This is a genomic window from Albibacterium profundi, assembly GCF_042159835.1.
In the GTDB taxonomy this organism is placed as follows: Bacteria; Bacteroidota; Bacteroidia; order Sphingobacteriales; family Sphingobacteriaceae; genus Albibacterium; species Albibacterium profundi.
In genome coordinates, this window is record NZ_JBBVGT010000002.1 from 173,015 (window position 1) to 230,685 (window position 57,671).

A 57,671-nucleotide genomic window follows, 5' to 3' on the forward strand; every position below is an offset into this window, starting at 1 on the left:
TTTATATTCAATTAAAATTACATTGTTATGACATATAGAAAGACACTCACTATCCTTATTCTTGTTGCATTCGGTTTCACATTGAGCGCTTTTATGCCAACAGAAAAACAAGCAGAGCAAGAATACAGAGCTGAAAACTTAAAGGTTCTACCTAAAGACATTACCAAAGATGAGCTAGATGAAGTCATGGACGGATTCAAAGTGGCATTGGGCGTAAAATGTGGTCATTGCCATGCACCAAGGACCGACGATCCTTCGAAACTTGACTTTGCCAGCGATGCAAAGATTGAGAAAGAGATTGCACGAAAAATGATGAAGATGACAGCAAAGATCAATAAAAAGTATTTCCATCGAGTTGACGAGAAAGGCATTATGGCTAATATTTCTTGCATGACCTGTCATAATGGAAATACCAAACCCGAAATACTAGCTATTCAAAAGTAATCCTCTTGTGAGCTTTTTCTTTCGCAGGAAGTGATCCTTAGAGCAGAGGTAAATTTAGTTTATCTCTGCTGCTATCTGCTCTGCAGATGTCACACCAGCTGGTAATTTAATCACCTTCAGATTCCGGAAATGGATTTCAGCGCCTTCTGATTCGAGGCAGAGATAACCTTTTTTAATGGTCGACTGGCTAATACCGTTAACAAACTTACCATTAACGGAAAGCTTGATCGTTCCATCGACACATATCACTTCGTAGGTGTTCCATTCGCCTTTTCCTTTCGCACGATTTTCAATCGATTTGCTACGTTCACCGCGTGGGTTATCTGGGATAGTTTGCACCCCTCCCACTCCAAAAAGTTCACCATGCACATAAGCAATTGGGGGCTTTACTCCATCACGTATGTTTTGATTTACCCAATCTAATTCCAACATCTGAACTTCAACACCACCTGGCAAGCGATTTTCGCCGGGTTTCGCATCGCTCCATACGAACATACCAGAATTTCCTCCGGCTTCCATATGTCGCCATTCGACATGAATAATGAAATTTTCATACTGCTCAGCCGAACGCATGACGCCAATAGGTAGTCCTTCACAGATAAGCAGGTCATCTTCAATCCGCCAAGTTTCCGGCGTTGTATTCACATCAATCCATTGAATTGTTTTGCCTTCATTCACATCCCCGGCCAAAAGATCATAATAATCAATTTCAGTTCCAAATTGAATGCTAGAACTTTGCGCGAAAGCGCTATGTACTGTACCTAGTAAAAACAGAAGTACAGCAGTACACAATCGTGTTTTCATAATTTGAATCGGTTAACTTTAGCTTATTTTCGTCACGCCGGGAACGGCAATTGGAGGCATATCAATCTTCAGATCCCAGGTATAGCTGGCAACATCAGGACCTAAGGTTTTTGGAGAGTTCAACGCATCTTCATAAGTAATTAACTGCCCGGTATAGCCGACCATCCGGCCCCATATAGCTAACAGCGTACTATTAGACATAAAATCACCATCGTTAATCGGCTTTCCATTTCTTATGGATGCGAAAAGCTCATCATGCTGGGTTTGATACATATTGTTTCTAGGACCAGTATATTTCCAGGGACTCTGCCCGGTAATTTCATATTGGCTGCCGATATTTACAAGAGCACTTCCCGTCGTACCCATCACGTCAACGCTATTTCGGTTCGTTGTACCAGCCTGCTGACGCGTAAAATGGTAACCCTTAGCACCATTAGCGTATTCAAATTCTACAGCGAAGTGATCATAGATATTTCCATATTTTGGATCGACACGTACCTGACGTCCTCCAGTACCAATGGCTTTGATTGGCATGACATCACCCATAGCCCAAGACATCATATCCAAACTATGCACGGCTTGTTCTACAATAAAATCGCCTGACAACCAATTGTAATAATACCAGTTTCTCATCTGATAAGTCATATCCGTCCAATCAGACTCACGAGGAAAATACCAAGCCTCGCCACCGTTACGAAACGTTGTAACTGCCTTTATATCGCCGACACTTCCATCTAATACTTTTGTAAAGACTGCTCTATTGGAATTGTCATAACGAAAACAGAACCCCGACACGAGTGACAGGTTTTTCTCTTTAGCTTTTTTAGATAATTCTATCACCTTTCTTACGCCTGGAGCATCTACGGCTACAGGCTTTTCGCAGAAAATGTGCTTATTTGCGTTGACCGCCGCTTCTAAGTGGAGTGGGCGAAATCCGGGCGGCGCCGTCAATAACACAACGTCGACACCGGAATCAATTACTTTTTGGTAAGCGTCAAAACCGATAAACCTCTTCGCTTTATCAACTTTAAGTTGTTTTGGATTTATTTTTTCTAAAGATGCATACGACTCATCCAACCTATCGGGAAACACATCACCCATAGCGGTAAGTTCGACATTTGGGTCAGCCTTCATGGCTTGTGCTGCCGCGCCGGTACCACGCCCCCCGCATCCAATCAAACCAACTTTAATTACTGATCTCTGCGATGCGAACGTTGATGCAGAAGCGGCAAGCGGACTCGCTAAAGAACTACCTAACAATACCAGTCCGGAGTTTTTAAGAAAGGTTCTTCTATTTGATTGGTGAAAGCTGTTTGTCTTTTTATGCATATTTATATTTTAAAACTGATTTTTAAATCTTTTTCCTAAGCCCTCGGCGCATTCACGGCGGTTGCATCGAGCATAAAGTTATGCAAATCAATGTTTTTTACAAATTGTGGAAGTTGATCGGCACCTGGACCGTACATCATTAGCTCGACAAAATCAGACGAATGTCCTGTTGAGCCAAAGGCTACTCCAGTATATTTCGATGCGATTCGTGCAAAAACATCAACCGGTACGCTTTTGGCGTTCGCTCCCTGATAGTAACGCAATATCTCTTGGGCTTCTTCTTGATTTATCGCAAAACCCTGTGCAGCATGAATGTGATCAATCAACTTAGAAGGTGTATAATCTGGTTTAATACGGTTGATCACCCAGTTATTACTTTGTTTAACTGTCTGCAATAGGTCAAACTTTTTATCACTCGAAAACAAACCAGGGTTTCCATTACCATGGTCTGTTGTGATTATAACAAGTGTTTCACCGTCTTTCTCAGCAAAGTCGATCACATCAGCTATTGCTTCATCGAAAGCGATTTGTTCGTAAATCAATGCCGGAGCATCGTTAGCATGAGCGGCCCAATCAACCGCGCCGCCTTCAATTTGCATGACAAAGCCATCTTTATTTTGGCTTAAACGCCTTATTGCGGCTCTAGTCATTTCAGCCAAACTCGGAATACGGTTTGTTAAATCTTTGCTTGATTGTACATCCACCACATAAGGGAGACCTCCCTTATGAAAAACTCCTAAGAGCGGCGACCCCGACGTAGATGAAAGCCCTTGAAGCTCTCTCCTGCTTTTTACGATGGTATATCCTTTCTGTGCGAATTTCTGGAATAGATCTACCGCATCTTTTCTATCCTCTTTACTGAAAAATTCAGTTCCAGCACCCATCATCACGTCAAATTCAAGTTTCAAGTATTCTTCGGCTATAATAGGTTGATCATTTCGGCTAGCGACATTTACACAGAATCCTGCCGGAGTAGCATGCGTTATCGGCACACTGGTTACGCAACCGACCGATTTACCAGCCTCCTTAAACTTTTGTAAAATAGGTTTATTGAATGAACCATCGGGATTTACATTCAAAGCGCCGTTATTTACACGAACTCCACCACCCCAGGAAGAACTCCCAGCTGCAGAATCTGTTACTAATGCGTTAGCCGAAGCTGTGTCCATCAATGCTCGGTTAACAGTTCCCTTATTATAAAGCGACATCCAATTAGATGATCTTCCTTCTTTACGCCGGAGCATCAAATCAGCTAACGTGAGGGTTCCCATACTCATCCCATCGCTGACCATAAATATGATATTTTTGGCTCGCTTCCCTTGCTTGGGCAAATTGCTATGTCGACTATTATCTCCGGCCAACAGATCAAACGGTGAAAGTAAACCAGCACCAGCTGCAATCAGCGATCCTTTTTTAAAAAACGTTCTTCTTTTCATGTTAAAAATATTTTTATTACAATTTAGCACATAGTGAGGTTGCACATAGCTCCCTATGCGCAAAGATTGTTTATTAGAATGAAGAGCTTGTTAACTGAATGTTAATGTAAGATGAAATAAGCTATATTAACTTATTCTTCCGTTAATATCGCCGCTACGCGTCCAATTTGACCATCCTCTAAGCGAACCTTAATACCCCGAGAATGTACTGGAGCGGATGTTAAAATGTCTTTTACTCTACCTTGTGTTTGCTTACCACTGTGTTGATCTTCTTTCCGAATAATAGCAACAGCTAATCCGGGATGAATATTTTTTCTATTTTGTCCGTTCATAATCTATTTCCTTGGTTGTTCCTAGATATTAAAAATTCAGAATATCAAAAATATAAAAATTATCCGGATGTTTCCACGCTTTGTATATGTTTGAGTACACATACAGTAAATTTATTCAAAAATTATGTTGCTGTAAATCAACACAATACGAGACGGATGCAAATTTTGGCGTGACACTTGCAGAGAGCTTGGTGTTTTAAACAACAAAATTTAGAAACTATGAAAAAATTATTCTTATCTGCAATTGCAGTTCTTTTTGGATTTGGAGCTTTTGCTCAAGAATTAGGATATGGATTTAAAGCGGGTGTAAACTTACCGAATTATAATTTCAGTAACAGTGATTTAGAAACTGAAAGCACAACCAACTTTCATGTAACAGGTTACTTAGATGCACCTATTAACCAAATGTTCTCGATCCAACCAGGGGTATCTTTACAAGGTAAAGGTGCTAAATTAGAAAATGAGATGGGTAGCTGGAAACAAAACACCATGTGGATTGAAGTACCTGTTAACGCCGTTGCGAAATTCCCAACAATGGGCGGAGGTAACTTCTTCTTAGGTGCCGGTCCTTATGCAGCCTTCGGTATTTCAGGTGAAAATAAAATCGAAAGCGGTGATTTTGAACTAAGCGATGAATTTGAATTTGGCAAAGACGGAACTCAAAAGGGAACCGACTTTGGTGTAAACTTCCTTGCAGGATATCGTTTAGGAAATGGTTTAACACTGGGTGCAGGATATGGTTTAGGTTTAGCTGATATCGCTCCTGATAATAGTTCGGACATTAAACAAACTAACCGTGTATTATCGTTCTCAGTAGGTTACGAACTATAAAATTACGTTAAATAACACCTACAAAAGGTCGTTTCGAAAGAAACGGCCTTTTTTTGTAATTTTGCTTAAGGAATTACGTTATATTGCACTGTAAAGAAAATAACCATACATGTATAAGTCCAGTTATAAACTCCTACTCTTGGTATTGGCGATTGTTTTTATTCCCTTGTTAAGTCAGGCACAAAAAAACGAAATCAATCACTTCATTGTAAAAGAGACTCTCGTGAAAAACGGAAAACTGGCAATTATTGCGACCGACTCGCTGGAAAACCCGTTAGACTATATAAACGGGACATTCCAATTCACGGTCAATGGTTTTACATCCGGGTTGGAATTTTCGGACGGGGTAGCAACAACAAAAAACGAAGTAGAACATTCCACCTTTGCTTTTATTAAACACGTGAACACTTCCGGTTCGCACGGTCAACTATATTATCTCAATAAAACCGAGAGTGGAATAGACGTGTTTCAGATCAGTTGGATATGGCTTATTCTTGTGCCAGTCGTGCTCATCTTACTTGTGATGATGTTTCGGAAACTTTTGACGGTAGCGATTATCGTCTTCCTGATATTTTTATATTTTAACTACAGGCAAGGGCTCGACCTCAGTACTTTTTTTGAAACCATTGTACACGGTATCCAAAATCTATTCTGATCTTTATACAATCGCCAGCGTTTAGAAAGGCATTCCAATTCCAAAATTATATTGGATAAAATTGTACTTATCAGGGAAATTAGTTTCGTAATATCGATCTCTGAAGTCTTTATTATCAAATAATTTATTAATTACCCAGCGATCAGAACCCACAAACTGAGGGTCTCTTATCTTTGCAGCAACATCAAGGCGGAAGACAAAATAGTCAAGATCAAAACGAAAACCAAAGCCACCACCAATGGCAATTTGATCAACAAAGCTATTCCACTTGAATTGCCCTTCAGGATTGACCCCGTTATCGCGCAAACGCCAGATATTTCCTGCATCTATGAAGGTAGCTCCTTTCAGCTTAGCTCCCCAAAAGTTATTCAAAATCTTAAATCGGTATTCAATATTCGCTTCAAGCTTGATCTCACCTAACTGATCTAAATTTCTAAGGTTTAAGCGTAAGGAATCTGGCAAAACCGAACGGTTATATCCACCCGGCCCCAGTGTTCTGGCTTGCCATGCACGGATACCATTCATTCCACCACCATAGAAGTTCTTCTCAAAGATTAGAAAATCTTGGTTATTACCATAGGGTACCGCAATCCCCGGGTTGAGGCGAAAAACCAGCTGCTTTTCACCGCCGAAATGTTTATAATAGCGAAAATCGGTCTCTACTTTTGTATACTGAAGGAATGGGACGCCAAACAAGGTTTTCTCTCCACTTTCGTTCTTATCAAAGTTCACCAAAGAACCGAGTAAGCTCAAACTGTTTCCGCTTAGATCGAGCGTTCCTCGAAAATAAATAAAATCCTCGAGCGTATTTAGTCTCACGCTATTGTAGGTATAAGCATATTGACTACCTAAGCCGAAATAAGCGCGGTCGTTCGTTTCAATATAAAGACGATAGCCTTCCCTATCCAATTGTTCTTTAAAATCAGGAGCGAGCCGGCCCACCCGATACTCTAATAAAATTGGTGTTACCTGATGTAGTTTATATTTTGTTTCATTCCAGGCATAGGAAATTGAATTAATGAAATAACGATTAGAATACGTGTCCTTCTGATCAAAAATTTGCCAGTTACTTGAAAAAATAGTCCTCGGCATACCATTTCGTCCAATCACAGGAATGGAAAAAGGCACTAACAAACGGGGAACGGTTAGTGTGGCCCCCAATTGCAGGTCACGATTAAATACACGATCTAGCAAGTGACCATCGAGCTCAGAATCGAAAAGAACACCAAACTGTGCTTTCAGTTCCAATTGCTCCGCACCACCGAACAGATTTCGGTTAGTATAGGTATTACCGATATTAAATCCGCTTCTGCCGGAGTTAAATGTATATTCGCCTTCGATCCGATTTGCCATTCGCTTTAATGGCACCAATTCATAGAAAGCATTTAACCTTGTTGAATCTGACTTTTCGAAATTGACCTTAATACTCTTAAAGGCGTTTAGTTCGTAAAGACGATCATAGGTTAAATTTTCTGAATCGATATTGTAGATATTCCCTTTTTTAAGAAAGATATAACGACCAATCGGCTGAGGTCGAAATTTCTTGCTGTGGTCCGTATAGTGCATACCTCGTCTAAGGGTATCTACAGCCGGATCCGCTATTGTTGAATCAGCACTCGTCGTAATTTCAACGAAACTACTATCAATTCTGTAAACAGTATGCTCAGTCTTATTCTCCGGGTTGTCAATAATTAGTTTTAAATCTACAAAATTGCCGGCTTTATTAGAATCAACTTCAAAGCGAATATACTGTCGCACAAAATCATAATAACCGATGCGCCGTCCGAGGTTATATAAATGTTCCCGAACGATTACCAATGAATCAGAATCATAACGCATGCCCGGACTCAATAATTTTACCGTATCTCGAAAACGATGATAAAACGAATCGAGACGTTGATCTTCTATTTGTGTTGTTAGATTTTCAATATAAAAAGGATCGCCTTGGTCAACTTGAAATACGACATGCGCTTTTTGCTTTTTTATGGCGATAGAATCATCTACAGTAGCGTTGAAATAGCCCTTGGTAAACAAGAAACGTTCAATCTGGCTTCTCGATATTTCTACAAGCGAGCTATCGAGAATACTGGGTGCTTCTCCCACATTGCGAATATCGCTTGTCCGGTAATGTCCATCCTGCCCGTTTGCAAAATTGTAGATAAATAAATTGATAGGTGAGTTAGGACGTATTTCTTTTTGGATATATTCAGATGCAGCCTCCTCAAAACGTGGTTCAATACCGTCCAACTTGACCTTTGTGACCAGCACCTGATCATCCTCCAGCAACTTAACGGAGCGACAAGATGTAACAAATAGCACGAAAAGCGCTATTATTGTAAAAAAATATAACTTAGAAGTTGATAATGCTCTCAAAATCTCAAATAAGTCTAATCAAATCACTTCAATTAAAAAAATACCGTCGGGCTCATAAACTTTTTATCGTCGAAGGCTTTAAATCCATAACGGAGTTTTTTAACGAAGATTATACTCTACACAGTTTATACTATCTTCCTGAACTCTCGTCAAAAATGCTCAAATTTCCGGATAAAATAAAAGGAATAGAAGTTTCTTCCCAGGATTTAAAAAAAATCAGCACATTAACTACACCCCAAGGCGCGTTAGCTCTATTTCAAATACCAGACCACAAACTCCATTTACCTACATTGAAAGGTCAATTTACCATGGTGCTCGATTTTGTGCAAGATCCAGGAAACTTGGGTACGATTATTAGAACTGCTGATTGGTTTGGGATGAATACGATAATTTGCTCTGACGACACAACTGATGCCTACAGCCCAAAGACTGTTCAGGCTACCATGGGCTCCTTAGCACGGGTAAAACCGGTTTACTGCGACTTGGTTAAGTTATTAAGCGAGACGAATTTAAATAGCTATGCGGCGATGTTAGACGGAAACTCGCTGTATCAAACCGACTTTCAAGATGAAGGTTTGATTGTTTTCGGCAACGAAGGCCACGGTATCCGAAGGGAAATAGCACCATTTATAAAACACAAAATAACGATCCCGCGGATCGGACAAGCCGAATCTCTGAATGTTGCCACCTCGTCTGCTATTATTTGTTCAGAAATCTACAGAAAAACAAAAAAAACTTAGGCATACAAGATTAATTTACTATTTTTGCATTCCTTTACAGGTAAGGGTCGGATGGCCGAGTGGCTAGGCAGAGGTCTGCAAAACCTTTTACAGCGGTTCGAATCCGCTTCCGACCTCGTTAATAAAAGAAAATATAAAAAAACACAACAATGGGAGTTACACGTTTAAAAAGAAAAGATAGAAGAAATAAAACAACTGCCAAAAAAGAAGTTCAGTTCCTAAAATTAGGCCGTAACATTGAAACTGGCAGTCGTTCAGAAATGCCAGCTACTGCGCAGATCGTTAAAAACAATGCTATCCTAGACAAACTAGAAGCAGGTTTAAAAAAGTAGATTTAAAACTACATTTGATAAGGTAATAAAAAAGGCTGAAGAAAGTTCCTTCAGCCTTTTTTATTACCTTATTTTCGTTATTCTTTTTCCTTGTTTACTATTCTTTCTTTGCTATACGTTTGCATATTTGCTTCACTAACTGAGGGCCTTCATAAATTAGGCCCGTGTATACTTGCACCAAACTAGCACCTGCTTGTATTTTAGCTAGCGCGTCCGCCGCGGAGTGTACCCCTCCTACTCCGATAATCGGGAACCGGCGATCTGACTTTTCAGCAAGATATCGAATGACTTCAGTAGATCGGACCGCCAACGGCTTGCCGCTAACCCCGCCGGCCTCATTAATTAATGAAGCATTACTTTGTAGACCTTCTCTTTCGATGGTTGTATTCGTGGCAATCACCCCTGCAATTCTTGTATCAACAACAATTTCTACAATATCATCTAATTGGCTATCTGTTAAATCCGGTGCAATCTTAAGCATAATAGGCTTTGGCTTTTCGTGCTTTTCGTTGCGTTGCTGGAGGGTGTTAAGGATGTGTTTAAGCGGCTCTTTTTCTTGAAGGTCACGAAGTCCGGGTGTATTCGGCGAACTTACATTGACCACAAAATAGTCGACATAGTCAAATAGCTTATCAAAACAGATGACATAGTCATTTACAGCATCCTCGTTAGGCGTAGTTTTATTTTTTCCAATATTCCCACCGACGACCAGACCGTCTCGTTCCGTAAAATATTTTAATCGTAATGCTGCAACGTCCACTCCCTGATTGTTAAAACCCATACGATTGATCAACGCGCCGTCCTTAGGCAATCTAAACATTCTGGGTTTATCATTGCCCGGCTGCGGTCTGGGAGTTACTGTCCCTATTTCGATAAAACCGAAGCCTAGAGATGCCATTTCTTGTATGAATTCCGCATTTTTATCAAAGCCCGCCGCTAAACCTACCGGATTTTTGAACTTAACGCCAAAAACAGTTTGTTCCAGGTTCGGATTTTCATACGAAAACGAAGCCTTCATTAGCTTCTTTGAGCCCCATATTTTTAAAAATGTTCTGAGTCCGCCAGTCACCGTATAATGTGCTGTCTCTGGATCTAATGAGAAGAAAAGCGGTTTGACCAATTTATACATGGAGCAAAGATAGAAACTATTTAAATTTAAAAATTGTACTTTTGCAGCGAAATGATATCAATCAATAATTTAACTTACGAGATAGGTGCGCGGGCTTTGTATGATGAGGCAAATTGGCATATAAAACCTGGTGAAAAGACGGGACTAATAGGTGCAAATGGCACGGGTAAAACAACGCTTCTTAAGCTTATTGTAGGCGAGTTAATGCCTACATCGGGGACTATTTCCATGGCTAAAGGTCTGAAAATTGGGTACCTAAATCAGGATCTTTTATCATATCACTCTGAAAAAAACATTCTACAAGTATCGATGGAGGCCTTTGAAAGGCAAAATGAACTGCATGATCAAATAGAGGCGCTCCTTAAAAAACTGGAAACCGACTACAGTGAAGATATCTTACATAAGCTGAGCGACAAGCAAGCAGAATTTGAAGCCTTAGACGGTTATAACATTGAGTACAGAGCGGCAAGTATTCTCGCGGGGCTGGGCTTTGATGAAATGGATCAGCAACGACAGCTGTCGGAGTTCTCAGGGGGGTGGCGGATGCGTGTAATGCTAGCAAGGATTTTACTTCAAGCTCCGGACTTACTGTTACTCGATGAGCCGACAAACCACCTAGACTTACCTTCTATTCAATGGTTAGAAAGCTATCTTCAAGCTTTTGAGGGAGCGGTGATCATCGTTTCGCACGACCGTTATTTCTTAGATCGGGTTATTGAAAAAACAGTAGAATCCAAACGTGGAAAGCTGAATGTCTATGCGGGTAACTATAGTTTTTATCTACAAGAAAAGGCTCAACGTGAGGAAATACAAAACAACCAATATAAAAATCAGCAGGCGAAGATTAAGCAAGAAGAAAAGTTAATTGAGCGATTCCGAGCGAAAGCTAGTAAAGCAAAGATGGTTCAGAGCCGGATTAAGGCCTTGGACAGGATGGACAAAGTGGACGCTGTAGACGATTACAACCCAACGGTGAACTTTAGTTTCCGCTTTAGCAAACAGTCTGGACGCCATGTTAAAACCTTAACAAAAATTAGTAAGTCATACCCAGGTGTACCGATTTTGAAAAACACAGAAGGGCTAATTGAAAAGGGAGATAAAATAGCCTTAATTGGGGCAAACGGTCGCGGAAAATCTACGCTACTAAGGATTATAGCGGGAGCAGATACCGACTTCGAAGGTCAGGCGGAATCGGGACATAATGTAACACAGACGTTCTTCGCACAGCATCAATTAGAAGCGCTGCATTTAGAAAACGAAATCTTACAAGAATTGCAGGCTTTCGCACCCAAACATACGGAGACTGAACTTCGAACAATTTTAGGCTCCTTCCTATTTACCGGCGATGATGCTTTTAAGAAAATAAAAGTACTGTCTGGAGGAGAAAAGTCGCGGGTTGCCCTAGCTAAAGCATTGACTGCCGATGCAAACTTTCTATTATTGGATGAGCCTACAAACCACTTGGATATCCAATCGATTAACATTTTGATCCAAGCTTTGAAACAGTACGAAGGTACCTTTGTTGTTGTATCACACGACCGCTATTTGCTTGACAACGTGGCAAATAAGATCTGGTATATTGAAAACCAGCAAATAAAAGAATATCCTGGGTCTTACCAAGAATATGAAGAATGGCGGATTGCGAAAGAAAATAAGCAAACCCAAAAAGAAGAAAGTAAAGAAAAGAAGCCCAAAAAAGAGAAGAAAAAAACGACGAGTAATCATTCAGACAAAAAAATGGACCGGGAACGCCAGAGTTTTAGTTTGAACAAGGACTTAGAGCGTTTAGATAATGAGATTACACTAGCCAAAAAGGAATTAGAAGATATTGAGAAAGAGCTAAGTAACCCAGCGATTTATCAGGAAGAAGACAAACTTAGTGAAGTCAACGATCGGTATACAAAGAAAAAATCGAAATTAAGTTCACTCCAAGAACAATGGGAAGTCATCGCCGACAAAATCTTAGAGCTTGAATAATTAAAAACACGAATGATGAATCAAAAATTTGCAAAGGAATCACACGTTGTCATGAATGAGCTGGTATTGCCTAATGACACGAACCCTCTCCATAATCTGATGGGTGGACGTCTACTTCACTGGATGGATATTGCTGGTGCTATTTCTGCGCAAAAGCATTGCGACGCTGTTGTCGTAACAGCATCGGTAGATAATGTATCATTCAAACATCCGGTTAAACTCGGAGCCGTTGTTACAATTGAAGCCCAGGTAACCCGGGCCTTTAACACTTCTGTGGAGGTACGGTTAACCGTATGGGCGCAGAATATGCCGGGCGGCACTAAAGTAATCTCTAACCAAGCTTTCTACACCTTTGTGGCAATCGACGAACATTCGAATACGATGAAGGTACCGCGACTGCTTCCGGAGACAGACGAAGAAAAGGAACTTTTTACAAGTGCTGTTCAACGCCGCGAGATGCGATTGGTATTGGCTGGTAAATTAGCCGTTACGGACGCTTCTGAATTAAAAAATATATTAAATCCGCTTCGTAACGAAACTAAGCCTTAACTAGCTTCCCAGTTCAACGATTCGGTCGAACTCTTCACGCTTTAACGGCATCACAGATAGCCTACTTTGCTTTACAAGCGCAGTTTCCTTTAACAGCTCATCGCTTTTGATCGTTTCGAGAGTAACGGGATTTTTAAGCTCTTCAACCGGTGATAGGTCTACAACCACCCAACGGTCGTCCGTAGTGGTTGGATCTTGATAATATTCGTTGACAACCTTAGCTATCCCAACGACTTCCTTCCCTTCGTTACTATGGTAGAACAGAACGAGGTCGCCTCTTTTCATGTCTTTCATATTATTCCTGGCTTGGTAATTACGTACACCATCCCAGAAAGTCTGCTTATCCTTTTGAAACTGTTGCCAACTGTATTTAAACGGTTCAGATTTAACTAAGTAATAATTCATGTCAAAAAAAAGAGAGATTTGGGATCATTCCCAAATCTCTCCAAATCTAATAAAATTCAGGGATTAATGACCACTCTGACCATCTATTCCATGTGCATGTCCATGTGACAATTCGTCTTCGGTAGCCTCGCGAACTTCTAGTACTTCGATGTCAAAATGTAAATTTTGGCCAGCCATTGGGTGATTCAAGTCTACAACAACAACTTCCGGGCTCACTTCAACAACCTTTGCTCTGAACTGATTACCTTGATTGTCTTGAAGAGGGATAATCTCTCCAACTGGCGGGATGCCAGACTCTTTAAACATATCGGCAGGAAGTTGAGCAACGGCCGCCTCATCAACATCTCCATAAGCATCAACAGCTTGAAGTTCAAAATCGACCGTGTCACCTTTCTTTAAACCTTGAATATTTTCTTCAAATTTAGGTAACATCATACCCACACCCGATAAAAAAACTAATGGATTTTCTTTGCTTGCTTCTTCAACAAACTCTTTCTTTCCATCGTTTAACGTGTGTAACTTGTAAGTTAGCGCTACTACGGTGTTTGGTTGTATATTCATCTTATAAAAATTGTGGGGATTCTCATTGAATCTCCGGATTAAAAATTAAATTTAATGCAGCTGGTATAGTATCTACGGGTAAGCTACAGCTTTTGTTTTTGCAAACGTATACCCTTGTGCTCTCACCTATTCGATTTTTTAACAAAGGTAGATTCTCATTCATACCCCCTAACGTAATTTTGTTTGGAAGATAAGTTCGATCTAGTTCCCGTCTGTATGTATTTGATTCTGGCCCTGTGATAGCAATTTCATTAACACCAACAACTTCATTCAATACCAACATTGCCCAATTCGAAAATGCAGATGGATAAGTTTTTATTTGTGGAAAAACATTGATCAGTGTCTGCATAGCCATTGAACGATACTTATCTTCATCAAAAAACAAGCCTAACTTGAATAACTGGGTGACAAAAACAGAATTAGATGAAGGAATGACATCATCCATAATTTCTCTTTTTTCAGCAATCAATTGCTCAGCTTTCTTAGAGCTATAGCGAAATACGGTGTCACCCTCTTGCCGGAAATCCGACAATACTCTATTCGTCAACCCCTTAGCACGGTTTAAATATTCAACATTAAAGGTAGCTTCGTATAATCCGATCAGCGCATCGATGTAAAAAGCATAATCATCTAAGAAACCGAGAACCTGTCGCCCGTGATGCTCTGGCTGCCTCAATAAATTACCCTCGCCATCTAATAGGTTCTCTTTGATAAATTGATCACAGCTAACTGCAACGTCTAAAAATTCTTGCTTATTAAATGTACGATAAGCACCTGTAAATGCCCTGATCACCATTGAGTTCCATGCACACAGAACTTTGTTGTCTAAAGCAGGACGGTTTCTTTTCTCTCGAAATGCATATAATTTCTTTTTAACTTCAGCTAAATATACTTCCCACTCATCAGCTGTAAATCCGGCTTCCTGCGCCAATATGTCAGCATCCACAGCGGTCTTAAGAACATTGCTATGCATTTCTTGCCAATTCCCTTCCTCTGTTATTTGAAAGTATTGAATAAATAACATTGCGTCCTCCCCCAGAGCTTCAACGATCTCATCCTGTGTAAAACAGTAGTACTTACCTTCAACGCCATCACTGTCTGCATCTAATGAGCTATAAAATCCACCTGATGGATGCATCATTTCACGCTGTACCCAAGCCAGTGTTTCAAATACAACTCGTTTGTACTGGGGATCTTGTTTATGCAAGTATGCTTCACAATAAAGGCTTACTAACAAAGCATTGTCATATAACATCTTTTCAAAATGTGGAATGTGCCATTCAGCGTCTACCGAATACCGTGCGAAACCGCCACCCACATGATCATAGATCCCACCGGATGCTATTTTTTTTAAAGTAAAATGGACATGTTCGAGTACAGTATTATCTTGCGTATGAAAACCATACCGAAGAAGAAAAAGCCAGTTATTTGGAATAGGAAACTTGGGCACCCTACGGTTCCCACCATGCTTAGCATCAAAAGAGTTTTTCCAATCGTCTACCATGTCAGTTAACATCTGCAACTGAAACGGCTCATCTATTTCATGATGAGGAATCAAATCAGAACGGACAATGCCTTCGGTTAATCGTTCCGCATAGTCATAAGCCACGTCAGGCTTTTGCAGCCAGGTTTCGTTAAGTTGGATTAAAATATTAACCCAATCTTCCGGTCGAAAATACGTACCGCCATAGATAGGCCTGCCATCAGGTAAACATATTACATTGAGCGGCCAGCCTCCCTGCCCTTTCATCAACTGCACTGCCGTCATATAAATATGATCGATATCAGGGCGTTCTTCTCGGTCAACCTTAACAGCGATAAAATGATCATTCATCACTTTCGCCACTTCGTTATTCTCGAAGCTTTCACGCTCCATTACATGACACCAATGACATGCCGCATAACCGATGCTGACAATAATAAGTTTGTTTTCGCTTTCTGCCTTCTGAAGAGCTTCTTTTCCCCACGGAAACCAGTCAACAGGGTTGTTCTGATGCTGCTTTAAATATGGTGAGGACTCATGTTGTAACCGATTGGGCATATATTTCATAAATGTAAGATTTTCAATGAAAAATAGAAAATTAGTGCTTAGAATAACTAATTTTTGCCTTTAAGCTTAGCTTTTTAGTAACTTGCAACTCATTAAAATCCGTAACTATATGACACCTTTTGATAGACTCACTCTTTTGAGAGAGAAAATGAAAGAACAGAATATTGATGCTTATATTATTGCTTCGGCAGACCCACATATGAGCGAATACCTTCCCGATCGGTATAAGAACATGGAGTGGCTTTCAGGCTTTACCGGATCTGCCGGAACCTTAGCAATAACGGCTAATTTCGCTGGCTTATGGACAGATAGTCGCTATTTTGTTCAGGCAGGAGACCAATTAAAGGATACAGGTTTTGAGCTGGTTAAATTGAAGAACCAAGGCGCTCCGGAGTATATTGATTGGTTAGCACAACAACTGAACGAAGGGTCAACATTAGGCTTTGATGGTAAATTGATGTCTATCGCCATCGCTAATCAAGCAATTGAAGCAATGAAAAGCAAGAACATTCAAGTAAACGCAGCAATTGACTTAATTGACGAAATCTGGACTGATCGACCTTCTCTGCCGAGTGAACCTGCATACTTAATAGACGAGGAGACCACAGGCAAATCAATTACTAACAAAATTGCGGAAGTAAAGGCGGCCCTGCGTACAAAGGGAGCTACAGCTCATTTGATATCTTCTTTGGATGATATCTCATGGGTGTTCAACCTACGCGGGTCTGATGTCAAATGCAATCCGGTAGTTCTAAGTTTCGCATTGATCGAAGATGAAGATGTACAGTTATTTATAGACAAGAACAAGCTGAGTGAAGAAGATGTCAGTAAGCTCCACGACGCAAAGGTTTCGATTCAGGAGTACGATGCTATCGAGCCAGCCATCGCATCTTTGTCGACTAAAGATACCGTGCTAATAGATCCGAAACGTAATTGTTTTGCTTATTACGCTCTCATCCCCAAAGAGTGCACTAAAATAGAAGCGATCAACCCGAGCACATTTCTAAAAGCTGTAAAAAATGAAACCGAACTGAAGCATATGCGTACTACGATGGTGAAAGACGGAGCAGCGCTAACTAAGTTTTTCTACTGGTTGGAAAATAATATTGGAAAGGAGCAGATCACGGAAATCACGATTGCGGAAAAGCTAAAAGAGTTTAGAGCACAACAAGATGGTTTTGTGGGCGAAAGTTTCGATACGATAGCAGGATACAAAGCGCATGGCGCCCTACCTCATTATAAAGCTACAGAAGAAAACAAGTCCACCCTAGAACCGAATGGCATGCTCTTAATTGACTCAGGCGGACAATATACGACGGGGACAACTGATATCACCCGCGTTATTTCATTGGGGAATCCGAGTGCTGATGAAAAGCGAGATTACACCTTAGTACTCAAAGCATTAATAGAAGGGAGCACCATTATTTTTCCGGTAGGAACAAAAGGATATCAGATTGATGCGATTACTCGTCGACCTTTATGGGATTATTCAAAAAACTATGGACACGGTACCGGCCATGGTGTTGGATTCTTTTTAAATGTTCACGAAGGGCCGCATGTCTTCAATACGGCAAACATAGATATCGCAATAGAACCTAACATGGTTTCATCAATAGAACCAGGCTTGTATATTGAAGGGAATTATGGTATCCGGATCGAAAACCTAGTGGTTAACCGTATAGAAACCGAGAATCAGTTTGGTCAATTCCAAAGCTTCGAAACCTTGACACTGTGTTATATAGAAACATCGTTGATCGACAAAAGCCTATTGGATGACAAACATATAAAATGGCTCAACGATTATCACGCATTCGTTTTCGCTCAACTATCGCCTTCCTTAAATGGAGAAGAGCTTGAATGGTTTAAAAACAAGACAAAAGCAATCTAATGAGCAAGATACCTCCTCCACCGGAAACCACTCCAGCCTTAGCTTTTGAGCGTTTATTAACAATCATGAACACGCTGAGAACAGACTGTCCATGGGATAAAAAACAAACCATGAACAGTTTACGTCATCTAACAATTGAAGAGATGTACGAGCTTGCAGATGCTATTTTGGAGAATGATTTACCAGAAGTGAAAAAGGAGCTCGGTGATATCCTCTTGCATATTGTCTTCTACGCTAAAATAGCAGAAGAAAAACGTGCATTTGATATCACCGAGGTATTGAATAGTATCTGTGACAAGCTGATAAACCGACATCCCCATATCTACGGCGATGTTGATGTTAACAACGAAGATGATGTCAAACAAAATTGGGAACAAATAAAACTAAGAGAAGGCAACAAATCCGTTCTTGGTGGCGTACCACAATCTCTTCCGGCTTTGGTAAAAGCTTATCGGATACAGGATAAAGTGCGAGGTGTGGGATTTGATTGGGATAACAAAGGACAGGTTTGGGAAAAGGTTGAAGAAGAATTGAATGAATTTAAAAATGAATTCAATATCGAAGGCGGTGATCATGTTGACGAAGAAAAAGCCGAAGCTGAATTTGGCGATCTTCTATTCTCGTTGATTAATTATGCGCGTTTTCTCAACATAAATCCAGAAAACGCACTTGAACGAACGAATAAGAAGTTTATTAAACGCTTTAGCTATCTGGAACAAAAAGCCACAGAAGACGGAAAGAAACTGCAGGACATGTCACTCGATGAAATGGATGTGTACTGGGATCAAGCGAAAGAGAGAGAATAATTATTTCTTATTTAAAACTGATTGCTTTTACTGGGTTTATGCGGCTTACCAATCCAGAGGGTATTAACAAAACTAACAGGCAGATCACCAATGTGCCTATATTAAGCAATAGTATATCTGAGACGGAGATCGATATTGGTACATGATCTACGTAATACGATGCTTCATCTAGCTTGAACAAGCGTGTGGACGATTGAAAAAAACACAATCCAAGTCCTACGAGGTTTCCTAATAGAAGTCCGTATCCGATTAAATACGCGGCGTTATAGAGGAAGATTTTTCTAATTCCACTGTTTGTAAAACCTAGCGCCTTTAAGATACCAATCATGCTCGTACGCTCCAGTATCATAATGAGCAGGGCAGAGATCATATTGATGACGGCTACGAGGACCATTAATACGAGAATTACCTCGGTATTAACATCGAGCAGATCCAACCATTTGAAAACTTCTGGATAATATTCTACAATACTAACTCCACGCAAGTCGATCGGCAAATGATCTATAACTTCAGAAGTAGTGTTTTCTAACGCGTTAAAGTCGGCTATGTGCATCTCATATCCCCCAACCGTGTTTTGATCCCAATTATTTAATCGCTGAATCAATGCTAAACTACCTATAATGTATGTTTTATCAATTTCCTCCACTCCCAAATTGAAGATTCCAACGATTTCAAATTTCCTTTTTCGGATAGGCTCCTGTACAAAATACATTAAAAAATCATCTCCAACATTTAGCTTGAGACGGTTTGCTAAGGTCTTAGAAACAATGATCTGCGTATTTGCACCGTCTGGATCGGAAAAGTCTATTCCCCTACCTTCCACCAGAATCTTTGATAAATAATCTTGATTATACAGACTATCGATACCCTTCAACACAACACCTTCCACCTCCTCGTTTACATTAATAATGCCCGGTTTAGTTGCAAAAGGCTGAATAGATTGAACATTTTCAATCGCTAACAAATTGGCTTTTATCGAATCATCCAACGAGATTGGGATATTATCGTAAGCGACATTCATGTCGTATTGAAAAGCGATAATATCACCACTGAAGCCACGCTGTTTTTCGATAATTTCATTTTTGAATCCCTTTAAAACAGCGACGGCCAATATCATAACAGTCAAGCCAAGCATAATGCCCGCAATAGCTACACGAACAATCAGTTTAGAGAAAGTACGATTACTTTTCGTTGTAATGCGACGTGCTATGAATAAAGGAAAATTCAAATTAGATATAGATTATTTTTACCTTCGCAAAGGTAAAGAATGTATTTTAGAATCTTTTAATTAATAATATGTCGATTATTTTCATGGGCACCCCAGATTTTGCGGTGGCTTCACTCAAAGCCTTGTTGGATGCAGGAGAAAACGTAATAGCGGTCGTGACAGCGACTGACAAACCAGCAGGACGAGGACAAAGGCTTCAGCAATCGGCAGTAAAACGTTATGCGATGGAGCAAGGTTTGCCGGTCATGCAACCACGCAATTTGAAGGATCCTGAATTTCTTAGAGAACTAAAGAGTTATGGTGCCGAGCTGCAAGTGGTTGTGGCATTCCGGATGTTGCCTGAAGCTGTCTGGAATATGCCTGAGAAGGGCACAATTAACCTGCACGCCTCTTTATTGCCGCAATACCGAGGTGCGGCGCCAATTAACCATGCCATTATCAATGGAGAAAAGGAAAGCGGCGTGACAACATTCCTATTACAACATGAAATTGACACCGGCAATATCCTTTTTTCGGAGAAGGTTTACATTGCGTCTGATGCTACTGCGGGCGATTTGCATGATGACTTGATGAATGTAGGTGCTACGCTGCTGGTAAAAACAGTTCAAGCACTGAAGAAAGGAGGGGCAATTGAGAAACCGCAGCGCGCAGAGCCGAATACCCTAAAACCGGCACCAAAGATCCACAAAGAAGATTGTAAAATAGATTGGTCACAGTCCGTTGAGAACGTATACAATTTTATCAGAGGGCTGAGTCCCTACCCCACTGCTTATACCTATTTACAAGGTAAGATGCTTAAAATATTCCAAGCAAAACCTATATACGAAACACCTCATATTCCCGTGGGTGATTTCACGAGTGATGGCAAACACTTCTTACACTTCGCATGCAAAGACGGTTACATAGCAGTTGAAACGCTACAAATTGAAGGAAAAAAAAGAATGGGAACGGCCGACTTCCTTCGGGGTTACGCTATTAATTCAATAAATTAGTCGCTCTCACTGAACCTATATAGCCATTGCTCATATTGCCCCCAGATTTTTTTAGACAGTCGGTTAAAATAACGTTTCTTTTTATAGCCGAGCACACACTGGATTCCGTGTACCGCGTTTGTAATAAAAATCTCCTCGGCCTCATTGAGTATATGTGGGTTAATCTGAGCTTCGACAATTTCGATACCTTCAGCTTCTGCAAAATCAATTATGGAACGTCGCATGACACCATCAACACAACCTTCTGTTAAAGCTGGTGTATAGATTGTATTTTCATAAATAACAAAAATATTGGACGATGAGGTTTCACAGATAAACCCTTCGTCGTTTAAAATAACGACATCGTCGAGGCCATGTTTCTTACGGTAAACCCCAGCTAATACATAAAGAAGCGAGTTGCTTGACTTGAGAGCCGAAAGAGAGTTTACCGACTTTCTATGATCTGGGAATACATCAATAATAAGCCCTGCTTGATTATGTATATTTATTTTCTTGTCTAGTCGATTTACTTCTATCAAGTAAGCTGGCACATTCGTAGTAGGCGTATATAAACCCTCGCCATCACGAAAAACCGCCAGGCGTACGCGACACTCGCTGTCCACTAATCCATTTTTTATCAACAGTTCTTGTATACGCTTCAGCACAAAATCTTCGTCAAATCTATGGACGTTATCAAACTGCAAGAGCGTCATGCTCTTTTGCAGCCGTTCTACGTGATACCTTAATAAAGGAACCTTCCCATCCTCAACACGCATTGTCTCGAAGATGCCGTCACCATAGCGGAAGCTGCGGTTATTCGATTGAAAAATAGCTTCTGTACTTCTATAAAATTCACCATTATAATCTAAATAGCGAGCTTGATTCATTCAGATATTCTTGTTTAAATCTTTATTAATAGTTTTTATTTGCTTTCCCGATCGTATTGGACATAAGATCGCCACTTTTCTAAGCATAAACGAAAATCATCAGGTATTGGTTTCTCAAATAGCATATTTTCTTTGTTACGAGGATGTACAAAACCTATTGATTGTGCGTGCAAAGCTTGTCGCGGTAACAGAGCAAAACAATTGTCAACAAATTGCTTATACTTCGAAAATACGGTTCCTTTCAGAATACGATCTCCTCCATATGTGGCATCGTTGAACAATGGATGACCTATCGATTTCATATGAGCGCGGATTTGATGGGTGCGACCGGTCTCCAATTGACATTCGATAACTGTAATATAACCTAATCTTTCTAAGACTTTGTAGTGTGTTACCGACCACTTTCCGTTTTCTTCACTGTCGTACATATCCATTACACGCCTGTCTTTTAGACTTCTACCAATATAGCCAGTAACAGTACCATCCTCGGCCAGATCACCCCATACCATAGCAATATATTTTCGATGGATGCTGTGGTCAAAAAACTGCTTAGCTAGGTGCGTCATCGTTATTTCGTTCTTCGCTATTAGGAGGAGACCACTCGTATCTTTATCAATTCTGTGAACCAATCCGGGTCTACCATCATTTCCCGGTAACTCAGGTAAGGACCTGAAATGATAAGTAAGTGCATTCACTAACGTTCCCGTATAATTATTATAGCCCGGATGCACCACCATTCCCGGCTCTTTGTTCACAATTAATAAGTCATTATCTTCATAAATGATATCGAGAGGAATGTTCTCCGGATATACTTCAGTATCCCTGGGTGGATGTGGAAATACAACCGAAATAACGTCTAGTGGCTTTACCTTATAACTTGCTTTTATTGCCTGATCATTGACCAAAACATTTTCTGCATCAATGGCATTCTTTATTCTATTTCTTGAGGCATTCTCGATTCGATGCATCAAAAACTTATCGATTCGCAATAGACTCTGTCCTTTATCCACGACGATCCGAAAATGTTCAAATAAGTCCTGCTCTTCGCTTTCCTGTGGAGTAAGTTCATCATTCATAAACGCAAAAATAAGATATGTTAATCAATTGCGATCAGGATTCGCTAGTTTTATACAATTTTTATGAGTAAACAGCTTGTATGGAATTTAACTTCGATTTTTACAGTCCCGAACAGGCCTTAATACTGCCTTCAGCCAAAGAAAAAAAAATTGAACTGTACATCAAACGTGACGATTTAATACATCCTTATATTTCCGGCAATAAATGGCGGAAATTGAAGTACCCTCTTCAGCAAGCGCGACAAAAAGGAAAGTCGCATCTGGTTACTTTTGGCGGGGCCTGGTCAAATCACCTTCTGGCAACAGCATGCGCGGGAGCCCAATTTGGGTTTGAGACCACAGGCTATGTTCGCGGAGAGCAGATCGACAACCCTGTTTTAACACTTTGTAGATTGTTCGGCATGAAACTTCAATTTGTAGGGCGAGATGAATATCGTGACAAAAGAGCCCTATTTGAGCGAGATTACCGTCGCAATTCGAATTCGTTCTTTATCGACGAAGGCGGCTATTCTCCCGAAGCTGCAAAAGGTTGCGAGGAAATCGTAAAGGAATTACAGCGAGTATATGATCATATTTTTGTCGCCTGTGGAACTGGAGCAACATTGGCAGGGGTTGCCAAAGGTATTTCGCTCTATCAGCCTAACGCAAAAGCACATGGTATACCGGTATTAAAAGGTGGTGATTTTATTAGAAAAGCGGCCTTGGGGCTTTACCCGGATCTCGACTTCACCCTTCATTGCGACTATCATTTTGGAGGCTACGCCAAAACTAAAGCGAACTTAATGTCTTATATATCTGAGTTCTGTAGAACGACGGGAATCCTGATAGAGCCAGTGTATACAGGCAAACTCCTTTTCGGCATTACGGATTTAATCGAAAAAAATTATTTCAAAGGAGGAGACCGAATATGCATCATTCACACGGGAGGCCTGACGGGCTTTTTAGGATTTCAATCAAATTTTTTATTAGATTTGAATAATTCCAACTCATAAATATAACCATCATCTAAACTCGAAACTATGTACAAGCTCACCGTTTCTCCCGACCAAGTGAAGAGTGTTTTAAGTCGCCATATTTTAGCCGACGGCTATGATTTAACGTTTGATATGGAACGCAGTCATGGCGTTTATATTTACGATTCCAAAAATGAACGAGAACTGCTCGATTTCTTTACCTGCTTTGCATCTGTTCCCTTGGGATATAATCACCCGAAGATGGTAAATGATGATGCCTTTAAAAAAAGTTTGCTTTTGGCTGCATTGAGTAATCCGTCGAATTCGGATGTTTACACAAGGGAGTTTGCCGAGTTTCTTCTAACCTTTTCTAGAGTCGGAATTCCTTCCTTTATGCCACACGCTTTCTTTATTTCAGGAGGTGCTTTGGCCGTCGAGAACGCACTTAAAACGGCGATGGACTGGAAAGTGCAGAAGAACTTCAAGAAAGGCCATAAAGAAGAAAAAGGTTTTAAGGTTTTGCACTTCAAACATGCCTTTCATGGACGAAGTGGTTATACATTGAGTTTAACCAATACACTACCGGACAAGACAAAATGGTTCGCGCAATTTGACTGGCCAAGAATTTCATCCCCGGAAATAACCTTTCCGTTAAACGAAGAAAATCTTTCGAATGTAAAAAAACTAGAAAACATTACATTAAATGAGATTGAGAACGCATTCGAAGAAAATAAAGATGATATTTGTGCAATCTTGATCGAACCCATCATATCTGAGGGAGGTGACAAACATTTTCGAAAGGAATTCTTGGAATCCCTCAGAAAGATATGTGATGAAAAAGAGGCTTTATTGATTTACGATGAAGTTCAAACCGGAGTCGGACTGACTGGAAAGTTTTGGTGTTTTGAACATTTTGGACCAAAGGCGAGACCGGATATATTGGCGTTTGGCAAGAAAATGCAAGTATGTGGAATCTTGGCGAGCGAGCGGATTGATGAGGTAGAAAATAATGTATTTAAGGTTTCTTCTAGGATTAATTCAACCTGGGGAGGAAACCTAGCCGATATCGTAAGATCCACCAAGATTTTACAAATTATCGAAGAAGATAGCTTGGTGGAAAATTCCGAACGGATGGGTAAATATTTATTGGAAAAGCTTCATAACTTAGCGGACGATTTCGAACTAATATCGAATGTGAGAGGACGAGGCTTATTAACAGCATTCGATTTTTCGACTAAAGATATTAGAGACAAGTTTATTAAAGAAGCCTTGGACCAAGGTGCACTATTTTTAGGATGCGGCGACAGGTCGATTCGTTTCAGACCGGCTCTCATCGTTCAAGAGGAAGATATAAATAGAGGGCTAGAGATCATGCGTAGTGTTTTGCCCGTTCTTGTGTAAAACATTGGGCAAAACAAAAAAAGAAACAATAAATGAATAAAGTAAATAAAAAACGATTTCTTTGGTTAGGGCTGATTATATTAATCGTCGTTTACATCGTTATAAGCGACTCATCGTTACTAACCAACACAAAGGAAATTCGTGGAAACTTTACTGAAACGGCATTTTCCAGAAATGAAAACAATGCCGGCCCCGTAATACGACTGTATGCCGTTAAGGTAGATAGTCCGGCGGTTGCAGAATATGAAGAATATGGCAACTCGATGCCGCACACCGAGCATGGTATCACCAAAATATTCTTCTTTGATACTGAACAAGGCTCGCCAGAAGAACTTTCGCTAACCGCCCCTCATTATGACACCGCGCGTTATAATGCCATATGGGTTTATCAGAAAAATGCGATTGGAAAGACGACTGAAAGTAAATAGTCTCCCTACAGGCATTACACAAAAGCACTGAAGCCTGTGATGGCGCGACCTACGATCAAAGAATTGATTTCTTTGGTTCCTTCATAGGAGTAAATTGCTTCTGCGTCAGCCACAAAGCGGGCAACATCATGTTCTAATAAGATGCCGTTTCCTCCCATTACTTCTCGCGCTTTACCTACGATATTACGCATTCTCAGGGTACAAAACACCTTTGCCAGTGAAGCATGTTCATCTTTAAGAAGTTGATGATCCTGTAGTTCCGATAATCGGTACACCAGCGTTTGCATCGCGGTTAAATCTGACAACATCTCGACAAGGTGATCTTGAATCAATTGGAACGAAGCGATCGGTTTTCCAAATTGCTCACGCTTACGCGTATAATCCAATGCATTTTCATAAGCTCCCCGAGCGCAACCAACTGCCATCCATGCCACACCAGCTCGCGTCATTCTCAACACGTTAGCCGTATCTTTAAATGAATTAGCACGAGGCATCCGATCCGACTCAGAAACTACGCAATTTTCCATCGTAATAAGGCCATTCTGAACAATCCGAAGAGACATCTTCCCTTTCATTTTCTCGACATGATAACCAGGGGTATCCTTTTTTACTAAAAAGCCTTTGACTTGGTTATCATCTACATCACGTGCCCATATAACCGTAACGTCAGCAAATGGAGCATTCCCGATCCATTTTTTCTGACCATTCAAAACCCACCCCTCATCTGTTTTTTTACACGTGGTGGTAAGTCCTCCTGCAGCGCCGGACCCTACCTCAGGCTCTGTCAAACCAAAAGCTCCAATTTTATCAAGTTGTTGCAGTTTCGGAAGCCATTCGTTCTTCTGCTCATCTGAACCGCACAAGTATATAGATCCCATTACCAGTCCACTTTGGACTCCAAAAAAGGTAGCAATCGACGAATCAACCCGAGCCATTTCCATTGCTATAACACCTTCCATGCGAAAAGACATATTAGGACATCCGTAACCTTCATAAGTGACGCCACAAAGGTTTAATTCAGCAAATTTAGGTATGATTTCAAATGGAAACTCATCGCGCAGCCAGTAATGATTTACCAAAGGTTTAATTTCGGCTTCCATAAACTGACGTACTTTTAGTTGAATAGCACGCTCCTCTTCGGTTAAACGCAAATGCACCTCATAAAAATCGCCATTTATTTCCGGCAGCTTCCGCTCCTTTTTATCAGATTCCAACATCCTCATCAATCCAGATAACTGTGCATCGTCCAATTTGGAAAAGCCATCAAGGGCTTTTGGCAGGTCAACCTTAGCCGATAGTTTATCAAGTTGGTCGAAATCGATTTGCTGCAATAATTTAAAAGCACTTTTAATTTTCGAAAATGGGTTTGCCATAAGCTTTTAATAACGATTAAGATTCACATGAGTTTATACTAAACAACCGATCACGCGGCTTACAACAAGTCAAAAAGGCTGTTGACGCCAAGATATCGTCTGCACGTAAAACCCTCGCCATGGGTGACATGAATATCTTTACCGTATTCGATAGCGCGACTTTCTATAGCCTTCATAAATTCTGGTCTTGAAATATATGTTTGCGGCTCATCAGCCTGATAGTCGGTATTAAAAAACTGACTTCGAAACGCTTGAATAACCGCTATTTTTTCTTCCCAATACTCGCTGATATCTACAACAATATCGGGTTTAATATAACGGTCCTGAATCAGCTGTAATAGTAATCTTGGGCGATGAGGGTCTTGTTCCTCGCCGTTATAGTTTGTATGGATTCGACGCAACCCTGACAGAAATGCCGCGTCATCGACAAGTTGCCCCGCACGCCCGTGATCAGGGTGCCGGTCCTCTACCGCATTAGTGATAATAATCTCCGGTTGGTAGCGACGTATTATTTCCACCACCTGAAGCTGGTGCTCTTCATCATTACGGAAAAAACCATCTCGCATTTTAAGATTTTCACGCACGACAATGCCTAGCAGCTGGGAAGCCTTCGCAGCTTCCTCAAAGCGTGTGGCCGCTGTCCCGCGGGTACCTAACTCGCCTTGAGTTAAATCGACAACACCTACTTTTTTCCCTGAATCAACCGCTTTTAAAATGGTACCTGCACAACCAAGCTCGGCATCATCCGGATGCACGACAATTACTAGTAAATCAAGTTTATCTTTATTTTCTAAATTCATTATTTACAATATGTATAATCAAAATCTTCGTAGGTTAGACGAGGTATAACAAGCTAATAAACTGAATTAATAGTAGAAATAGTTTCCCCGCTCTGCATTCCGAATAATGGTCTCGATGTCGTAATCAACCGACTTACTGTATTCACTTTTTAAGTCGTGTCCAAAAACCTTTGCAAGCGACTGATAGAAGAATGCAGGAACACCGCCCCGAAGTTCCTTTACGACTTCAAAACTGGAATTACCGGTTTGTCTGTCTATTAGCTTTAGTAATATAGCACCTTGAGACACAGACATATTTTTTATCTCATTGTTAAACATATCTTTTATCTCTCTTTCACATTCCTTCACCAATTTTCGCTTTTCCTTCTTGCTATCGGTTAGCGCCAAATCCCGATGGAGCTGTTCGTATTTCTTTTGCGCAATCTTCGCATATGGAAGAACCTTTAACACATTATATTTTAGTCGATTGTATGCCTTTCTATCAGCTTCAGTTTTAAAAGTACGTCTAGCGTAGATATTCACCTCACGCAATAAAATCCACGGCACTTTCTCTCCATCTAAGATCGTGGTCGGAACAATTATTGGAACTTCACCAACGTCCAGACGGTGCTCAGAGTCTTGAGCATAAAGATTTGTTCCAAAAAAAACTAAGGAACAAACTAAAAAAAATGCCAAATATTTCATATATTTAACTAAGCCCTTTTCAAAAATAAAGTTATAAAAAATTTCTTTCAAAAGATAATAAATAACTTTGTGGGCAAACAGGCAAAGACGAAAGAGAGTAGCATTTTATGAAGGAAATAGTAATTGATTTAGAGGCGGAAAAGAAAGAGATTCTAAAGCGATATCGTGCATTACTGAGAGCCTGCAAACCAACCCTTCAAAAAGGTGACAAGCAGATGATCAGGAAGGCTTTCGACATGGCCTTGGAAAGCCATAAAGATATGCGGCGCAAATCTGGCGAACCCTATATATATCACCCGATAGCTGTAGCTCAAATTGCAGCTGAGGAGATCGGCTTAGGAACTACATCCATTGTTTGTGCATTATTACATGATGTGGTAGAAGATACTGATGTATCTCTATTAGACATTGAACTGGTGTTTGGTAAAAAAGTCAGCAAAATTATTGACGGACTAACCAAAATATCAGGCATCTTCGACCCTAACAGCTCAATCCAAGCCGAGAATTTCCGAAAAATGCTCCTTACGCTAGCAGATGATGTGCGCGTTATTTTAATCAAATTGGCGGACAGGCTGCATAATATGCGCACAATGGATTTTATGCCGCGTGACAAACAGCTCAAAATAGCCTCGGAAACCAGTTATTTATACGCTCCATTAGCGCATCGTCTAGGTCTATATGCTATCAAATCGGAATTAGAAGATCTATCAATGAAGTATACCGACCAGGATACATATAAGTTCATTGCTAAGAAGTTAAATGAAAAAAAAGCCGAACGAGAGCGATATGTAACGGAGTTTATCGAGCCAATAGAAGATATTTTAAAGGAACAGGGAATTGATGCACATGTTTTCGGGCGCCCTAAGTCTATACATTCCATTTGGAATAAAATGCGAAAAAAATCGACTCCCTTTGAAGAGGTATACGACTTATTCGCGATCCGAATTATCATTAACTCTAAACCCGAATTTGAAAAAGCAGACTGTTGGAAAGCGTATTCAATTGTTACCGACCTTTACAGGCCTAATCCCGACCGACTGAGGGATTGGATTTCATCTCCAAAAGGCAATGGCTATGAGTCTTTGCATACAACGGTTATGGGACCGAAAGGCCAATGGGTTGAAGTTCAAATTCGAACGACGCGTATGAATGAGATAGCTGAAAAAGGCTTTGCTGCGCACTGGAAATACAAAGAATCCAATTCTGATAATGGTTTAGATCAGTGGATACAAAAAGTGCGCGATATTCTGAGTAATCCGGAAAGCAATGCATTGGACTTTGTTGCCGACTTTAAAATGAATCTTTTTTCAGACGAGATTTTCATTTTTACACCTAAAGGGGCTTTGATACAGTTACCACAAGGTGCAACCGCTTTAGATTTTGCATTTGAGATTCACTCCGATTTGGGCGCTAGCTGTATTGGTGCAAAAGTAAATCATAAGTTAGTCCCTATATCACATATCCTTCAAAATGGCGATCAAGTTGAGATTATTACATCCACCAAACAGACTCCTAAAGAAGATTGGCTCAATATTGTAAAAACCGCAAAAGCTAAATCGAAGATCAAATCTTCACTAAAGGAGGAGAAACGAAGAGTTGCTGAGGACGGGAAAGAGATCTTAGAGAGGAAGTTAAAATCACTAAAAGTCACCTATAATACCGATAATCTGAATAAGTTATCTTACTTTTTCAAGCTTCCGTCGACTCAAGATCTTTTCTACAATGTTGCGAAGGGTGATATCGATATTAAGGATCTCAAAGAATTTGTTATATCAGAAAAATCCAATGAACTCGGATTAAATCATTTCGACTCGCATGTCGAGGGACTTGTGAAGAAGATTAACAAAAAAAATCAAGAAACGCTTCTCATTGGTGATGAGCTGCAAAAGATTGATTATACCTTATCACCTTGCTGCAATCCAATACCAGGAGATGATGTATTTGGGTTTGTAACAGTAAGCGACGGCATCAAAATACACCGAAGCAATTGCCCTAATGCTGCTAGCTTAATGGCCAACTATGCTTATCGAATTGTTAAAGCCAAATGGACATCACAGAAAGAGCTGGCATTCTTAACCGGGCTATCTATTCTAGGAATTGACGACGTTGGCTTAATAAACCGGATCACAAAAGTTATCTCTGAAGATTTTAAAATCAATATTAGGTCGATTACCATTTCGAGCAACGAGGGCATCTTTGAAGGTTCTATCATGATCTTTGTCAACAGTACCGAGCACTTAGATTCTCTCATCAAAACATTAAAACAAATCAAAGGTATCACCGGCATAAATCGTTTTGAGTCAGAGGTGATAACACAATAATGTCAGGATACTGTCTTTCCCCGAAAAAACCCTTTTACAAATAAGAGAATATTCATCTTTTACATTTTTTTTGGGTAAATTTGACCGTTTAATAGGAATAAATGACTAAACAAGACTCATTTCAAGTTGTAAAGAAGATTTTCGAGGCTTACCTTGAAAACAAAAGCCTACGGAAGACTCCAGAGCGCTTTGCTATACTAGAAGAAATCTACTCTCGTAACGATCACTTCGATGTGGAATCTCTCTACATCCACATGAAGAACAAAAAATACCGCGTTAGTAGAGCGACTGTTTACAATACCTTAGAGCTATTAGTTTCATGTGATTTGGTAAAGAAGCACCAATTTGGCAAGAACATGGCTCAGTTTGAAAAATCATACGGTTATAAACAACACGACCACGTAATATGCATTGAATGCAGTAAGGTAGTTGAATTTTGTGACCCTCGAATCCATCAGATTCAGACAATGATTGGCGATCTATTAAATTTTGATATCAAGCATCATTCCTTAAACCTTTATGGGGTTTGTAGTTCTTGTGCGTCGAAGCGTGCAAATCGAGAAGAAGCCTCCGTGGAAAACACCTCGTCTTAAATCTATTTTTTAAAATTCTTACTATATAATTCTCACTCTCTATTTTAATAACTATGCAAGTTGATATACTTTTGGGCCTTCAATGGGGCGATGAAGGTAAAGGGAAAATTGTTGACGTTCTTTGCTCTCAGTATGATCTAATTGCTCGCTTTCAAGGTGGGCCTAATGCAGGACACACCTTAGAGTTCGATGGTCAAAAATATGTATTAAACACCATTCCATCGGGGATTTTCAATCCTAAAACTCTCAATTTGATTGGTAACGGTGTAGTCATCGACCCGATTATTTTAAAAAGAGAGATAGATAGTCTTAAAAAAAGCGGTTATGACCCAATTGCTGCTGGCAACTTGGTCATTGCCAGAAAAGCACATCTCATATTACCTACACATCAATTACTAGATGCGGCTTCTGAATCTAAAATGGGAGAAGCAAAAATTGGATCCACTCTGAAAGGCATTGGTCCCACCTACATGGATAAAACGGGAAGAAACGGATTGCGTGTTGGTGATACTACCCTGCGCGACTTTCAGGAACGCTATCAACGTCTCGTAGAAAAACATAAATCTATCTTATCTCACTATGGAGAGATTCCTGATTTCTCAGAAAAAGAAAAGGCTTTCTTCGAAGCCATTGAGTTCTTAAAATCTATCCCACATGTTGATAGCGAACATTTAGTCAACCAGTATCTAAAAGAGGGAAAATCTGTGTTGGCGGAAGGTGCGCAAGGCACGCTACTGGATATAGATTTCGGATCATACCCTTTTGTAACATCTTCTAACACCACGTCTGCGGGTGCGTGTACGGGTTTAGGGATTGCTCCAAAGACCATCGGTAAGGTTATCGGTATCTTCAAAGCTTATTGTACACGGGTTGGTGGTGGGCCGTTCCCTACTGAGCTTGACAACGAGATTGGTGAAAAATTACGGCAAATTGGTCATGAATTTGGTGCAACCACCGGAAGATCACGTCGGACTGGCTGGATTGACATTCCGGCGTTAAAGTATGCCATTATGCTAAACGGTGTTACCGAGCTTGTGATGACCAAGGCAGACGTTTTAAGTGGTTTTGAAGAAATAAGCGTATGTACACATTATATGCACAATGGTGAAAAAATAGATTACATGCCTTATGATATAATCACAGAGAAACCTAGCCCGGTAATTGAAAAACTACCCGGTTGGGAAGAAGATATTACGAAGATTACCAAAGAGAATGAAATACCCGAAGCTCTCAAGTCATATATTCAGTACCTAGAAGAGCAGTTAAATGTTCCAATTCGATACCTCTCAGTGGGACCGGATCGCTTACAAACATTGGTACTAGAATAGTTTTCAAACATGGTTTACGAACCAGACGATATTTATGCGTTTAAAGAAAAAGCCCGTTTCTGGGCTTCTTCTTTTTCTACCGTATGTATTATGGATTCAAACGGATATCCGGATCCCTACGGTTCTTTGTCGTTTCGTATCGCTGTAGGAGAAAAGTACAGATATCAATCGTCGGGTAAAGAAAGCATTCACAAACTACAATCCTTTCTCGATGAGCATCATGAAAACTTTATTCCTGGATATTTCTCTTATGATCAAGATACTTTTTTCTTTCTTCCTGAGACAGTCTTAACTATTAACTGTGACGCGGTAGAAGTCGAAGCTAAAAACCCAGACGAGGTTATTCGTGCTATCGAAACGACCCAAGTAGAATATCAAGGAGCCAGCTTTAAAGGAAAAATCCAGTCACGTATGTCGCGTGATGAATACCGAGATGCATTTAATTCATTAAAAAAACATATCCTACGAGGTGATATCTACGAAGTGAATCTCTGCCAAGAGTTCTACGCTGATGACGCTCAGCTAAACCCATTAGAAGCGTATATCGAATTAAACGCTGTTTCGCCTACACCTTTCTCATGTTTCTTTAAACATGATGAAATCGCTATCATGTCTGCGTCTCCCGAACGTTTTCTATGTAGAGATAAGGATCTCGTTATTTCTCAGCCGATTAAAGGAACGGCACCTAGAGGACGTACTGAAGCAGAAGACCAAAATATCATTGAAAAATTGAAAAGCAGTCCCAAAGAACAAAGCGAGAATATTATGATTGTCGATCTTGTTCGGAACGATCTGACGATAAGCGCAGAGCTTGGTACTGTTAAGGTCGAAGAGCTTCTCGGTTTATATAGTTTCAAACAGGTACATCAACTAATATCGACAGTTAGTTGTCGTCCAAAACAGTCGATCGTTCCCACCAGTATCATCACCAACACCTTTCCTCCCGGATCAATGACAGGAGCTCCAAAAATAAGTGCAATGAAATTGATCGAACAGTATGAAGCATCTAAACGGGGAATATACTCAGGGTCCGTTGGCTATTTCCAGGGGAATAGGAAATTCGATTTTAATGTTGTAATACGTAGCTTAATCTACGATTCCAAACAACAATACCTTTCCTTTCATGTCGGCGGTGCAGTCACCGCTCAATCACACGAAGAAGAAGAATACAATGAGTGTATACTAAAAGCATCTGCCATAAGACAGATGCTTTCTAAACATAAAACGACTTAATTAATAATACCTAATAATACCGTCTGCTACCGAGCTTGGTAATATTTCATCGCTTCCGGTATTAACTTCTGAATGTTAGAAATCCTTCTAGCATCGCTTGGGTGAGAACTTAAGAATTCCGGTGGCGTCGCTGAACCTTCTTTTGCATCCATCATGCGTGTCCAGAATGCAGCTGCTTCATTCGGATTGTAACCCGCCATCGCCATAAAAATCAGCCCCATTCTATCGGCTTCTGATTCCTGTTTACGCGAATAGTTTAAAAGAGCCAACTGTCCACCAATACCATACAGTTGATTTAGCACAGCCTGGGTCATCTGTGACTGTCCGGATGATGCTACCCCTACCACAGCTCCTCCTCCTTGTGCTAACACCATCTGAGACGCACGTTCAGCTGAATGTTTAGCAATCGCGTGAGCTATCTCATGACCCATTACTGCAGCTAATCCCGCTTCATTTTTTGTAACCGGTAATATCCCAGTAAAAATAGCGACTTTACCACCCGGCATACACCAAGCATTAATATTTTCATCCTTTACCAGTGCAAATTCCCAATTAAAATTATACTGGTCACCCATCCCATTTTCATTAAAATACGTAGTAATGGCTCGCGAAATTCGCTGCCCTACTCTCTGAACTTCGTTTGCATCTGATGTTCCGGTAATAACCGTCGTTTCCGCACTATTTAAAAATTCCTTATAAGCTAACGAAGCTTGCTCCCGCAGTCCACTATCGTCTATTAGGCTCAACTGCTTCCGACCCGTGAAAGGTACCGTTGAGCACGCACTTATTAACCCGACTATTATAAAACTGCAAATTATTTTTTGTAAATTTTTCATCGTACCCATAATTAAATGTCTATCAAAAAATAAAAAAGCAATTTATATGCCACGAAGAAAACTGTGAAAAATTTATTTCTTTCGGAAGAGATTAACTTTCGACTCTCGACCCTTAAGGAGTCGCTCTATATTCTTCTGATGCGTAATAAGAATCAGTGTACAGATACAAATACCGTATAAAAGGATCGATTTTACCGAGGTGTGAAAGACAAAAGAAAGGCTAAACGGAAATGCAAAACCAGCTGATATAGAACTGAGAGACACGTATCGCGTCGTTAATAAAACTAAAATAAAAACGCCTACACAAATCATGGCCGCTCCAAAATGAATTGCCAGCACCATACCAAACAGCGTAGCGACACCTTTGCCACCCCTAAAGCCTGCAAACAAAGGGAACAAGTGTCCTAAAACTGCAATAACCCCCAAAATCAACTGGTAATTAATAAAGAGAATCGAACTTTCAGGTCCAGTCACTGATACACCAATAAAATAAGCTAGGTTGGTCGCCGTCCACCCCTTCGTTATGTCGATAACCATCACCGCGACCCCAGCTTTAGGACCTAACACTCTAAACGTATTGGTTGCACCGGCATTTCCACTTCCAAACTCGCGAACATCCACTCCATAAAAGGATTGACCAAGCCAAACGGCTGTTGGGATAGATCCGAATAAATAGGCAGCTAATAACGCTAAAATGGAGGCAAAAGATATCATTTATCTACCGGCTTTTTTACACTTTTCAGGCTAATATCTAAACTTTTCACAGAATGGGTTAAAGCTCCCATTGATATATAATCCACGCCACAAAGCGCGTAGCTATATGCATTTTCAAAGGTGATCCCGCCTGACGCTTCCGAAACAAAACGCCCGTCGACCAACTCTACTGCCTCTTTAAGTACATCTAGCTCGAAGTTGTCCAATAGAATTCGTTCCACCCCGCCATGCTCAATCACTTCGTTCAGCTCTTGGAGATCACGCACCTCTATTTCTATATCGATAGGTTTATTTAAGGTCTTTCGGTAACTATTTGCAGCGTCTAATGCCTTTTTGATACCACCCGCGAAGTCCACGTGATTATCTTTAATGAGGATCATATCATATAGGCCGAATCGGTGATTTACACCTCCTCCGATCCGAACAGCCTCCTTTTCAAGAAAACGCAAGCCGGGTGTTGTTTTCCGAGTATCTAGGACTTTGGTCTTCGTCTCAGCCAACGACTGCACTACCTTATTTGTTACTGTTGCGATGCCACTCATCCGTTGCATAATATTCAGAACCAGTCGCTCTGCCAACAGGATACTATGCACACTACCTTCGAGTTCAAGAATAATATCACCAAATTTAATACGATCCCCGTCAGAAGCCAGAGGATTTACATCAAGGTCTTTATCGATCTGTTGGAATATAGCTAGAGCCACATTCACTCCCGCCAAGACACCCTCCTCCTTCACAAGCATATATGCTTTCCCGGTACTTCCCTGCGGTATCGTAGACAATGACGTATAATCCCCATCGCCAACATCTTCTCTTATAGCCATTTCAACGAACTGATGTAGCGCGTTCTTTCCTATCTGATCCATATCGATTATTTTTCGTGTCAAAAATAACAAATTGCCGTGAAAAATAACGTTAATTTACAAAATGACCACCCTATTCTATTGCTTTTTCAATCCTTAGCTCCACAATTTGAGCCGTATTGTTATCCACTCGGATCGAATAAGAAACGCGGAACTTACCTTGATTTGTGGCCAATTCAATAACCGCATGTTTATAGGTCGTGCTGTTATTTAGCCGATGAATAATTTTCGCCGCACGCGGCTCATGAGTAGTTAAAAAACGGTTTAGTATAATCTCAGCCTGTACTTTAGAGTAAACGTTACTGTCATTTAAAATGGAAAAATTGATGGTTGACGCGAAATGTTCGGAAATCTCCTTCGTCTTGCCGGTCTGAAAATGACTAGCTATTTCTTCAATAATATCACCCTCCATGTGTGAAAACATGAAAAAAACCAGTAATACCGTTTTTAAAAGAAAAACTTTCATTTATGAGTAGTCTATTAAAATATAGTCTTGTTATTAAAATCTATTTTTTAGCACTAAAAATATGCCAGTAATTTTAAAACACGCCGCCATTCCTATTCTACTCGTTTAATTATTTGTAAATTTGTCTTAATATAATAATACAAATAGATGCAAAATAATAAAAAAGTAATGCTGATGATCCTCGACGGCTGGGGATACGGTAAGCACAATACCGGGAACGCTGTTGAAGCAGCCAATACTCCTTTCTTTGACAGTTTAATAAGCGATTATCCACACTCGCAGTTACAAGCATCGGGTGAATCTGTTGGTTTGCCAGATGGACAAATGGGGAACTCAGAAGTTGGACACATGAACTTAGGTGCCGGGCGCATAGTATATCAAGAACTTGGACGTATAAATAAAAGCATCCAAGATGACGAACTTAAAAACAATGAAACTTTAGTTAAAGCGTTCGAATACGCTAAAGCAAATAATAAAAACACACACTTTATCGGTCTCTTGTCTGATGGCGGCGTGCATTCACACATCAATCATCTTATCGGACTCATAAAAGCGGCGAAAGGGGCAAACTTAGATCATGTATATATACACGCATTTTTAGATGGTCGTGATACTGACCCTAACGCAGGTAAGGGTCATATTGAAACATTAGCGAGTAAGCTTTCCGAAATAGGAACTGGAGCGATTGCTAGCGCCATCGGCCGCTATTATGCAATGGACCGAGACAACCGCTGGGAGCGCGTACAACAAGCATACGACCTACTGGTTTCTGGTAAAGGCACACCAACAACGAATATGGCAGAGGCTGTCAATGCATCCTATAAAGACGGTGTAACCGATGAATTTGTAAAACCCATTGTAGCTGTAGACGGCGATGGAACACCGTTAGCGACAATTGAAGAAGGCGATGTCGTTATTTGTTATAACTTCAGAACAGATCGCGCGAGGGAAATTACAACTGCATTAACCCAAAAGCCCATTCCTGAGTTTGGTATGCATCCGTTGGCCTTACATTATGTGACGATGACTACATATGATGAAACCTTCGCCAATGTGAATGTTATTTTCAAAAAAGATGATATCACCCAAACCCTCGGTGAGGTTCTAGAAAAAAACGGAAAAACACAAGTACGAATTGCAGAAACAGAAAAATACCCACACGTAACATTTTTCTTTTCCGGCGGTCGCGAAAAGGAATTCATCAACGAAAGACGATTATTAATTCCATCGCCCAAGGTGGCCACTTATGATCTGCAACCGGAGATGAGCGCACAGGGCATTGCCGATGCTATCTGCACAGATATTGAAAACAATCAACCAGATTTCATCTGTTTAAATTTTGCTAATCCGGATATGGTTGGTCACACAGGCGTGTTCGAAGCAGTTGTAAAAGCAGTTGAGAAGGTCGATCAATGTTGCCAACAGACGGTAGCGTGCGGATTAAAACACGGATATTCTTTTATCATCCTTGCGGATCATGGGAATGCTGAATTTATGGTCAATGAAGATGGAACGGTCAATACTGCGCATACAACCAACCTTGTCCCTTGTATATTAATCGATGAAGATTATAAGACCATTGCTGACGGGAAACTGGGTGACATTGCCCCTACTGTATTAAAGATGCTTCAAGTACCAATACCCGAAGCCATGACCGGAAACCCTTTAGTGTAAGTAAATACGAATTAACACAAATGCGAAAATTATTCGTTCTCCTCACTGTTGTAGGTAGTTTTTTAGGTGCGTGCAGCGGAAGTAATTCAAACGCGCCCAATTTACAGACAGATGTATATTTCGATATCAAAGGCTTTTTTGAAGAAGAAGCCCATCGTTTATCGCAAGACACCAATTTAATACATAAAGAGATCTCTAGAAACGGTGGAGAGAAAGAAAGCAAGTCACTCTTAATTAAAGACTGGCTCAAAGAGTTCAGCCTTTTTATCGAATCAGACATCAATAAACCTGCGTGGACTTCAAGCTATGAGGTTAGCCATGAAGGTGATGCTATTGTATACACATCCAATGATCCTGAGCTCAGGACAAAAAAAATCCGCATAGAAAAAGACGGCGAAACAGTAGAATCTATTATTATTCACAATGAGGTTGAGAACAAGTTGTACAAAAGTATAGAGGAACTGTATTACTCTCCAGACTCTATTTACCGGATCGAGAAACTACAAGACGTAAGGGTTATTGGTGCGAATCATTACCTTATAACGGGCAGTTTCAATTAAAAGTCTGCAGGTCGCGTTAATAAAAAAAAGCCTTGCAGACGAGATTCTGCAAGGCTTTTTTTTATCTGTATAAAGGCTATTATAAACTAGACTTGTATACTTTTAATTTTTTAAGCTCTAAGTTCAAATCCTTTCTAGCTGGATTCTTCGCTAAAACAGTCTCTAAATCTTTAATAGAACCTTCATAATAAGTTGCGGCCGCCTCTTTATCATAATTTTTTGAAGTTGGTGTTCCAATCAGATTTCCAAGATCACGATAAGCCAGCGCACGGTTTTGATATAGTTTCATATCGTCTCCATCCAGTGCAATTGCCTTGTTATAATCGGCGATACTCGCTTCCAGTAAATCTGCTCTCTGCTTATCACTTAACTTAGATCCAGGTTCAATTGCTAAGGTATTTGCAACTTTCGCGCGGTAATAATGTGCATTTACATCATCCGGTCTACCTTTCAATACGGTCGAAAAAGACTCGATCGACTTTTTATACTCACCGATCTGATATTGAGAATAACCTAACATATACATCATATCCAAATTATCCTTTTCATCAGGCAATGCTTTCTCCAAATTCTCAACTGCAGTTTTAAAGTCGCCGTCAATCAATGCTTTCTGTCCCATCTTTACATAAGGGTTCGTACTTTCGATATTCTGTCCGCTCTGTGCAAACGCAAAACTTCCAAACAATGAGAGCACACCTACCAGTACTGTCTTCTTCGCAGCTCTGCGAATTTTATCCAACTTAATTTCCATAAAATAATTTTCTAGCTTAATTTTTAAACCTAATCTAAAGTTAGTCATTTCCGATCAAAGCTATTGATTAAATAACTAACTCTTTTGATTTTTTTGAGGAAGTTGCAAAAACGATACCGAAATTTATTCTCACCTGACTTGACACAGAAAATTTGTCGCCTTTCCATGCTATTTTCTGATTGGCATAAGCCTTGCGTATACAATGAATTAATCGTTTAATATAACAAATAGAAGTCCTTGCGGTCATTATGTCAGACCCGGGTCTATCAAACAATATAAAAAAACATCAAACTCCATGAGTTACAAAAACCCATTCGATTTCAACCAAGTCCTTCCCCTTATTGATGAAGAAACAGAATTTTTTCCACTCTTATCCCAACAGGATGAGGAGGAAATGAACGCAGCTGATATGCCAGACGTCTTACCAATTCTACCTTTACGGAATATGGTGATCTTCCCTGGAATTGTCGTGCCCATCACCGTCGGGCGAGATAAATCAATCAAGCTGGTAAAAGATTCGTATAAAGGTGACAAGCTAATTGGTGTTGCTACTCAACTAATGACCGAAACAGAGGATCCAACGTTTGAGCAACTGTACAAAGTCGGCGTAACGGCTAAGATCATCAAAATCCTTCAAATGCCAGACGGAAATATGACGGTTATTATCCAAGGAAAGCAGCGTATCAACCTAAAAGAAGAAGTTCAGGCTGAACCCTATATAAAGGCCTCCGTAGAACGGTTTAAAGAAACCAAACATCGTTCAAGTAAAGAATTCAACGCGATCCTTTCCTCGATACGTGAACTGTCTATAGAGATTATTCAGCTTTCACCCAATATACCTAGCGAAGCAGGGATAGCTATAAAAAATATTGAAAGCCACGGCTTCCTTATTAATTTTATTTCTTCCAATATCAACGCAGATTTAGCTTTTAAACAAGAGCTATTAGAAATGGCAAGCCTGAAGGAGCGGGCAAAGAAGTTACTTCAACAGCTAACCGTTGAATTACAGGTATTAGAGCTCAAAAATCAGATTCAGAATAAGGTTCGTGTCGATTTAGATAAACAGCAAAGAGAGTACTTCCTTAACCAACAGCTCAAAACTATTCAAGAGGAATTGGGCGGCAATACGCCCGATTTAGAGATTGAAGAACTTGAGAAACGCTCTAAAACGAAAAAGTGGAATACTGACATCCAAAAGCATTTCGATAAAGAGCTTGCCAAGTTACAAAGAATCAATCCTGCGGCGGCCGATTATTCTGTACAACTGAACTACCTGGAAGTCCTGTTGGATTTACCATGGAACGAGTTTACAAAAGATAATTTCGATCTGAAGCGAGCACAAAAAATCCTTGACAAGGATCATTATGGTTTAGACAAAGTCAAAAAGCGAATTATTGAATACCTAGCTGTTTTGAAGCTAAAGAACAATATGAAAGCTCCCATTCTTTGTCTTGTAGGTCCTCCAGGCGTTGGCAAAACCTCTTTAGGGAAATCCATCGCTTCTGCACTTGGACGCAAGTACGTTCGCGTAGCATTAGGAGGTGTACGAGACGAAGCAGACATCCGAGGGCATCGGAAAACCTATATTGGTGCCATGCCCGGTCGCATCATCCAATCGCTTAAAAAGGCAGAGTCGGCCAACCCAGTCTTCGTACTTGATGAGATTGACAAGGTAGGCAGCGATTTTCGTGGCGATCCATCGTCTGCTCTTTTAGAGGTTCTAGATCCAGAGCAGAACAATGCTTTTTACGACCATTATGTGGAAGTCGACTTCAATCTTTCTAATATCATGTTTATTGCCACGGCGAACTCGCTGAGCAATATACAGCCGGCTTTATTAGATAGGATGGAAATCATCGAAGTAAATGGCTATACCATTGAAGAAAAGGTACAGATTGCAAAGAAACACCTACTTCCGAAGCAAAGAGAACAGCACGGTATAAAGGCCAAGGAAGTAAGTTTGAAAAACAACATCATTGAAAAGATCATCGAGGATTACACTCGTGAATCTGGTGTACGTGGATTAGAAAAGAAAATAGGTTCCGTTGTCCGCGGTGTTGCCACGCATATTGTTATGGAAGACCCAATTGGCCCATCCATCAGTAAACAAGAAATCGAAGATATACTTGGCGCCCCCATTTTCGACAAGGATCTATATGAGAACAATGAGGTGGCTGGCGTTGTCACGGGCCTTGCTTGGACACAGGTGGGCGGTGATATCTTGTTTATTGAATCCAGCTTAAGTCCGGGTAAAGGTAAGTTAACGCTTACCGGTAACCTGGGTGATGTAATGAAAGAATCCGCCGCTATTGCCATGGCATACTTACGAGCACATGCCCAAGATATCCAGATCGATCCGCTTGTATTTGACAAATGGGATGTACATATCCACGTTCCGGCAGGTGCTACGCCTAAAGACGGCCCTTCTGCGGGGATTACGATGTTAACCGCATTAGCTTCTGTCTACACCCAGCGTAAGGTAAAGAAAAACCTCGCCATGACGGGCGAAATCACCCTTCGCGGCAAAGTATTAGCTGTTGGCGGTATCAAAGAAAAAATACTAGCAGCCAAACGGGCCAATATCAAAGAGATCATCTTGTCTAAATCGAACCGAAAGGACATTTTGGAGATCAAAGAAGACTATATCAAAGATCTTACCTTCCATTACGTTGAGGAGATGAACGAGGTTATCAAGATAGCCCTTCTTGATGAGAAAGTTAAAAAACCATTGGAGCTAAGCCCGAAGGAGAAGTAGTTTAGTTAATAGCTCATCAGCAAATGAGCATATACAATTAAAAAAACGGGAAGTACATGTCTACTTCCCGTTTTCGTTAACATACTTAAACCTTGTTAATTAAGGCCAAATACCCATATTTTTATAAGATTCAGCGATCTTATTAATTGCTCCCACCAAGGCAGCCGTCCGCAGTCCCGGAATCTTATCATTGCTCACGTACACCTCGCGAATCTCATGATACGAGCGTATCATGGTATCCTCCAAGCCGGAGTTTACCAGCTCTTCCTCAGACGCCCCCTTCACGATAATTTTACGCTGTTCATCGGTCAAGGATGCACCAGTCACGCCTTCCACCATATTAACGATGTTCATATTTGCAGTTTCCGTGTATCTCCTATCCATTCTTCCGAAAGCAATATGCGACAAGTTCTTCAGCCACTCAAAATAAGAAACAGTCACCCCGCCGGCGTTACAGAACATGTCCGGTATAATCATACGGCGACCACCATCTACAAAAGCATCCGCGGCTGCAGGCGTTGTAGGTCCATTCGCTCCCTCCGCAATGATTTTCGCTTGGATTCGTCCCACGTTCGCTTCCGTGATCTGGTTTTCCAATGCTGCTGGAACCAAGATATCGCAAGGCTGTTCCAATCCTTCTGCCGGTGAACCGAATTCCGTCTTTGATTTCGCGAACTTCAAAATAGAACCCGTTTCGTTTCTGTGTTTCACTACCTCGTCCGGATCAAAACCGTCTTCGTTATAAATAGCACCATCATATTCACATATCCCTACGATAATCGCACCAAATTCCACCAATACCTTGGCGGAGAAATATCCAACATTACCTAAACCTTGAATAATGACTCTTTTGCCTTCAATGCCGGGTGTTAGTCCCAAGCGCTGCATATCTTCCGCTACGCTCACACACTCCCTGATTGCTATGGCAACTCCTCTACCGGTAGCACCGCGACGACCCGCAATTCCATGCAATGACAAAGGTTTGCCCGTCACACAACCCAAGGCATCCAACTGTCCCGGATTCATTGTCAAATACGTATCCGCTATCCAACTCATTTCTCGTTCGCCTGTTCCGTAATCCGGAGCCGGCACGTCTACTGCAGGACCAATGAAATTCTTTTTAATCAACTCCACGGTATAGCGTCTTGTAATATTTTCAAGCTCACGCACTGAATAGTCACGGGTGTTAACTTTAATACCGCCTTTTGCCCCCCCAAAGGGTACATTTACAATCGCACATTTATAGCTCATCAGCGCAGCCAAGGCCATTACCTCATCCTCATTCACCATTTCGCTATAACGGATACCACCTTTCGTTGGCGACTTATGATGTGAATGCTGGACTCGCCAGGCATCGATCACCTCTAACTCTCCATTATCTCGTTTGATAGGAAATTGAAAACGATATACACTGTTACATGCTTTAATCTGATTTAATAAACCTACATCATGATTTGTAAACTGAGCAGCTCGATTAAAGAACTCAGTGACATCATGAAAGAAGTGAGGCTGTTCCTCTGTTAGCACTACCGAATTTGCCATAAAATTGATTACTTATTGATTAATTTAATTGGAATCAAAGAATTCAATCATCCTTCTTGTTCCTCTTCTCCAAACGGCCTATCCTCCTATCTATTGTAAACAGATAGATAATAAAACCAACAAAGATCACTAAGAGAACAAGAACAACTACATAAATCTTTCCAGAACTACGTAGGCCAGTGGCCATCTCAATACCACTGTCTGACTGAGCAAATGTAGCTAAGAAGTTCATACAAGTCAACAGTATTAAAAGAAATGCTTTTTTCATCAAAAAATTGTTTTTTTATTAATATGAATAGAATTATTTCAAGGTTTGTTATCCTTTTATCAAACAGGACGCCATCTCACTATCAAATTGATTAATATAGCGGAGTCATTAAGCAACTTCATTCTCTTTATATTCCAGCTTTCTCATCCGGTAACGCAAGGACATAATCCACACTCCGATCAACATCCAACCCAGCACCGCCGGGCGGAATACCAGTTTCATATTTCCGTCCATGTCATAACCTGCAAAACCCGGATTACCTCCATTTCCCGGGTGCAGAGAATCCGTCATCCGAGGCAGAATAAAAAGTAAAACAATCATGATTGGAAAGGCGAAAATATTATAAATCGCCGATATCTTTGCTCGCTTCTGCTCCTCGTCCAATGCATTCCGCAGAACAACATAGGCCAGATACATCAAGGAGGCAATCGCAGAACTGTTCAATTTCGGATCATTTGGCCATGGATCTCCCCATGTGATGTTCGCCCAGAGCATTCCACTTACTAAACCAAACACACAGAAGACAATTCCCACGTTGACACTCTCCACCGCTATGAAATCATCTTCAGGCTTATTAGAACTTAAATATTTCACGCTGTATATCACGGAGATTAGGTACATCAATAACATGGCGAACCACATCGGAACGTGATAATACACCGTGCGGATACTCTCATGTAAAATCGGTAAAGCAGGAACATGTCCTAGCATTCCTGCTATGATCGTGTAGGCAACAATGACCGCGCCCAGAATTTTCCACCAATAAGCTTTCATTTATTTAATTTATTAAAAAGACGAACCATGCTAGTCTCGCCAAATGTAAGGAAACAATAATAAAGAAACGGCAACCACAATGGCATTTATCGCCAGCAAAACGATAATTTCATCGTAACTAACCGTCCTATCCAATCCGTCCATCGCATTTTTTGATAGTTTAATCAACACGATCAATAGCGGTATAATCACAGGGAAACCCAGAATGGCCATGAGCGTACCGCTATTATTTGCCTTCGCGCTAATCCCCGATATCATTGTAAAAACCGTGGCAAAACTGATACTGCCCAGTACGACCGCTAAAAAATACAGCGGAGGATCACCCAAAGGGTTTTTGAAAACTACCGAATATACAAAAAATGCCAAGACCGAAAGTCCTAGCATCAGGATGACATTATAAATAATTTTAGAAAGAATAATTGCCTGCGGGCTTACCAAGGTATAATAATACAATTGCCTACCCTTACTTTCCTGCACAAAACTGCGGGCAATCGCATTCACCGAGGCAAAGAGTAGAATAATCCAGAACAAAGCATTCCAGACCGTCCCGTCCACACTTCTGAACGCTTGATAACATACAAATACGGTCGACACCACATAAAGCAAAATGCTGTTGAGGGCGAATTTAGATCGCCATTCCAACAGCATTTCTTTATAAACTAAAAATTGTATCTGCGTTAAAAAGTTCATTTTGTCAAAGATACGACTCACGTCGAACTTTGACTAGCGAATCCACAGATTATTTACAGATTATCAGCAGCTCGCGAAGCTTTTTTGCCCACCGCGTCTGCATCATCTTTCACCTTATTTGCGGTACTTTTAGCCTTGTCAGCAACATCAGCAAATTTTTCCTTACCTTCGGCATACCTCTTTTTCGCTTCAGACTTTGCTTTACCAGCATATTCAGATGCCCGCTCTATACCTTCGTTAGTTTTCTCCTTTACCGTTTCTGAGAACTCATTTAAGTTTTCCATTGCCTTGTCTAAGCACTTCCGACCTTCCTTCGTTCCAAAGAAATACCACGCAGCAGCTCCTGCTGCCATTCCCATCAAAGCAAATCCTGCTAAATTTGATCTTTTACTCATTTTATTTCAATTTAAATTTTCTCTTCTAGTTCTTTTCAAAATTCTATGCTACAAGTATACAAGTATATATAAATGCAAGCTTCATACCATTATCATTTCATTCAAGAGATCAACAAGCAAAAAATCAAATTGTTTGGATCGAAAAACCATCTATCACAAATCTTTTACCGTCACAACTGGCACATCCGTCCGATTAGGTTGCGACAGCACTTTATGATTATCAAAGGAATAACCTTCCATATCCGAAATATCCCATAGCATCGGTTTCAAAAAGCTGATCGCTGCAACATAACCCTGCGAAATCGCATTTATATTGGCTGTCTCTTTCGAGTTTTTCGCTTCGTTCTCAATTTCAAACGGTCCGTCAAATCCCTTCTCCGTAAGTAAATCAACAAAGGCTCTCCAATCCATACTATCCGATCCGCCAAAGCCCGGCAGCATCGCCTCATAATGATGTCTATCCCAGCTATGTTGCGGAACATCCACCCCAGCCTTCATTGCCAAATCAGCATCTACCAACTGCATCGGATACATTCCACCCCAGTCAACCCTAGCCTTCGTCTTCAGGTTCCGCGTTGTTTTTACATGAATCCGATGAATCCTGGAAATATCACTCGCAGCAATCACATCCACCGGGTCCGTATTTTGCCATATATCATGAGACGGATCATAGATTTCACCATGCGCTTTGCTCGGAATCATCGCATACATCAACTTTCTAGCAGCCAATACGCCTGGAAGATTATTAAACGTATTTGAGTAACCTGACTCACGCCAGCCTTCCATTGGACAGTTCTCATACACAACCGTTACTCCTAAATCCTCCGCATACTTGATGATTGGATTAAAAACCCGATAGTACTCATCCAAATTCTTCTGGAAACCGTTCTCCTGATTTCCCAATTCGTGATTATAGCCCACAAACGTACCCACCTTAACATTATTTTCATCGCCCCCCAGTAAATGAGCAATACGAATTAATTTTAACAAGTGATTCTGATTTTTCACACGTTCAGCTTCCTCACCCCCAATCATATTTTCAAAAGCACCTAAAGACAGGCCCAACTTATTTTCATTGAACTTATCGATAAGCTTTTTCGCTTCTTCAACACCAAAACCCTCATATTCCAAGTGAGTTGCCGTATGATCCTCACGCGTCCCATCTTTTCTAAACACACATAGGTCAATCCCTTGGGCACCCACCTCTTTCGTTTTCTCAATCAATTGCTCCAAATTCATTTGATCAAAAGCAGAGCTCATAACCCAAATGGGGTTATTCAATTTTTTGTTCATTCTAAAAGATTTTTATGTTAACAATACCACAGTTCGTAACGATTCGCCAAATCTGGCAAAATTACTCCCTTCTCAAATATACCAAAAACAGCAGAACCCGTCCCACTCATTGAAACATATATTGCACCCGCCTGATAAAGTTGATCTTTAATACTCCTAATCATAGGATACCTGTCAAAAATTCCAACTTCGAAATCATTCACAATCAGCTGGTGCCAATCCTCTATAGGCGCGCCGATATCTTTACGCAAGGACCTTCCCTCTTTATTGACATCAACCCTACTAAACGCCTCAGCGGTAGAAATATGTATATCAGGTTTAATTATCACAATTGAGTAAGAACACAGGTCTAGATCCAGCGCCTCAAACCGATCCCCTCTACCGGTCGCGTACGCCGGCCTATTTTCAATAAAAAAAGCGCAGTCTGCTCCCAACGTGCGAGCCACATCTTGCATCCTTACCACAGACATCCCCAAATCGAAATACTCGTTTAGCAGCTTAATCAAAAATGCAGCGTCGGCAGAACCACCACCCAACCCTGCACCCATTGGTATCGTCTTATGCAGATGAATATGAACTGGAGGCAGATCAAATTCATCGGCTAATACCGAGTATACCTTTTTACAAATATTTCCTGATCCTGAAGGTATCGACAAGCCCGTCTCAAAGATATTAAACTGCTGTCCATCAACAACCTCAAGAGCATCATATAAAGGAATAGGATAGAAAACCGTTTGAAGTTCATGATAGCCATCTGGCCTTTCATCCACCACCTGAAGGCCTATGTTAATCTTTGCATTCGGAAAAACAATCATCTTTTAGGTCGATGAGATATAAAGTGTTCTTTTAACTTATCTATTTCAAGATCATCTTTCTTTTCATCCAGTCGCAACAGCCAAGCCTTAGCACCCAGCAAACTTACGTCCTTCTTAGCCGTTGATATATCCACCGGCCGAATTCTCTTATCCACTATTAGGGGTTCACGCAAGTCGAGCGCAATCTCCGAGAAAAAAAGAATCTGAAAATTATACATCGGCCAGTTACCGACGGTAACTGAGTTCGCAGTATGAATCTTGACGGTCGACTTAGGCGACAGCTCGCCTCGAAACTCCCCTTTTACTGTTTTGTTCTTTTTCGAATTGAATCCCACCAGCAGGTGATATGAACTCTCATTCACCAACCAAAATTCCACTAAACCCTGCTTCTGCTCGCTTGTAATCGCCAGATACAGTCCTTCATGGATAAATTCTTCCTTTTTAACAGGGGCAGCAATCACCTCTTGATCGTCCTCGCGCTGCATTCGTCCGTGAACCAAAGTCACCTTCGATGCAGGTACCGGGATCTCAAAACCATCGGCACCCGTTACCGCCACCATATTATCGTCCATGATGCGCGTAATATAGCCTTCGGCATCTTCTTCTACTAAGCGAACAAAATCCCCTAATTTATATCTATTCATCTGTTATAATCTTAAAAAATCTTCGGATAACGTTGCGGATCAGCCTCATGCATCATTGCATAAACCGTTTCAATAATATCATCTTTAGATGGCTTCGAAAAATAATCACCGTCAGTACCATAAGGCGGTCTATGTTCGTGTGCAGTTAATGTTCGCGGTTGTCCATCTAGGTGGAAATAACCCTGCTGTTGCTCCAAGATTTGCTGTAAAATAAATGCAGAACCGCCACCCGGCATATCCTCATCTACGATCAACAAACGGTTCGTTTTCTCCAAAGAACTTGCACATAAGTTATTCTTATCAAAAGGAAGTAGCGTTTGCGGGTCAATAATTTCAATAGAAATACCTAGTTCCTCCAGTTCAACAGCCGCCTCTTCTACAATACGCACAGTCGAGCCATAAGATACGACCGTCACGTCACGTCCCTCCTTCAATAATTCAGCCTCACCCAGTGGAACCGTAAACTCACCCACATTTTCAGGCAAGACCTCCTTTAAGCGATAACCGTTCAAACTTTCAATTACCAGCGCCGGCTCATCAGACCGGAGTAGCACATTGTACATACCTGCCGCCTGCGTCATATTCCTTGGGACACAAATATGCAAGCCACGCAACGTATCCAGAATCATCGCCATTGGAGAACCCGAATGCCAGATCCCTTCCAGGCGATGCCCCCTCGTACGAATAATCAACGGTGCTTTCTGGCCCCCTTTCGTACGATAACTCAAAGACGCCAAGTCGTCACTTAGGGCGGTAATACCATATAGCAAATAATCCAGGTATTGAATTTCGGCGATCGGCTTCAGTCCTCTTAGGGCCAAACCGATGCCCTGTCCGATAATCGAACTCTCGCGAATACCCGTATCAAATATCCGTTCCACACCAAACTTCGCTTGAAGTCCAGCAAACCCCTGATTCACATCACCAATCACCCCCACGTCTTCACCAAAGGCCAATATTCTATTATCCCGTTCAAAGTTGGCCGAAAAACACGCATTCAAAACCTCTCTACCGTCAACCTTTTTACTATCCGTATGATACTCAGGATCAATCTTATTTATATGATTTACTGCATCTTTACTTTCGGTAAATAACTTCGAATGGAAACGGTCGTCGTTTACCTTTTTACGCTCCATATACCAGTCGACCAGTTCCCTCTTTGCTTCGGATTCCTGTCGTCTTAGCATACGTAATACCTTACGAACCGTACCATAAATATCCTTGAGCGACGGCTCATAGGCCGTGCGTAAAGCCTCAGCCAAAGCAGATGCATCCTCGTCCTCTAAGTTCTTGATCAACTGAATCGCCTCTTCCTTTTCAATTTCAAATACCGCGATATAGTCATGCCAAGCCTGTTTCTGTATATTCTTTATTTTTGTTTTTGATTCCTTCTCGAGTTTATCCAGCTTCTCCTCCGAAATCACTTCCGTCTCTAAAATCCATTCCCGCATCTTCTTAATGCAGTCAAATTCCTCTTCCCAAGCCAGTCGTTCTTCCGACTTATAACGTTCATGCGAACCGGAAGTAGAATGTCCTTGCGGTTGCGTCATTTCCGTCACATGAATCATCACCGGAATTTGCCTCTCTCTACAAATCTGAATAGCTCGTTCATAAGTAGCAACCAAAGCTGGGTAATCCCAACCTCTCACTTTGAAAATCTCATAACCCTCGCCTTTCTCATCTCGCTGAAATCCGCGTAGAACTTCAGAGATATCCCCTTTAGTCGTCTGGATTGAATTAGGAACCGATATACCATACCCATCATCCCATATTGATATAGCCATAGGCACCTGCATCACACCCGCCGCGTTAATCGTCTCGAAGAACACGCCTTCAGATGTAGAAGCATTTCCTACAGTACCAAAAGCCACCTCATTTCCCTTATCAGAAAAAAGGGTCATATGTTCAAGATCCTCTCGTTCTCTGTAAATTTTTGAAGCTTGCGCCAATCCTAACAACCGAGGCATCTGTCCCCCAGTTGTCGATATATCCGATGAAGAGTTCTTTTGTTTGAGTTGATCCAACCATGCCCCCGTTTCGTCAATTGTCCGCGTAGAAAAGTGACCATTCATCTGTCGCCCAGCCGAAGACGGCTCTGCTTCCAGATCTGGATGCGCATATAATTGAGCAAAGAACTTATGATAATCTGTCATACCGGTAGCGAAAGCAAAAGTTTGATCTCGATAATAACCGGACCGCCAATCACCATCCCGGAACACCTTCGCCATCGCTATCTGCGCTAGCTCTTTCCCATCACCAAAAATGCCGAATTTAGCCTTCCCTGTTAGCACTTCCTTCCGTCCTATCAAACTTATTTGCCTACTTTCGTAAGCCAAAAGGTAGTCGCTAACCAACTGATCCTTAAAGTCTTCGTAGCTAAGTTTATTTTTAGAGAGTAAATTCGTAATTTCTGACATGATTCTTGCTCTATACTCTAAATGATGGTTATGTGAAAAATCAAAGATAAAGAAAATATAACAAACAATTATTTGTACTTTTGAGCATAGTCACGTTAAATCATTGAAACACTGTACTAAAATTAAGAAAATGAAAAAATCACTTTTATTACTTTTTATAGCCGTTTCCTTTGTAGGGTTTTCATCCATGATTGCACAAGACGCACCCGAATTCAAGTTTGAACAAGAAACTCACGATTTCGGGAAAATCCCTCAAGGAACCCCAGTAAGTCACGAATTTACTTTCACCAATACAGGTGAAGAGCCTTTAATTATCAACAAAGTAGAGTCTACCTGTGGTTGTACAGTTCCCGAGTATACGAAGACACCTATTAAGCCGGGCGAAACTGGAAAAATCAAGATTACCTTTGACGCCGCTGCGGCCAGTCCATTTTCAAAAATGGTAACTATCCGCTCCAATGCCAAAACCCCTGTCAAAGCGCTTTACATCAAGGGAGTCGTACAGAAAAAATAAAACAAACAACATACACATAAGTTTACATCTTAACATGCCAGAAATTTCGAAAAAAGGCATTGCTATGCCTGCTTCACCCATTCGGAGACTCACTCCATTTGCCGATTTAGCAAAGAAAAATGGTAAGAAGATATATCATTTAAATATTGGTCAACCAGATATTGCTACACCGGAAATCATGTTAGACGCAGTCAAAAACATTGATTTTACGGTATGGGCATACACCGCCTCAGAAGGAACTGAATCTTACCGAAATAAGTTGACCGAATACTATAATGCACTAGGTTATAATATAACCAGCGATCAGATTATCGTTACCAACGGAGGATCCGAAGCTATCTCATTTGCTATGCAATCCTGCTTGGATTCAGGCGACGAGATCATCATCCCCGAACCCTTTTATGCAAACTACAATGGATTTGCCTGTATGGCCGATGTAGTCATCAAACCCATACTCTCAACCATCGAAAACGGCTTTGCCCTACCTCCTATTTCAGAATTCGAGAAATCAATCACTGAAAAGACCAAAGCCATTTTTATTTGCAATCCGAACAATCCCACCGGATACCTTTATTCTAGGGACGAGTTAGAAATCCTACGCGATCTCTGTATAAAACATGACCTCTACCTATTTTCTGATGAAGCCTATCGCGAATTCTGTTATGATGGACGGGAATTTGTATCACCCATGCACTTAGATGGTATCGAAGAACAGGTAGTCGTTTTAGACACGGTTTCCAAGCGCTACAGTGCTTGTGGCGCACGACTAGGTTGCCTCATTACCAAAAATCAGAAAGTCTACCAAGTTGCGCTTAAATTTGCCCAAGCCAGGCTCAGCCCGCCACTTGTAGCGCAAATTGCCGGCGAAGCCGCGGTAGACACACCGACAAGCTACTTTCAACAAGTTAAAGATGAATATACCCAGCGTCGTAACCTTTTAGCCGACGGTCTTAATGGTATCCCCGGAGTCAAATGTCCCATTCCTGGCGGCGCCTTCTATATCGTTGCGCAATTACCTATAGATGATGCCGACGACTTCTGTCAATGGATGCTAGAGAAATTCGAATACAATAATGAAACCGTCATGTTAGCCCCTGCCACCGGCTTTTACAGCACAGATGGTGAAGGAAAAAACGAAGTCCGTTTGGCCTACGTCCTCAATCAAGATGACCTGAAAAAAGCACTAGTCTGCTTAGAAAAAGGACTAGAAGCATACCAAAATACCCATTAATCGGTATTGATAGCCCAACCCTAGCAAGATACCTTTATTAAAAAAACTGAAGGTATGTTCTAGGGTTTGTCATGTGACCCTAGATCATTCCTTTGTAAATAAAGGAAAATGGGTAACAGTACATTCCAATACAAAACCATTGTCGACTTGTTTAGAGAACAGGTTGACCGGGCCCCCGATAACATTGCGGTTGAATTTAACGACGAGAGCCTTACCTACCGTCAACTCGATGAAAAATCAAATCAATTAGCTCATTATTTACAATCCGCTGGCGTCGGCGAAGAAACCCTTGTACCCCTTTGTTTAAACCGCTCAATGGACATGATCATTGGTGCCTTGGGTATCCTAAAAGCAGGAGGAGCCTATGTTCCTATTGACCCGGAATACCCGATTGATCGGATCCTCTACACCATACAAGATACCCAAGCCCGTGTAATCATCACTGAAACTGGCACTTTACTATCTGCCACAGAAATAGAAAACACCCAAACTATTTTATTAGATCGCGAAGATGCAAGTATCGGCAAGCAAGCAATTAGCTCTCCCGAAGTCACCGTCAAGCCCGAAAACCTTTGCTATATAATCTATACATCCGGTTCAACTGGAAGACCTAAAGGGGTGATGATCGAGCACCGGAACGTAGTTAGGCTCTTTTTCAATGATTCGCCTTTATTTGACTTTAATGAGAATGATATTTGGACCATGTTCCATTCATTCTGTTTTGATTTTTCGGTATGGGAGATGTATGGTGCATTATTTTTCGGGGGAAAAGTAATCGTAATTCCTAAAAGTACGGCTCAAGACAGCGCTGCTTACGCAGAACTTTTGGAGATAAAGAATGTCACCGTCCTTAACCAAACACCGTCAGCCTTCTATCTTCTCCAAGAACATATTTTAGATAGAAAACCCAATTTGAACATACGCTTCATCATATTCGGTGGGGAGGCACTCAATCCCAGCAAACTAAAACAATGGAAAGAAACGTATCCAAAATGTAAATTAATTAACATGTATGGCATCACCGAAACGACTGTACATGTTACTTATCAAGAAATAAGTCAAGAGCATTACGAAAGCAGTAAGAGCGTTATCGGCAAACCTATTCCAACCCTATACACCTACATCTTAGATGAAAATCAAAAACAAGTTCCTTATGGAGTTGAAGGAGAACTTTATGTCGGTGGCGCCGGATTAGCGCGTGGTTATCTTAACATGCCCGACCTGACTTCCGAGCGCTTTATCCTTGATCATCTCGGCTCGGAACCTTCAGCAAGGCTTTATCGAACAGGTGACTTAGCTAAAATGCATGAAAATAAAGAATTAGAATATCTAGGAAGAATCGATGATCAAGTCAAAATACGCGGATTTAGAATCGAACTTGCTGAGATCGAATCTGTTCTTCTCGAAATACCGACAATAAACCAGGCTATTGTTCTTGCCAACGAAGATCAGGCTGGTAACAAACGACTAGTCGCATATTTGGTGACAGAAGAACAGCTAGAAAACGATACAATTACCAATCATTTAGCTACTAAACTCCCCAGCTATATGATTCCTCAACTATTCGTTCCTATCGAAAGCATACCGCTTACATCAAACGGCAAGATCGACAAAAAAAACCTGCCAAATCCAGATGCGTCAGATTTAATAAAAACATTGTATGCTGCTCCGACCAATGAACTCGAAGCAAAATTGACGAAGCTTATCAAAAATATCCTTCAAGTCAACCGGGTTGGTATTGACGATAACTTCTTTGAATTGGGAGGGAATTCCTTATTAGCACAAAAAGTGATCTCCAACTTATCGGAAATAAACGTCAAGCTGCCAATCACAAAACTTTATCAATATCCCACCGTCAGAAAACTTGCCGGTGAGCTCCAGAAAGACGAAAAAACAACACACACGAAACGGAAACCCAGACCGGCCCAGAAATCAGACGTCGCCGTTATAGGTATGGCTGGACGCTTTCCTGGAGCCAGTACCATCAACGAACTCTGGCAGAATTTGAGGTACGGAAAGGAAAGCATTACATTCTTTTCAAAGGAGGAACTAGACCATTCTCTTCCGCAATCTCTGATAGAAGACGCTGACTACGTAGCCGCACGTGGCGTTATTTCCGATGCGAAGGTTTTTGACGCAAATTTCTTTGAAATCAACACCAAAATCGCGGAGGTGTTAGATCCTCAACACCGAAAGTTCCTTGAAATCTCATGGGAGGCGTTGGAGCAGGCAGGCTACGCATCCTGTGCCGGAGAATCGATCGGCGTTTATGCAGGATCAAGCAGCAATACCTATTTCAATAACAATATCTATCCAAACAAAGATCTTATGGCGCGGGTTGGAGACTTCCAAGTTCTTACCTTGAGCGACAAAGACTTTCTCGCTACCCGCGTTGCCTATTGTTTTGACTTAAAAGGTCCGGCCCTTACCGTTCAATCTGCCTGTTCTACTTCCCTACTTGCCATCGCTGAAGCAGTAAAAAGCATCAGATCAGGTCAGTGCGATGTCGCTTTAGCGGGTGGTGTTGCCATCAACTCCCCTATCAATAGTGGCCACCTCTATGAAGAGGGGTCGATATTAAGTTCCGATGGTCACTGCCGTACTTTTGATGCGGAAGCCAAAGGCACCGTGTTTAGTGATGGGGCGGCGGTTATTCTTTTAAAAGACCTAAAACAAGCCGAAGAAGATGGAGATTTCATCTATGGCGTGATTAAAGGAATTGGCATCAATAACGACGGTGGCGGTAAAGGAAGCTTTACGGCGCCAAGCTCTGAAGGCCAAGCAACAAGTATCCTGAATGCACTAGAAGATGCTCAAGTTGACCCAGCAAGTATCTCTTATGTTGAAGCCCATGGAACCGCTACACCGATCGGCGACCCGATTGAAATCGAAGGGCTGAACATTGCTTTTGGAGAACAAGAGAAGAAACAATATTGTGCCCTCGGTTCTATTAAGAGTAATATGGGACATTTAACTCAAGCAGCTGGTGCTGCAGGTTTCATCAAAACAGTTCTCTCGCTTCACCATCAAGAATTACCACCGTCTATCAACTTCAGTAAAACCAACCCACATCTGAATCTCGAAGAAAGTCCTTTTTATGTAAACGATCAATTATCCAAGTGGGAATCTGACGGCATCAGACGAGCCGGCGTCAGCTCCTTTGGTGTAGGCGGCACCAATGTCCATGTCATACTAGAAGAATACCAACAAACAGAAAAAGAAAGCTCGGCTGGTCGCCCGTATGAGCTGTTAACTTGGTCCGCTAAATCAAAAGAGAGTGTTGATGCATATGCAGAAAAACTCAAAGATCATATCCAAGAAAACTCAGATCTTAATTTGGCGGACGTAGCTTACAGTCTACAGACCAGCAAGGCGACCTTTAATCATCGTCGATTTGCAATTGCCTCAAACAATCAAGATTTAATCGAAAAGCTCAATCCTCTATTCCAGTCGGCCGATACTAAAAATTTAAAAGAGAAACCCGGCAACCTCATATTTGTATTCCCAGGTCAGGGGGCTCAATACATCAATATGGGTAAAGAGCTGTACACAAACGAAGCGATATTCAAAGAGGCTGTCGACGAATGCGCCGAGTTATTGAAGTCCGAATTAGGAGAAGATATAAGGGACATCATCTTTACTGACAGTGAGAATAAACACAAAATTGATACGCTCAACAATACCTATTACACTCAACCCGCATTGTTCGTAACCGAATATGCACTTGCTAAGCTTTGGATGTCCCTAGGTGCAGAACCAAACTGGTATATCGGTCACAGCATCGGCGAATTCGTAGCAGCCCATTTAGCCGGCGTCTTCAGTTTAAAAGACGCATTGCACCTCATTGCCAATCGCGGTAAATTAATGAGCAGTCTGGCTGCCGGAAGCATGTTAGCGGTTCGTACAAACCATAAAAACATCGAAGGGTTCCTGCCGACTGAATTATCACTCGCCGCAATCAACAGCCAACATCTATGTGTAGTAGCAGGTCCATCAGAAGCTGTGCAGAAATTTATACACACGCTCGAAGAAAACGAAATAGTATCTAAATTACTGCACACCAGCCATGCTTTCCACTCATCGATGATGGATGAAATCGTTGAACCATTTGCTGAGCTAACACGATCTCTGACCTTAAATGTCCCACAAAAGCCCATTATCTCAACCGTTACCGGCACCTGGCTAAAAGACTCCGATGCAACCGACCCTATCTATTGGGCAAAGCATTTACGGTCAACGGTACGCTTCTCCGATGCCGTCCAAACAGCTTTAGAAGAAGAACCCAACTCTTTATTTATGGAAATAGGGCCGCGGAATGGTTCCACGACTTTAATTCGCCAACATATTCAAAAACAGAACGCAACTGCTATTGCGGCACTTGAACATCAAAGCAATCAGAATGAATACGTCTCATTCCTAAGAGGTATCGGCCATGCCTGGCTCAATGGCTTAGAAATCGACTGGCAAGCATACTATTATAATCAAAAACGAAAAACCGTCAGCACGCCGACCTATGCTTTTGAAAAGAAAGAATGTTGGGTGGAACCGGTCA

The 57,671-nt window shown here is 41.1% G+C and carries 52 protein-coding genes and 1 tRNA gene (1 of these 53 cut by a window edge); 24 read left to right on the forward strand and 29 right to left on the reverse strand.

Annotated features, from left to right (window positions below; translation table 11 throughout):
* The first annotated feature begins 27 nt into the window (after positions 1 to 27).
* A complete protein-coding gene (locus WKR92_RS02160; RefSeq protein WP_375556190.1) occupies positions 28 to 444 on the forward strand; it encodes a c-type cytochrome in 417 nt (138 codons plus the stop codon).
* Between the two features lie 54 nt (positions 445 to 498).
* On the opposite strand, the gene WKR92_RS02165 is transcribed toward WKR92_RS02160, so the two are convergent.
* The 4 genes from WKR92_RS02165 to WKR92_RS02180 all read right to left on the reverse strand — a co-directional run bounded on the left by WKR92_RS02165 (position 499) and on the right by WKR92_RS02180 (position 4,345).
* Positions 499 to 1,248, reverse strand: a complete 750-nt coding sequence (locus WKR92_RS02165) for a 3-keto-disaccharide hydrolase (RefSeq protein WP_375556191.1) — start codon at positions 1,246 to 1,248, stop codon at positions 499 to 501.
* An 18-nt stretch (positions 1,249 to 1,266) separates the two neighbouring features.
* Positions 1,267 to 2,577, reverse strand: a complete 1,311-nt coding sequence (locus WKR92_RS02170) for a Gfo/Idh/MocA family protein (protein WP_375556192.1) — start codon at positions 2,575 to 2,577, stop codon at positions 1,267 to 1,269.
* Between the two features lie 35 nt (positions 2,578 to 2,612).
* A complete protein-coding gene (locus WKR92_RS02175) occupies positions 2,613 to 4,013 on the reverse strand; it encodes an alkaline phosphatase (protein ID WP_375556193.1) in 1,401 nt (466 codons plus the stop codon).
* A gap of 131 nt (positions 4,014 to 4,144) precedes the next feature.
* Positions 4,145 to 4,345 (reverse strand): YwbE family protein, encoded by a 201-nt coding sequence (locus tag WKR92_RS02180; protein WP_375556194.1) that lies wholly within the window; start codon positions 4,343 to 4,345, stop codon positions 4,145 to 4,147.
* A 219-nt stretch (positions 4,346 to 4,564) separates the two neighbouring features.
* Between WKR92_RS02180 and WKR92_RS02185 the strand changes: the two genes are divergently transcribed.
* Both WKR92_RS02185 and WKR92_RS02190 read left to right on the forward strand, forming a co-directional pair.
* Complete coding sequence (locus WKR92_RS02185) at positions 4,565 to 5,176, forward strand: porin family protein (RefSeq protein WP_375556195.1); 612 nt, start codon at positions 4,565 to 4,567, stop codon at positions 5,174 to 5,176.
* 109 nt (positions 5,177 to 5,285) lie between these two features.
* Complete coding sequence (locus WKR92_RS02190; RefSeq protein WP_375556196.1) at positions 5,286 to 5,831, forward strand: hypothetical protein; 546 nt, start codon at positions 5,286 to 5,288, stop codon at positions 5,829 to 5,831.
* 21 nt (positions 5,832 to 5,852) lie between these two features.
* Here the strand turns inward: WKR92_RS02190 and tamL are convergent, their stop codons facing one another.
* Positions 5,853 to 8,150 carry a translocation and assembly module lipoprotein TamL gene (tamL, locus tag WKR92_RS02195; RefSeq protein WP_375556197.1) on the reverse strand — a complete coding sequence of 766 codons (2,298 nt, stop codon included), beginning with the start codon at positions 8,148 to 8,150 and terminating at the stop codon, positions 5,853 to 5,855.
* A 44-nt stretch (positions 8,151 to 8,194) separates the two neighbouring features.
* Here tamL and WKR92_RS02200 point away from each other — a divergent pair, with 44 nt between their 5' ends.
* The 3 genes from WKR92_RS02200 (at position 8,195) to WKR92_RS02210 (ending at position 9,276) form a co-directional block, all read left to right on the forward strand.
* Positions 8,195 to 8,944 carry a TrmH family RNA methyltransferase gene (locus WKR92_RS02200; protein WP_375556198.1) on the forward strand — a complete coding sequence of 250 codons (750 nt, stop codon included), beginning with the start codon at positions 8,195 to 8,197 and terminating at the stop codon, positions 8,942 to 8,944.
* Between the two features lie 45 nt (positions 8,945 to 8,989).
* Positions 8,990 to 9,060, forward strand: a tRNA-Cys gene (locus WKR92_RS02205).
* Between the two features lie 33 nt (positions 9,061 to 9,093).
* Positions 9,094 to 9,276: a spore protein gene (locus WKR92_RS02210; protein ID WP_375556199.1), complete on the forward strand. Its 183-nt coding sequence runs from the start codon at positions 9,094 to 9,096 to the stop codon at positions 9,274 to 9,276.
* Between the two features lie 97 nt (positions 9,277 to 9,373).
* Here WKR92_RS02210 and WKR92_RS02215 read toward each other — a convergent pair whose 3' ends face one another.
* Positions 9,374 to 10,405 (reverse strand): quinone-dependent dihydroorotate dehydrogenase, encoded by a 1,032-nt coding sequence (locus WKR92_RS02215; protein WP_375556200.1) that lies wholly within the window; start codon positions 10,403 to 10,405, stop codon positions 9,374 to 9,376.
* Positions 10,406 to 10,456: 51 nt separating this feature from the next.
* On the opposite strand from WKR92_RS02215, the gene WKR92_RS02220 reads away from it, so the two are divergent.
* Both WKR92_RS02220 and WKR92_RS02225 read left to right on the forward strand, forming a co-directional pair.
* Positions 10,457 to 12,382 (forward strand): ABC-F family ATP-binding cassette domain-containing protein, encoded by a 1,926-nt coding sequence (locus WKR92_RS02220; protein ID WP_375556201.1) that lies wholly within the window; start codon positions 10,457 to 10,459, stop codon positions 12,380 to 12,382.
* A gap of 15 nt (positions 12,383 to 12,397) precedes the next feature.
* On the forward strand, positions 12,398 to 12,931 hold the full coding sequence (locus WKR92_RS02225) for an acyl-CoA thioesterase (RefSeq protein ID WP_375557947.1): 534 nt from the start codon (positions 12,398 to 12,400) through the stop codon (positions 12,929 to 12,931).
* Here WKR92_RS02225 and WKR92_RS02230 read toward each other — a convergent pair whose 3' ends face one another.
* The 3 genes from WKR92_RS02230 to WKR92_RS02240 all read right to left on the reverse strand — a co-directional run bounded on the left by WKR92_RS02230 (position 12,932) and on the right by WKR92_RS02240 (position 15,947).
* Complete coding sequence (locus WKR92_RS02230) at positions 12,932 to 13,336, reverse strand: EVE domain-containing protein (protein WP_375556202.1); 405 nt, start codon at positions 13,334 to 13,336, stop codon at positions 12,932 to 12,934. It lies immediately after the preceding gene.
* Positions 13,337 to 13,399: 63 nt separating this feature from the next.
* Positions 13,400 to 13,897, reverse strand: coding sequence for an FKBP-type peptidyl-prolyl cis-trans isomerase (locus tag WKR92_RS02235; RefSeq protein WP_375556203.1), 498 nt, complete (start codon positions 13,895 to 13,897; stop codon positions 13,400 to 13,402).
* A gap of 22 nt (positions 13,898 to 13,919) precedes the next feature.
* Positions 13,920 to 15,947 (reverse strand): thioredoxin domain-containing protein, encoded by a 2,028-nt coding sequence (locus WKR92_RS02240; RefSeq protein WP_375556204.1) that lies wholly within the window; start codon positions 15,945 to 15,947, stop codon positions 13,920 to 13,922.
* A 109-nt stretch (positions 15,948 to 16,056) separates the two neighbouring features.
* On the opposite strand from WKR92_RS02240, the gene WKR92_RS02245 reads away from it, so the two are divergent.
* Together WKR92_RS02245 and mazG are read left to right on the forward strand one after the other, a co-directional pair.
* Complete coding sequence (locus WKR92_RS02245) at positions 16,057 to 17,835, forward strand: aminopeptidase P family protein (protein ID WP_375556205.1); 1,779 nt, start codon at positions 16,057 to 16,059, stop codon at positions 17,833 to 17,835.
* A complete protein-coding gene (gene mazG / locus WKR92_RS02250) occupies positions 17,835 to 18,641 on the forward strand; it encodes a nucleoside triphosphate pyrophosphohydrolase (RefSeq protein WP_375556206.1) in 807 nt (268 codons plus the stop codon). Before WKR92_RS02245 ends, mazG begins: the two co-directional genes overlap by 1 nt.
* Before the next feature lie 7 nt (positions 18,642 to 18,648).
* Here the strand turns inward: mazG and WKR92_RS02255 are convergent, their stop codons facing one another.
* On the reverse strand, positions 18,649 to 19,869 hold the full coding sequence (locus tag WKR92_RS02255) for an ABC transporter permease (protein ID WP_375556207.1): 1,221 nt from the start codon (positions 19,867 to 19,869) through the stop codon (positions 18,649 to 18,651).
* A gap of 68 nt (positions 19,870 to 19,937) precedes the next feature.
* Between WKR92_RS02255 and fmt the strand changes: the two genes are divergently transcribed.
* Positions 19,938 to 20,861 (forward strand): methionyl-tRNA formyltransferase, encoded by a 924-nt coding sequence (gene fmt, locus WKR92_RS02260; protein ID WP_375556208.1) that lies wholly within the window; start codon positions 19,938 to 19,940, stop codon positions 20,859 to 20,861.
* Here fmt and WKR92_RS02265 read toward each other — a convergent pair.
* A complete protein-coding gene (locus tag WKR92_RS02265) occupies positions 20,858 to 21,727 on the reverse strand; it encodes an aminotransferase class IV (protein WP_375556209.1) in 870 nt (289 codons plus the stop codon). The genes fmt and WKR92_RS02265 overlap by 4 nt on opposite strands.
* Positions 21,728 to 21,762: 35 nt before the next feature.
* Entirely contained in the window at positions 21,763 to 22,803 is a 1,041-nt protein-coding gene (locus WKR92_RS02270; protein WP_375556210.1) for an RluA family pseudouridine synthase, read from the reverse strand.
* A gap of 80 nt (positions 22,804 to 22,883) precedes the next feature.
* Here WKR92_RS02270 and WKR92_RS02275 point away from each other — a divergent pair, with 80 nt between their 5' ends.
* The 3 genes from WKR92_RS02275 to WKR92_RS02285 are packed head-to-tail and all read left to right on the forward strand — an operon-like array spanning position 22,884 to position 25,585.
* Complete coding sequence (locus WKR92_RS02275; protein ID WP_375556211.1) at positions 22,884 to 23,795, forward strand: 1-aminocyclopropane-1-carboxylate deaminase/D-cysteine desulfhydrase; 912 nt, start codon at positions 22,884 to 22,886, stop codon at positions 23,793 to 23,795.
* A gap of 27 nt (positions 23,796 to 23,822) precedes the next feature.
* Positions 23,823 to 25,157 carry an L-lysine 6-transaminase gene (gene lat / locus WKR92_RS02280; protein ID WP_375556212.1) on the forward strand — a complete coding sequence of 445 codons (1,335 nt, stop codon included), beginning with the start codon at positions 23,823 to 23,825 and terminating at the stop codon, positions 25,155 to 25,157.
* Positions 25,158 to 25,189: 32 nt separating this feature from the next.
* Positions 25,190 to 25,585: a hypothetical protein gene (locus WKR92_RS02285; RefSeq protein WP_375556213.1), complete on the forward strand. Its 396-nt coding sequence runs from the start codon at positions 25,190 to 25,192 to the stop codon at positions 25,583 to 25,585.
* A 14-nt stretch (positions 25,586 to 25,599) separates the two neighbouring features.
* Here the strand turns inward: WKR92_RS02285 and WKR92_RS02290 are convergent, their stop codons facing one another.
* From WKR92_RS02290 to WKR92_RS02300, 3 genes are all read right to left on the reverse strand, one after another.
* Positions 25,600 to 26,958: an acyl-CoA dehydrogenase family protein gene (locus tag WKR92_RS02290; protein WP_375556214.1), complete on the reverse strand. Its 1,359-nt coding sequence runs from the start codon at positions 26,956 to 26,958 to the stop codon at positions 25,600 to 25,602.
* A 59-nt stretch (positions 26,959 to 27,017) separates the two neighbouring features.
* Positions 27,018 to 27,758: a bacillithiol biosynthesis deacetylase BshB1 gene (gene bshB1 / locus WKR92_RS02295; protein ID WP_375556215.1), complete on the reverse strand. Its 741-nt coding sequence runs from the start codon at positions 27,756 to 27,758 to the stop codon at positions 27,018 to 27,020.
* Positions 27,759 to 27,824: 66 nt separating this feature from the next.
* On the reverse strand, positions 27,825 to 28,442 hold the full coding sequence (locus WKR92_RS02300) for a DUF4294 domain-containing protein (RefSeq protein ID WP_375556216.1): 618 nt from the start codon (positions 28,440 to 28,442) through the stop codon (positions 27,825 to 27,827).
* 107 nt (positions 28,443 to 28,549) lie between these two features.
* Here WKR92_RS02300 and WKR92_RS02305 point away from each other — a divergent pair, with 107 nt between their 5' ends.
* From WKR92_RS02305 to WKR92_RS02320, 4 genes are all read left to right on the forward strand, one after another.
* On the forward strand, positions 28,550 to 30,763 hold the full coding sequence (locus WKR92_RS02305; RefSeq protein WP_375556217.1) for a RelA/SpoT family protein: 2,214 nt from the start codon (positions 28,550 to 28,552) through the stop codon (positions 30,761 to 30,763).
* A 101-nt stretch (positions 30,764 to 30,864) separates the two neighbouring features.
* Positions 30,865 to 31,356 (forward strand): Fur family transcriptional regulator, encoded by a 492-nt coding sequence (locus WKR92_RS02310; RefSeq protein ID WP_375556218.1) that lies wholly within the window; start codon positions 30,865 to 30,867, stop codon positions 31,354 to 31,356.
* Positions 31,357 to 31,409: 53 nt separating this feature from the next.
* A complete protein-coding gene (locus tag WKR92_RS02315; protein ID WP_375556219.1) occupies positions 31,410 to 32,684 on the forward strand; it encodes an adenylosuccinate synthase in 1,275 nt (424 codons plus the stop codon).
* Positions 32,685 to 32,693: 9 nt separating this feature from the next.
* Positions 32,694 to 33,917: an anthranilate synthase component I family protein gene (locus tag WKR92_RS02320; protein WP_375556220.1), complete on the forward strand. Its 1,224-nt coding sequence runs from the start codon at positions 32,694 to 32,696 to the stop codon at positions 33,915 to 33,917.
* A 26-nt stretch (positions 33,918 to 33,943) separates the two neighbouring features.
* Here the strand turns inward: WKR92_RS02320 and WKR92_RS02325 are convergent, their stop codons facing one another.
* The 4 genes from WKR92_RS02325 to WKR92_RS02340 all read right to left on the reverse strand — a co-directional run bounded on the left by WKR92_RS02325 (position 33,944) and on the right by WKR92_RS02340 (position 36,796).
* Complete coding sequence (locus WKR92_RS02325) at positions 33,944 to 34,753, reverse strand: M48 family metallopeptidase (protein WP_375556221.1); 810 nt, start codon at positions 34,751 to 34,753, stop codon at positions 33,944 to 33,946.
* 72 nt (positions 34,754 to 34,825) lie between these two features.
* Positions 34,826 to 35,467 (reverse strand): glycerol-3-phosphate 1-O-acyltransferase PlsY, encoded by a 642-nt coding sequence (gene plsY, locus WKR92_RS02330; RefSeq protein WP_375556222.1) that lies wholly within the window; start codon positions 35,465 to 35,467, stop codon positions 34,826 to 34,828.
* Positions 35,464 to 36,333: a carboxylating nicotinate-nucleotide diphosphorylase gene (gene nadC, locus WKR92_RS02335; protein ID WP_375556223.1), complete on the reverse strand. Its 870-nt coding sequence runs from the start codon at positions 36,331 to 36,333 to the stop codon at positions 35,464 to 35,466. Before nadC ends, plsY begins: the two co-directional genes overlap by 4 nt.
* 70 nt (positions 36,334 to 36,403) lie before the next feature.
* Positions 36,404 to 36,796: a DUF4783 domain-containing protein gene (locus tag WKR92_RS02340; RefSeq protein ID WP_375556224.1), complete on the reverse strand. Its 393-nt coding sequence runs from the start codon at positions 36,794 to 36,796 to the stop codon at positions 36,404 to 36,406.
* Positions 36,797 to 36,943: 147 nt separating this feature from the next.
* Between WKR92_RS02340 and gpmI the strand changes: the two genes are divergently transcribed.
* On the forward strand, positions 36,944 to 38,470 hold the full coding sequence (gene gpmI / locus WKR92_RS02345) for a 2,3-bisphosphoglycerate-independent phosphoglycerate mutase (RefSeq protein WP_375556225.1): 1,527 nt from the start codon (positions 36,944 to 36,946) through the stop codon (positions 38,468 to 38,470).
* 20 nt (positions 38,471 to 38,490) lie between these two features.
* Positions 38,491 to 39,030 carry a hypothetical protein gene (locus WKR92_RS02350; protein WP_375556226.1) on the forward strand — a complete coding sequence of 180 codons (540 nt, stop codon included), beginning with the start codon at positions 38,491 to 38,493 and terminating at the stop codon, positions 39,028 to 39,030.
* A 79-nt stretch (positions 39,031 to 39,109) separates the two neighbouring features.
* On the opposite strand, the gene WKR92_RS02355 is transcribed toward WKR92_RS02350, so the two are convergent.
* The gene (locus tag WKR92_RS02355) at positions 39,110 to 39,781 is read right to left on the reverse strand and encodes a tetratricopeptide repeat protein (protein ID WP_375556227.1); all 672 of its coding nucleotides are present in this window, start codon (positions 39,779 to 39,781) and stop codon (positions 39,110 to 39,112) included.
* A 295-nt stretch (positions 39,782 to 40,076) separates the two neighbouring features.
* Here WKR92_RS02355 and lon point away from each other — a divergent pair, with 295 nt between their 5' ends.
* Entirely contained in the window at positions 40,077 to 42,536 is a 2,460-nt protein-coding gene (lon, locus tag WKR92_RS02360) for an endopeptidase La (RefSeq protein ID WP_375556228.1), read from the forward strand.
* Between the two features lie 99 nt (positions 42,537 to 42,635).
* Here lon and WKR92_RS02365 read toward each other — a convergent pair whose 3' ends face one another.
* From WKR92_RS02365 to WKR92_RS02405, 9 genes are all read right to left on the reverse strand, one after another.
* Complete coding sequence (locus tag WKR92_RS02365) at positions 42,636 to 44,078, reverse strand: Glu/Leu/Phe/Val family dehydrogenase (RefSeq protein WP_375556229.1); 1,443 nt, start codon at positions 44,076 to 44,078, stop codon at positions 42,636 to 42,638.
* 43 nt (positions 44,079 to 44,121) lie between these two features.
* Complete coding sequence (locus WKR92_RS02370) at positions 44,122 to 44,346, reverse strand: CcmD family protein (RefSeq protein WP_375556230.1); 225 nt, start codon at positions 44,344 to 44,346, stop codon at positions 44,122 to 44,124.
* Between the two features lie 108 nt (positions 44,347 to 44,454).
* Positions 44,455 to 45,120: a cytochrome c biogenesis protein CcsA gene (gene ccsA, locus WKR92_RS02375; protein WP_375556231.1), complete on the reverse strand. Its 666-nt coding sequence runs from the start codon at positions 45,118 to 45,120 to the stop codon at positions 44,455 to 44,457.
* 30 nt (positions 45,121 to 45,150) lie between these two features.
* Positions 45,151 to 45,810: a heme exporter protein CcmB gene (locus WKR92_RS02380; RefSeq protein ID WP_375556232.1), complete on the reverse strand. Its 660-nt coding sequence runs from the start codon at positions 45,808 to 45,810 to the stop codon at positions 45,151 to 45,153.
* A gap of 53 nt (positions 45,811 to 45,863) precedes the next feature.
* Entirely contained in the window at positions 45,864 to 46,205 is a 342-nt protein-coding gene (locus WKR92_RS02385; protein WP_375556233.1) for a hypothetical protein, read from the reverse strand.
* Positions 46,206 to 46,358: 153 nt separating this feature from the next.
* Positions 46,359 to 47,498 (reverse strand): sugar phosphate isomerase/epimerase family protein, encoded by a 1,140-nt coding sequence (locus WKR92_RS02390; RefSeq protein ID WP_375556234.1) that lies wholly within the window; start codon positions 47,496 to 47,498, stop codon positions 46,359 to 46,361.
* Positions 47,499 to 47,515: 17 nt separating this feature from the next.
* Positions 47,516 to 48,313 carry a 4-(cytidine 5'-diphospho)-2-C-methyl-D-erythritol kinase gene (gene ispE, locus WKR92_RS02395; protein WP_375556235.1) on the reverse strand — a complete coding sequence of 266 codons (798 nt, stop codon included), beginning with the start codon at positions 48,311 to 48,313 and terminating at the stop codon, positions 47,516 to 47,518.
* Entirely contained in the window at positions 48,310 to 48,957 is a 648-nt protein-coding gene (locus WKR92_RS02400; protein WP_375556236.1) for a DUF8465 domain-containing protein, read from the reverse strand. Before WKR92_RS02400 ends, ispE begins: the two co-directional genes overlap by 4 nt.
* A gap of 11 nt (positions 48,958 to 48,968) precedes the next feature.
* Entirely contained in the window at positions 48,969 to 51,374 is a 2,406-nt protein-coding gene (locus WKR92_RS02405; protein ID WP_375556237.1) for an alpha-ketoacid dehydrogenase subunit alpha/beta, read from the reverse strand.
* A 130-nt stretch (positions 51,375 to 51,504) separates the two neighbouring features.
* Between WKR92_RS02405 and WKR92_RS02410 the strand changes: the two genes are divergently transcribed.
* The 3 genes from WKR92_RS02410 to WKR92_RS02420 form a co-directional block, all read left to right on the forward strand.
* Positions 51,505 to 51,888, forward strand: a complete 384-nt coding sequence (locus WKR92_RS02410; RefSeq protein WP_375556238.1) for a DUF1573 domain-containing protein — start codon at positions 51,505 to 51,507, stop codon at positions 51,886 to 51,888.
* Between the two features lie 34 nt (positions 51,889 to 51,922).
* The gene (locus tag WKR92_RS02415; RefSeq protein WP_375556239.1) at positions 51,923 to 53,119 is read left to right on the forward strand and encodes a pyridoxal phosphate-dependent aminotransferase; all 1,197 of its coding nucleotides are present in this window, start codon (positions 51,923 to 51,925) and stop codon (positions 53,117 to 53,119) included.
* A 108-nt stretch (positions 53,120 to 53,227) separates the two neighbouring features.
* Positions 53,228 to 57,671 carry the 5' portion of an amino acid adenylation domain-containing protein gene (locus WKR92_RS02420; protein WP_375556240.1) on the forward strand. The gene runs 2,144 nt beyond the window's last position, so 4,444 of the gene's 6,588 nt are visible here — the first part of the coding sequence; its start codon is at positions 53,228 to 53,230; its stop codon lies beyond the right edge, outside the window.

Coding starts and splice junctions, on each gene's coding strand:
- nadC (WP_375556223.1), bottom strand. CDS start 36,333: ATGGATCAGATAGGAAAGAACGCGCTACATCAGTTCGTTGAAATGGCT.
- WKR92_RS02350 (WP_375556226.1), top strand. CDS start 38,491: ATGCGAAAATTATTCGTTCTCCTCACTGTTGTAGGTAGTTTTTTAGGT.
- WKR92_RS02370 (WP_375556230.1), bottom strand. CDS start 44,346: ATGAAAAAAGCATTTCTTTTAATACTGTTGACTTGTATGAACTTCTTA.
- WKR92_RS02410 (WP_375556238.1), top strand. CDS start 51,505: ATGAAAAAATCACTTTTATTACTTTTTATAGCCGTTTCCTTTGTAGGG.
- gpmI (WP_375556225.1), top strand. CDS start 36,944: ATGCAAAATAATAAAAAAGTAATGCTGATGATCCTCGACGGCTGGGGA.
- WKR92_RS02365 (WP_375556229.1), bottom strand. CDS start 44,078: ATGGCAAATTCGGTAGTGCTAACAGAGGAACAGCCTCACTTCTTTCAT.
- WKR92_RS02235 (WP_375556203.1), bottom strand. CDS start 13,897: ATGAATATACAACCAAACACCGTAGTAGCGCTAACTTACAAGTTACAC.
- WKR92_RS02320 (WP_375556220.1), top strand. CDS start 32,694: ATGGTTTACGAACCAGACGATATTTATGCGTTTAAAGAAAAAGCCCGT.
- WKR92_RS02355 (WP_375556227.1), bottom strand. CDS start 39,781: ATGGAAATTAAGTTGGATAAAATTCGCAGAGCTGCGAAGAAGACAGTA.
- WKR92_RS02415 (WP_375556239.1), top strand. CDS start 51,923: ATGCCAGAAATTTCGAAAAAAGGCATTGCTATGCCTGCTTCACCCATT.
- WKR92_RS02385 (WP_375556233.1), bottom strand. CDS start 46,205: ATGAGTAAAAGATCAAATTTAGCAGGATTTGCTTTGATGGGAATGGCA.
- WKR92_RS02240 (WP_375556204.1), bottom strand. CDS start 15,947: ATGAAATATATGCCCAATCGGTTACAACATGAGTCCTCACCATATTTA.
- WKR92_RS02400 (WP_375556236.1), bottom strand. CDS start 48,957: ATGAATAGATATAAATTAGGGGATTTTGTTCGCTTAGTAGAAGAAGAT.
- WKR92_RS02175 (WP_375556193.1), bottom strand. CDS start 4,013: ATGAAAAGAAGAACGTTTTTTAAAAAAGGATCGCTGATTGCAGCTGGT.
- WKR92_RS02190 (WP_375556196.1), top strand. CDS start 5,286: ATGTATAAGTCCAGTTATAAACTCCTACTCTTGGTATTGGCGATTGTT.
- lon (WP_375556228.1), top strand. CDS start 40,077: ATGAGTTACAAAAACCCATTCGATTTCAACCAAGTCCTTCCCCTTATT.
- plsY (WP_375556222.1), bottom strand. CDS start 35,467: ATGATATCTTTTGCCTCCATTTTAGCGTTATTAGCTGCCTATTTATTC.
- WKR92_RS02275 (WP_375556211.1), top strand. CDS start 22,884: ATGGAATTTAACTTCGATTTTTACAGTCCCGAACAGGCCTTAATACTG.
- WKR92_RS02210 (WP_375556199.1), top strand. CDS start 9,094: ATGGGAGTTACACGTTTAAAAAGAAAAGATAGAAGAAATAAAACAACT.
- WKR92_RS02315 (WP_375556219.1), top strand. CDS start 31,410: ATGCAAGTTGATATACTTTTGGGCCTTCAATGGGGCGATGAAGGTAAA.
- WKR92_RS02325 (WP_375556221.1), bottom strand. CDS start 34,753: ATGAAAAATTTACAAAAAATAATTTGCAGTTTTATAATAGTCGGGTTA.
- WKR92_RS02215 (WP_375556200.1), bottom strand. CDS start 10,405: ATGTATAAATTGGTCAAACCGCTTTTCTTCTCATTAGATCCAGAGACA.
- WKR92_RS02225 (WP_375557947.1), top strand. CDS start 12,398: ATGAATCAAAAATTTGCAAAGGAATCACACGTTGTCATGAATGAGCTG.
- WKR92_RS02200 (WP_375556198.1), top strand. CDS start 8,195: ATGCTCTCAAAATCTCAAATAAGTCTAATCAAATCACTTCAATTAAAA.
- WKR92_RS02340 (WP_375556224.1), bottom strand. CDS start 36,796: ATGAAAGTTTTTCTTTTAAAAACGGTATTACTGGTTTTTTTCATGTTT.
- WKR92_RS02230 (WP_375556202.1), bottom strand. CDS start 13,336: ATGAATTATTACTTAGTTAAATCTGAACCGTTTAAATACAGTTGGCAA.
- WKR92_RS02245 (WP_375556205.1), top strand. CDS start 16,057: ATGACACCTTTTGATAGACTCACTCTTTTGAGAGAGAAAATGAAAGAA.
- WKR92_RS02270 (WP_375556210.1), bottom strand. CDS start 22,803: ATGAATGATGAACTTACTCCACAGGAAAGCGAAGAGCAGGACTTATTT.
- fmt (WP_375556208.1), top strand. CDS start 19,938: ATGTCGATTATTTTCATGGGCACCCCAGATTTTGCGGTGGCTTCACTC.
- ispE (WP_375556235.1), bottom strand. CDS start 48,313: ATGATTGTTTTTCCGAATGCAAAGATTAACATAGGCCTTCAGGTGGTG.
- WKR92_RS02305 (WP_375556217.1), top strand. CDS start 28,550: ATGAAGGAAATAGTAATTGATTTAGAGGCGGAAAAGAAAGAGATTCTA.
- ccsA (WP_375556231.1), bottom strand. CDS start 45,120: ATGAAAGCTTATTGGTGGAAAATTCTGGGCGCGGTCATTGTTGCCTAC.
- WKR92_RS02265 (WP_375556209.1), bottom strand. CDS start 21,727: ATGAATCAAGCTCGCTATTTAGATTATAATGGTGAATTTTATAGAAGT.
- WKR92_RS02165 (WP_375556191.1), bottom strand. CDS start 1,248: ATGAAAACACGATTGTGTACTGCTGTACTTCTGTTTTTACTAGGTACA.
- mazG (WP_375556206.1), top strand. CDS start 17,835: ATGAGCAAGATACCTCCTCCACCGGAAACCACTCCAGCCTTAGCTTTT.
- WKR92_RS02405 (WP_375556237.1), bottom strand. CDS start 51,374: ATGTCAGAAATTACGAATTTACTCTCTAAAAATAAACTTAGCTACGAA.
- lat (WP_375556212.1), top strand. CDS start 23,823: ATGTACAAGCTCACCGTTTCTCCCGACCAAGTGAAGAGTGTTTTAAGT.
- WKR92_RS02285 (WP_375556213.1), top strand. CDS start 25,190: ATGAATAAAGTAAATAAAAAACGATTTCTTTGGTTAGGGCTGATTATA.
- WKR92_RS02185 (WP_375556195.1), top strand. CDS start 4,565: ATGAAAAAATTATTCTTATCTGCAATTGCAGTTCTTTTTGGATTTGGA.
- WKR92_RS02180 (WP_375556194.1), bottom strand. CDS start 4,345: ATGAACGGACAAAATAGAAAAAATATTCATCCCGGATTAGCTGTTGCT.
- WKR92_RS02310 (WP_375556218.1), top strand. CDS start 30,865: ATGACTAAACAAGACTCATTTCAAGTTGTAAAGAAGATTTTCGAGGCT.
- WKR92_RS02170 (WP_375556192.1), bottom strand. CDS start 2,577: ATGCATAAAAAGACAAACAGCTTTCACCAATCAAATAGAAGAACCTTT.
- WKR92_RS02300 (WP_375556216.1), bottom strand. CDS start 28,442: ATGAAATATTTGGCATTTTTTTTAGTTTGTTCCTTAGTTTTTTTTGGA.
- WKR92_RS02380 (WP_375556232.1), bottom strand. CDS start 45,810: ATGAACTTTTTAACGCAGATACAATTTTTAGTTTATAAAGAAATGCTG.
- bshB1 (WP_375556215.1), bottom strand. CDS start 27,758: ATGAATTTAGAAAATAAAGATAAACTTGATTTACTAGTAATTGTCGTG.
- WKR92_RS02390 (WP_375556234.1), bottom strand. CDS start 47,498: ATGAACAAAAAATTGAATAACCCCATTTGGGTTATGAGCTCTGCTTTT.
- WKR92_RS02160 (WP_375556190.1), top strand. CDS start 28: ATGACATATAGAAAGACACTCACTATCCTTATTCTTGTTGCATTCGGT.
- WKR92_RS02220 (WP_375556201.1), top strand. CDS start 10,457: ATGATATCAATCAATAATTTAACTTACGAGATAGGTGCGCGGGCTTTG.
- WKR92_RS02290 (WP_375556214.1), bottom strand. CDS start 26,958: ATGGCAAACCCATTTTCGAAAATTAAAAGTGCTTTTAAATTATTGCAG.